Origin of the sequence: Fodinibius salsisoli, assembly GCF_026229185.1 — a bacterium.
Lineage (GTDB): Bacteria > Bacteroidota > Rhodothermia > Balneolales > Balneolaceae > Fodinibius > Fodinibius salsisoli.
In genome coordinates this window covers 115,343-165,334 of the sequence record NZ_JAGGJA010000010.1, presented here as the reverse complement: position 1 = coordinate 165,334, position 49,992 = coordinate 115,343, and the positions used below count along the sequence as shown (strand labels likewise).

The following is a 49,992-nucleotide window of genomic DNA, read 5'->3' as shown; positions in this document are numbered from 1 at the left end:
GAACAAACTTATCACCATTAGTTGTGCCATCTGGAACAGTGGGGAATTTTATGACCCGGATCATACCTCCCGGTTTGACCGGGAGAAAAAAGTGGCCTAAGACTTGATAAAGTCATAGCATTCCCTCCGAGCTTGGGACACAGCGCACCGTGTCCCTCCAGATAGATGTTGGTCAAATAAAATGCTCACTATTTTTCTAAGTTGTAGCTCACTTGCTAAGTGGACCGCACCAACTGCCAATATCCGATGAGATATATAACCGTTTTCTACTTACTAACTCCTTCCACCTTCATTTTTAGCTGGTAGATAGCAGATGGTGTGGTAATGTAAAGCGTTTTATTCTCTGGTCCACCCCAAGTCAAATTTGTTGTCCTTGTAGGCATTCCAATTTTTTCAATTTGGTTACCCTCAGGAGAAAAAATATAAATTCCACCCGGACCGGTGGAATAGAGTCGCCCCTCCTGATCCATGGCCATCCCATCCGCCCCACCACTTTCGTCTGCCGCTCCAACATTAGCAAAAGCAGTAGGATTTTGAAGACTTCCGTCTTCAGCGATCTCAAAGCACATTATTTGGCCAGTCGCTGTATTATTGACATAGATTTGGGATTCATCCTCATTAAGCACAATGCCGTTAGGGAGATCGAATTCATCAACCATTAACTGTGGCCTCTCTCCTTTTTTTAACATATATACCCCACTAAAGGACAGCTTCCGTTCTTCAGCGTTGACGCCAAATGGCGGATCTGTAAAATAGATGATACCCCTGGAAGAAATTGCTAAATCATTTGGGCTATTCAGGCGCTTTCCTTCAAATTCATCTGCAAGAATCTCCATCCGTTGCTCCTCACCGATGATTGAAATCATGCCATCATGCTGGGCTAAAACAAGTCGTCCCTTGTTGTCAGTAGTAATGCCATTCGAATGTCCAGACGGCTTGATAAAAATATCTGCTTCCATAGATCCGGGCTTCCAGCGGTAAATGGTATTATCCGGAATATCACTGAACAGCAGGTAGCCATCCGGGTGCCAATACGGTCCTTCCGTAAATTCGAATCCGTTAGTCACTTTCTGTGGGATTGAGGCCGTTAATATACCCTGCTGAGCCCAAACATATTTCTCCGAGACCGTAAGCGACAGCAAGATTAGCATAAAAAGTTTACACTTCATCATAAATCCCTATATTATTGTTAAGCTGTTTTCAAACTTTAACGAATATCTTAAATAATCCAAAATTTAACGGAATGAATAGAGATCATAATTCATTTAAATGCTATGAAAAACAAATTTAACTTAAAAAACGGCGATATGAATCTTATAAAAGTTGGGATACTTTCAATATTAAGCTTAGGGCTGTTCATTAGCTGTAGCAGTGAGGCGCCAGCACCCTCTGAGGGAGAAACTCAAATGGCTTATTCGGATGATAACGGAGGGATTACGCTCCCTGATGGTTTTAAAGCCGTTGTTGTCGCCGACAGTGTAGGTAAAGCACGTCATATTACGGTTGCTGACAACGGCGATATTTATGTGAACCTGGAAGAAGAAAAAAATGGATACGGTATTGCCGCCCTTCGGGACAATGATGCCGACGGTATTGCCGATACCACACAATATTTTGGCCCCTATACCGGAACGGGCATTCAAATTCATAATGGATATCTGTATGTAAGTTCAGATACTTCAGTTGTTCGTTACGAAATGACGGAAGGACAGTTAGTTCCCCAAGGAGAAGCTGAAATGGTTGTGGAAGGATTCCCGGACCAAGGCTCTCATGCCGCCAAATCGTTTACATTCGATCAATCTGGAAACCTGTATGTGAATATTGGCGCCCCATCCAATGCCTGCCAGGAAGAGTCTCGCACCCCTGGATCAGCCGGCATGGAGCCCTGCCCACAGCTTGAGGGGCATGGCGGTATCTGGAAATTTAGTGCTGACCAAGTCGGCCAAACCTATATGGGTGTTGAGCAACGATATGCAACAGGTATTCGCAATTCGGTGGCCCTCGATTGGGATACCAATTCCAACCAGTTGTATGTAGTACAGCACGGCCGTGACCAATTAAACACCCTGTGGCCTGAATATTACGATGCCCAGGATAACGCAGAACTTCCTGCTGAAGAAATGTTTGCAGTTAACGAAGGCGATAACTTTGGCTGGCCTTATGCCTATTACAACTGGAAAACGAATCAAAAGCTGGTATCACCGGAATATGGTGGAGACGGTGAAACAGCAGTAGAAGGAGATGAATACGAAGATCCCGTCATTGCATTTCCTGGCCACTGGGGTCCCAATGACCTTCTTTTTTACAGTGGATCCCAATTCCCTGAAAGCTACCACAATGGTGCCTTCATTGCTTTTCACGGTAGCTGGAACCGGGCTCCCGAACCCCAAGCAGGCTATAAAGTAGCTTTTGTTCCTTTTGATGGAGGAGAAGCGGCTTCAGACCATCAAGTATTTGCCGATGGCTTTGCCGGACAAGATAGCCTAAGGTCTCCCGGGAATGCGCAATATCGCCCTATGGGCCTTGCCACCGGAAGTGACGGCTCACTTTATATCTCAGATTCTCAGAAAGGAAAAATTTGGCGGGTTGTTTATACCAATGAGAATGCCCAATAACTTTATCTGAATCTATTATAACTAAGCGTGAGTCTCTCGGCGAGGCTCACGCTTTTTTCATACCTCCCTCTTCTGTTCAAAGAATATTTTTTCCTCATCCCCATAATTTGCTATCATGGGTCTCATCAAAAGTTTATAACAAAATTAAAATCTTGTAGTCATGGCCTCAGGATCTAAAAAAGTAATTTATGCTGCCCTTGTTGCAAATGGTATCATTGCCGTTGTTAAGTTTATCGCTGCCGCCATTACAGGAAGTTCCGCCATGTTTTCCGAAGGTATCCACACTACTGTTGATACCGGTAACCAGTTGATGCTCTTATTGGGGCTAAAAAGAGCTACCAAACCAGCTGACCGTGAACACCCATTCGGATATGGTAAGGAGATCTATTTTTGGAGTTTTATCGTAGCAATCATGGTCTTTGCTATCGGTGCCGGCATCTCTATCTATGAAGGGATCCATAGCGTACTTGATCCCCATCCGGTAGAAAATGTGCTTGTAAGTTATGGCGTTCTGGGCTTTGCCATGGTTTTTACCGGTATTGCCTGGTATTTTGCGTGGAAAGAATTTAAAAGGGTAAAAGGAGATCTCGGCTATTTTGAAGCAGTACAGAAAGAAAAAAATCCCACAACCTTCGTCGTTCTCTTTGAAGACTCGGCAGCTTTGCTTGGTCTTTTCGTTGCTATGTTAGGAATTGGCCTTAGCCAATGGACCGGCATGCCGGTTTTTGATGGTATCGCCTCCATCGTTATTGGACTTATCCTCGGCGGAACTGCTACCTGGCTTGCCTACGAAACCAAAGGCTTACTGATTGGAGAAAGCGCCAAAACAGATGTGATTAATGGGGTTGAACAGATGGTTGGAGCCTTCCAAAATATTACCCGGGTCAATGAAGTGCTAACCCTGCATATGGGACCTGATTATATTTTATTGACGATAAGTGTTAATTTTAAAGACGAACTTAATGCCGGAGAAATAGAAACAGCTATCGAGCAACTAAGCACACAAATAAAACAGAAATATTCCCGCGTCAACCGAGTGTTTATTGAAGCAGAAAAATAGCTGTTTAACTGTAAATGATGGGCTTGTATAAACGTTCATATCGCATTCTGTTGGTCCTCGGAGTATTGCTGCTTTCGGGGCAACCTTCCGTATATGCCGTACAACCTCCCGATAGCACAGTCCACTCCACACCTGCACACCATGGACAGCTTATGTCACCCCCGCATGAATTTACCATATGGGCTGGCTTTGCATTCGATTCTTATTCATTCTGGGGCAAAACACCGGATACCCGTATCCAGTCGATCGGCTTTGGCTACAACAGGAAACTTTTGCCCATCAAGCAGGCTGTTTTAGAGTATCATTTGCGGTTAGACCTGTATTCCAGCTATTCCTACCCATCCTTTAATACCACTAAAAGTAAAAAAAGAAGCTCCTTATCGGGACTCGGAATCTCACCGCTCGGATTTCAACTAAACTTTTTATCAACCAAGACGGTACAGCCATTCCTCTCCACTTCAACGGGACTCATATTTTTGGATAACCCCTTTCCTGATTTCCGAGGCAAAAAAATTAATTTTACGCTTAGTGCGGGCGCAGGACTTGAGATTCAACTATCACCCTCTGCTTCTCTCTCCTTCGGCATAAAATATCATCATCTGTCGAATGGCGAACGCGGAGAAGTTAATCCCGGGATTGACTCCAACATATATTACACTTCTATCACAATTTTCTAACAAATATATAACAAAAGGTCCACACTAAAACTATTCAGGACCAGCATACGTTAGAGAGGTAACAACATCAAGCAGCTTTTTTCAATCTGCCATCGATCATTAATCGTATTATATATATCGACAGCCAATTAACTTTAGAATGATGATGAAATTAATTATTTACACAGCAATTGTTGGTCTTTTAGGTGCTTTATTAATCAGTTGTAATCAAAACGACCATAATCAGCACTCTGTGGCTCAACATGCTGCAATAACAGCCCAGGATACGCATGCCCAACCAGCAGATACTATGGATAACTATGAAGTAACCAAAACGGAAGAAGAATGGAGAGAACTCCTTTCCTCGGGAGAATATCGCATCTTACGTAGCCGCGGTACAGAGTTACCCTACGTCAATGAATACTATGACAATAAAAAAGAAGGGGTCTATTACTGTGGAGCCTGCGGTAATCCTATTTTTACTTCCGAGACCAAATACGAATCAGGAACCGGCTGGCCCAGCTTCTGGCAGCCTATCAAGCCCAGCGTTGTAGGAGAACGAGAAGATAACAGCCTGTTTATGACCCGTACTGAATCAGTTTGTGCCCGCTGTGGTTCTCACCTTGGCCATGTATTTGAAGATGGTCCCGAACCAACCGGACTTCGATACTGCTTAAACTCCCAGGCACTTGATTTTGTAGAAATGGATCTCTCATCCGTCAATGTCGAAGATCTTCCTGTTAAAGAAAAGGACTAAAGCAATACATAGAAGTAGAAGTTGACGATAATCCTTCCACTACCCTGAAGCAGCCTACTTCACTATCCCGAAATACCCTCCTTCCGGGTAGTAAAGCAGGGTATTTTACTATAGTACCCTCCTCACCGATCGATCTCTACAAAGAACGCTGAAGTGATATTTTGATCATCAACCGCCCTTCGCATTATTTGGGTATGATTGATAGAATTAATACAATACGCTTATTGTACTACAAAAAAATAGGGATTAAAATGATACCGTCACTGGCAGATTGGAATTTTCACAATTCAAACCTTCCTTTTTGTTAGCTGATTATTAGACAACAGCATATTAACCATCAAACGAGAAAAAAATGTATGCCAGCGTGCAACTCAAAATAATTATTATCACTGTATTGGCTTCTACACTATCAGCCTTTTCAAACACTCTTTTAGCACAACCCTCCTTCGACTCTCAAACCGATTTAATATCTCTGCACTACGACCATGCTCCTGATCGCGATGATGGACACAGTGCTGTAGCCGATCGAATGATCCTCCAAGAACAGTTTGGCACCGCTTGGCTAAAAGATCATATCCTGGCCGTTTCTGGAGCGTACGGAATAAATCAGGATTCTTTTCAACCCGAATCAGATGCGGTAATGGATGCCGTATGGGGTGGCTGTTGTGGCTGGGTTGCTGCCGACGACCATTGGGCTCGTGCGGTTCAAAAGCTTTATTCCGCCTGGACTAAAACGATAGCTTCCGGGGGCAAGGTTTGGGTTAAAGAAGGTGGACAGTCAGACTTAACCGCTGATGTGCTCCGGATGATTCAGCAAGAAAATCCCGATATTTCTATAAATCAATCCATTTACGTAGTACAGCACAGCGACTGGAATGAAGGAAAGACAACCGATAAAGACCTGGAGTATGTAAAAGAGACGAGCCATTATATCCGTATTTCGGATGCCAATGCCTTTCTCAACGACCGGGATGGCAACACCAATTTTGCCCAAAAGGCTCTGGCAGACCCTACCTATCGCACGATGTGGGAAGCTGCTTTTGCCTATTTGGATCCTACAGAGCGGGTAGATTTTTCGGATACGGGGGAACTTATAGCCATTTTAGGGCTTGATAAGCGAGATGTTGATGCCTTTTCGAACCATTATTTCGATGAATAATAGCAACGTACGGCTACCAAAAAAATATCCTTCACCCCTTTTCGTTTATTTACCTGATTTGGGCGATTAAGGATCCAATCAAATGGCCATATCATTTTGATTCTATCTTACCTATGGCTATTATTGCCTGCTAAAACATGATATTAACTGCTTCAATTTTAAAATAGGCGCGAATGTTTTCGAATCACAAAAAGACGAATCGTACTTTAGCTCTTTTTACTTTTCTTGCCTCCCTTATTTTATATGTTTTAACAATGGCTCCCACGGCCAGTTTTTGGGATGCCGGCGAATTTATTGCCGTAGCCCACGGCCTGGAAGTCAATCACCCACCCGGGGCCCCCTTCTATTCTCTGTTGGGCCGCTTATTCTCCATGTTCATGCCCGCCAGCTATGTAGCCGTCAGCATTAACTTTATCAGTGCGCTGGCTTCTGCGCTCACAGTCATGCTGCTTTACCTGGTGATTGTCCGCCTGGTTCGTGAATGGAAAGGAGCACCCGAGAACATGCCAGGTATTGAACGTATCGGGATGTATGGCGGTGCCCTCATCGGTGCCCTCACCTTTGCTGTTACTGATACCTTTTGGTTCAATGCGGTTGAGGCCGAAGTGTATGCGATTTCCATGTTTTTTACCGCGTTAGTGGTTTGGCTGGCGCTCGTTTGGGCAGAAAAGCATGACGCTCCTTACAATGAACGCTGGCTGCTCCTCATAGCCTATCTTTTTGGAATTGCTTTGGGCGTTCATCTGCTTAACCTGCTTGCCCTCTTCTTTGTTGCCCTCATTATTTACTTTAAGAAAAAAGAATTTGAAGTTTTTTCGCTGGGCGTGGCAGCTGTTTTAGCCTCAGTATCATTCTTGGTCATTTACCCTTTTACCGTACAGACCCTTCCTTCAATTTTGGAAGGCGTTGACAGGGCCAGCTATGGATTGATTGGCCCTATAGCCTTTATGGCATTGGTAATTCTGCTGATAGGGGGCGGAATTTATTATACGCACAAAAACAATATGCGTATGGCAAATATCGTCCTCATCAGTTATGCTCTTATTTTGATTGGCTACTCCTCTTATGCCCTTATCTTTGTGCGTTCCATTGCCGATCCCCCCATTGATGAAAATGACCCTGAGACCGTAGAATCGTTTATCAGTTATCTCGAACGGGAGCAATACGGTGATACCCCGCTGCTGACGGGCTATACGTATGATAGTGAACGTGGTGGGGTCAACCGCGAGCAGGAAGTATTCTTCCCACGACGCTATTCGACTAATCCCCAGCACACACGTCAATATGCCCGGTATTCAAGCGACTTGGATTACTTCTTGGGCTACCAGGTCAACCATATGTATATCCGATACTTCAACTGGAACTTTATTGGGCGTGAATCGGATATTCAAGATGCGGGTTGGCAGGCCGGTTTTACCGAAAGCCAGCAGGAAGATAATCCGGCCCATAACAGTTACTTCTATATCCCCTTCCTGCTGGGTCTTTTTGGGATGCTCTTCCACTTCCAGAATGATTGGAAACGGGCCCTCTCCGTACTGGTTCTCTTTATCATGACAGGACTCGCCATTATAGTCTTCCTGAATCAGACCCCCATGGAACCCCGCGAACGAGATTATGCTTATGTAGGATCGTTCTTTGCCTTTGCTATATGGATAGGTATGGGCAGCATTGGTTTATTGGAGCTAATCAGAGATTATTTATCCTCCAGTAAAGCAGTTTCCTATGCTGGCATAGCTATCTTATTCTGTGCTTCTCCCTTGTTGATGGGAGTCCAGAACTTTGACGATCACGATCGAAGTGAACGGTATGTAGCCCCCGATTATGCCTATAACCTACTACAGTCCTCCGCACCCAATGCCATCCTGTTTACCAATGGAGATAATGACACTTTCCCCTTGTGGTATCTGCAGGAAGTGGAAGACGTACGAACGGATGTCCGGATTGTAAACCTGAGTCTTCTTAATACTGATTGGTATATCAAACAATTACGAGATCAGTGGTCCCACGAATCCCCCCCCTTGCCTATTTCTTATACTGATGAAGATATTGAGCGCTTAACAAGCGAGCTTCCACTTCATCAACCGGATACCATGTCTATACCGGTCAATAAGGATCTGCTCAGGCAAGCATTCTCTGACAGCAACCAGTATCGCGAGACCATAGGCGTGAAACCGGATACTACCGTAGGCGTTTATAGTAAAGGCGTTGATTTTGGAATCCCCGTTGATTCCCTGGATAACGAAGTGTCTTGGTATTACGAAGGACGCCCTGCAGGACGCGACCGTCAGGGCAACCAGCGGTACTTTTTACAGGTGCAAGATCAGGTTATCCTGAATATTCTTAGAAACAATAAGTGGTTGCGCCCTGTTTATTTTGCCAATACGGTTTCTAATCAGAGTCAGTTAGGTCTGCAGCCCTACTTCCGATTTGAGGGGAAAGCCTTTAGGATTGTACCTCAACGTCACAGCGATACGCGGTATGGCTGGCTTGACCCTTCTATCCATGCTCAACGGTTACAAAACTTCCGCTTCCGGGAATGGAATAATCCCGATGCTTATTTTGATGAAAATATACGCCGTATGCTTGGCAATTATCAATTCAGTATTACTGAGCTGGCTAACAAGTATAAAGCCATTGGCAAGCCGGATAGTGCCAATTACTGGTTAGAATGGGGACAGGAACGTGTACCTTTTAAGATCTCGTCTGACAACCTGAATTCTGTTGCACTCTACGCATACAGCTATGCCAGTTTAGGCAATGACAGCAGTGCCGTAGAGCTGGCCGATAAGGCCCGGGATCAGCTCGTCACAAACCTTGAATGGCATATGCAGCAATTTGATGAAATCCAACAGCAGCTGGTTTCTCTGGATCAGGATATGAAGAGTGCCCGTGAAAATGCTAATGTGAGTAAGCGCCAAGAGCTTCAGCAACAAAGACAACAGGTAGGTGCTCAGCGCCGCCAGGTTATCCAGCAACTTTCCTACGCTATAAACCATTATACCATCATACAGCGTATTTATTTCATGGCCGGACTGGATGACAAAGCACAAGAATTTGCTGATAATGTGACCGCAATTACCTCAGGACAGCTTCCAATCCCTATAACAAAAGAGGAAAACAAAGAACGGTTCGACCAGCTCCAGCTTGATTAGAGAAGGTAACTACAGACTAAAATTTCTTATTCTGAACTACGCATCGTATATTCTTGAATAGCAGTTATAACTATTAGCGAATAGGTATTGATAAATGGTCCATCAATTCACAAAAGAAAATATTGATGCTATTGCTGAGGTTCTTCAGGCAGAAGCAAAACCGCTTGGCAATGATGTTTACCGGTTTGAAGTCGTCAATAAAGAGGAAGGACGACGCTTAGCGCTCGAAATTCATTTGGGTATGGATGTAAACGGTGAACGCCTTAATATGGTCTCTGTTTACGCCCAAAACACCTTTCTGCAGTTGCATAATTGCACTGCCTTTATTGCCAGCGATATGCTGCAACAGGTTACCTTCTTTGGCCGTCAGCACGAACGTACTTCGGGTCTGATTATTGAACGGGGAGCAGGATGCAGTTTATACTCAAACGTTAGTGAAACAATTCTAAACAGCGACTTCACCGAGCTGCCCGAAGATCTGATGATGTGCGCTATTGCGCTTTCGCTCACAGAATCAGTCAACCTGGATGGCTTTACCTTTGATGAAGACTGATAACAATGGCGGTATCAAAAGCCGAGATCCATATTTTCAACCAGACTTCCCTGTCTCCTCCTCTTTCTGAGTCTCAGTGCCAATCTATCCTGCAGGCCATTTCATCGGAAGAAAACCTGACTTTTAATTTTGTAGAGTTGGTTTTCGTCGATGAAGAAGAAATTACCCGTATTAACCGCGAGCACCTGGATCATCATTATGTAACCGATATCATCACTTTTCAATATGATGAATCCAGTACTGAAGAGGAAGAAATAGAAGGCACCTTATTCTGTTGTGCCCCTCGCATCGTAGAACAGGCCCAGGAGTTTGGAGAAACGGCCCAACGGGAATTTCAACGTGTTTTTATCCACGGATTACTCCATTTAGCAGGTTATCAGGACAAATCAGCTACAGATAAAGAGCTTATGACAGAGAAAGAAAATTTTTATCTCGATCAGGCCACCTAACCTGGTTATATCCACAACTCCTGTCTAAATTTTTCGTATTGCTGGCCTATGGATAAACTACTGGAACAAATATAGCACAATGGATGAGCCCAAGCCGGATAACAATCAGTTAAACAATGCCATTGAAGTAGCCAAAAGCAAAACACGCTCGCAGGCCCGGCAACTCTGGCAAATCGTTGTTAAGTACAGTAAGATCGATGCTCTCGCTGATACCTCCCAGAAGTCTTACCAGGCTCCGGACAGGCAACAAGAGCACAGCTCTGTTGTACTGACCATTCTTTCCATCATTCCTTATGTTCTGGGGCTAACCTTCATTCTATCATTTCTTTGGGATTTTAATGACATCTCTGCCACAGTTTGGGGCTACTCCTTGCAGTTTGAAGGATTACTGAAAATTGTAAGCGTCAGCGGACTTATTGGTTTTTTTACCAACTGGCTTGCTATCACGATGCTCTTTAAGCCTGCCAAAAAACGTCCGTTGTTGGGGCACGGCCTCATTCCTGCCCAAAAAGATCGTATTGCTTATCGCCTCGCACAGGCAGTCTCCGAAGACCTTATTAACCCGGAAATCATTAAGCAAAAAATCAATGATTCAAATATCATAAGTATTTATCGCAAGCGCTCCACCCGGTACATTAAGAATATCATTGATGATCCTGCCTTTCGGGAAGAATTGAAGCAGTGGGTGGTCAGTTATTTAGATGAAATGATTGCCGATCCGGAGATCAGAGGGGCCCTCGCTCAACGAATTCTACGCCAAATTGAAGATGCCGTACATGATAAATCATTCGAGAAGGTAGCTTTGAAGGCCTACTCATACATCAAAGGTCAAGAGATGCAGCATATTATTGAGGAAGCCTTAGCCGATATCCCTACTTCCGTAGAAAGCGGTCTTGACAAACTGGACGGACTGCTCGATACCCTGCCTCAAAAAATAAATGCAAATAGCGAAACCATTGAAAATACAATTACGACCCTGCTTTATAAGCTGATCAACCAGTTAGACGTTCATAAACTGGTAGAAGAAAATCTGAGAGAATACGATGAGCAACATATTTCGGATATCATAAAAAATGCGACCAACGAACAGCTGCGTTATATCCAATATCTAGGAGCTGTCTTGGGGTTGATTGGAGGACTTGTCATTTGGGAACCCCTGCTGAGCGTTATTATACTCTCACTGGGATTTCTGATGCTATTAACAATAGACTACCTGCTTCACCGAAGATTTTATCAATAGAGTTGTGCATAAGAATATCGGTCTATAATCTTCTATGCTTCAGGGAGGGAATCGCCCTGCGAACTTCCTCAAGACGATGGGGATCAATTTCTGCACAGGCGATGCCCGGTTCCGTTCCGGCATCACCCAGGATATCCCCCCAAGGATCAATGATCATAGCATGTCCCCACGTTTTCCGATCCTTTTTCACCCCATGCCGGCCTGTCTGCGCCGGGGCAAAAACATAACTTGTGTTTTCAATGGCGCGGGCTTTTAACAGTGTTTCCCAATGTACTTTACCGGTCGTATAAGTAAAGGCTGAAGGAATGGAAAGGATATCAGCCCCTCCCTCTGTAAGCTTTCTATAATATTCAGGAAATCGCAGATCATAGCAGACCGAAAGTCCCCATCCGCCAATGACACCATCCGAATGTATTGCCGGCTCCGGCTGACCCGGCTCCACATAATCCGACTCCCGGTAAGACTCATCATCTTTTAGCGATACATCAAACAGATGAATTTTATCATACTCAACTAACAGTTCCCCATCCGGATTATACAGGCTTGATCGATTAAATACTTTACCCTCAGCAGCAGGCACCGGGTAGCTGCCGCCCATCAAATAAATCCCAAACTCTTTGGCAGTATCAGCTAAGAAATCAGGAACTCTTTTTGTTATTTCATCAGCCTTATTCTGCCGCATTTTAAGACCACCCAGAAACGAAAAGTTCTCTGGCAACCCAACCACCTTTGCTCCCTTCTTAGCGGCTTGCCGAATAAATTGATAAGCATTTTCAAGATTATCGTCCAGTTCAATTTGACTGTTCATCTGAACGACAGCTGCTTTATACTGTGAGGAAAACATCATAAACCACTTATTAATTCAACAATATAACTTAAACATACTCATTAGTTAAGCACCTAACAGATCATGAACACTACGATTCATCGCATTCATTTCATGTTTCAAAGATTCTTCGCTCCTAAGGGTCATAGGCGAACCTTAAACCATTAGCCGGCTTCAAGCTGCCTGACAAGACCGGTAAACTCTTTCCGAGCTAATTCTTCTTTCTTCTTTAATGCTTTCTTTCTGTCAGTATAACGGCCGAAAAACACCCCGTAATATTTTTGATTATGCTCATTTAAAATCTCTACACGGCTCCCTTCAAGTTTTTCCGCATATTTAAAGGCCGCCATCCCCTTTTTAAATAGGCCTAATTGCACAGTATAAAATGGCCAACTATCGGAAGCAGTATGTTGCTGTTCGCTATCTTTTTTTACAATAAATAACTGAACATTAGAGACACCATGCCCAACCATCCCCAACCTTTGGGCTGCGCTTTTAGAAAGATCTATGATACGATCGCCCGCATACGGCCCCCGGTCATTAATACGAACTAAAACGGCCCTTCCATTCTGTTTATTCTCTACCCATACTAAGGTATTAAAGGGCAAGGTGGGATGTGCCGCCGTTAGATCGCGCATATTAAAATGTTCACCACTGGCTGTTATCCTTCCATGGAAATTAGGTCCATACCAACTCGCTTTACCCTCAGAAAGTGGAGTTTTCACCTCTGCAATCCTGCTATATGTTAAAATAAACTCCTTGGGTTCAAACAGCGATTGGGGCCGCAAAGGTGGCAGCATTCCTCCCTGTGGAGCTTTAAAAGGCAATAACTTCTTTTCAGCTGGAAGAGTCTGATCTGTATCCCCTTGACCCAGCGGGTAAAAACTTTGGCATGAGACTGATACCAAGTATAGACTGAAGATGAGAAATACCTGATTATATTTTTTCAACACTGAATGGCTGATTATATCTATTCAAAACTTCTAGCTGCAAAGATATATCTCCTCCCCCAAAAAACCTAATTTCCCCATTCTCGCCTTAGTTGGATATGCAAAGCAAAATAGCATTGGTAAATTATTTATAATTAGTCTATATAATCATTATACTTGCCAGTGAATTCTTAATTATAATATTTAACAACCACTATGAAGATTAAAAAAGGGAAAACCACAATACTTTATGGTCTTATGGCCGTTTTGACACTCGTGCTCTTCACCGCATGTGATGTCAGTGAAAGCAATGATAATCTAATAGAAGCTCCTGAAACATATGAGTTTACCCGCAACGGATCCTCTTCAGTAGCTTATCCCGGTCAGACCGATCGGCTTGACATGGTTGAAGAAATAAAAGCTTACATCGAAACTGCTAATGGTAGCTCCACCCTTTCAGAGCAAGCACTGATCGATATGTATGAAAATACAGACGGGGACGGTGGGGGTAATTTCTCATTCACCTCAGATCGTCAAATTAAGAACAAAACGTTTCAACCTGATGTTGATAATGGGTTGTTCCAAAACATTTTTGCAGACGCTGCCGACGCCAGTGAAAATGGAAGTCTGGGAGTTCCTGCCACAAATGGAGTTGCAGGATTGATTGACCGCGCCGACGGAGATCCCATATTAGTAGATGCCAATGGACGCGAGTTTAGTCAAATTGTGGCCAAAGGTTTGATGGGAGCAACCTTTTACAACCAGATCTTTAATGTTTATCTCACAGATGACCGTATCGGACCCAGTGTAGATAATGTAGAAGTTGAAGAAGGAAAAAACTATACGTCCAAAGAACATCATTTCGATGAAGCTTTCGGATATTGGGATCCTCCCTTGGATTTCACTTCTCCATGGAATAAAGAAGACGACGGACGTTTTTGGAGCCACTACTCCAACTCCGTTGATGAGCACCTGGGTACTAACAAAGTAATTATGGATGCCTTTATTAAAGGTCGCACAGCTATCGTAAATGATGACCAGGAAGCTTTGAATGCTCAGGTTGATATTCTTTATGAAAACCTGGAACTGGTCGCTGCTGCCGTTACCATTCATTATATCAACAGCACCTTATCAGACCTCAATAATGGTGAACAGGGAGAAGCCTTTCACCACATATCAGAAGCATGGGGATTTCTTAATGCGCTCAAATACAGCCCTCAGCGAAAGCTTTCTGTTGAGGAAGTTGACCAACTTAAACAGTTCGGGGCTAACGGTAACTTCTGGGATGTTACCTCCGAAAATCTCAACACTGTGAAAGCAACCCTGGTAGAAACCTACCCATCTTTAGAATCCGTCCAAGACAACTTATAAATAAATCTATTAAAGCTTTGCCGGGCCTCAGCCCGGCAAAGTTTCCATAAAACAATCTATAACTATGACCTTTTTTGAACGGTTCACCTTTTCCGCCCTATTGATCAGTTCAGTTTTGTTATTTTCCTCCTGTGGAGGTACAGATTCTGATACAGATAACAATTCTTCTACCGTCCGTTCAGATATGTTAGAACAGACGGCTAATAATATTATCCTCCCTTCTTATCAGGCCTTCCGGACAGAAGTAACCAGCCTTAAAGAAGCAGGAGATAATTTTGCAGAAAATGCTACGGAAGAAACACTTACTGACTTACAAGATCAGCTGAAAAATACACGATTGGCTTGGCAGCACGTTAGCTTATTCCAGTTTGGCACCGCCAAAACGGTATTATTGAGAACATCTGCAAATACCTTTCCTGCAGATACCGATCAAATTGAAGATAATATAGATGCTGGTGACTATACATTAGGGTCCATAAGCAATCAGGCAGCCGCAGGATTTCCAACGCTTGGTTATCTGCTACATGGTCAGGATGAAACGAACCAACAAATACTCGCCGCCTATACAGAGGCAGAAGACGCACAGAAGAGATTAAAGTACCTACAGGATAATCTTTCTTTTATAGCTAACAAAACTTCAGAAGTCGTTTCGGCTTGGGAAGAAAATGAAGGCCAAAACTTTCTCAATGCTGAAAACGCAGGCACTGATACCGGAAGTTCTCTGGGCATGTTGGTAAATGCGATGGTCCGGCATTATGAGCGGTTTTTAAGAGATGGCAAAGTGGGTATTCCCGCTGGTGTGCGTAGTGCAGGCGTACCTCGTCCGACAGCTACCGAAGCCTATTATGGTGGATATTCTGTTGAGTTAGCATTGGCAAACCTGGAGGCAACGAAGCGTTTATTTACAGGTGCCGGTTATGATGGAAGCTCCGGTACTGGGTTGGAGGAAAATTTGGATGCCTTGGGCCATGAAGAGTTATCGGATGATATTATTACCGAGCTTGATCAAGCCAAAAGCGCTCTGGAAACACTGCAAGATCCACTGTCTACACAGATAGAAAGTAACAACGATCCCGTATTGACGGCCTTCCAGGAGTTACAACAGGTTCTTACACTAATAAAAGCTGATATGACTTCTCGACTGGGTGTTACTATTACTTACCAGGATAATGACGGAGATTAAGCCGATTACTTTCACTCACCATGCAAAAGTACATTTCTTCCCATATATCCATTGCTCCGCTGGTTGTATTCCGGGTGCTCTTTGGATTTATCATGCTCGTGAGTACCATCCGGTTTGCCTTTAGAGGCTGGATATATGAACTATACATAAAACCGGACTTCTTTTTTACTTATTACGGATTCGACTGGGTACAACCTTTGGGCGAGTGGGGTATGTATACCCTGTTTTTCGTTATCGGGCTCTCTGCCCTCTGCATGATGCTGGGCTATCGATACCGGCTATTTTCAGTCCTCTTTTTCCTTTGTTTCACTTATGTGGAACTGATTGACAAAACAAATTATCTCAACCATTACTATTTCGTAAGCATCATAAGCTTTCTCCTGATGCTCGTCCCTGCCCATCGTAACTTTTCGCTGGATGTCGTCCGTAATCCCTCCCTCCGACTCCAAAAGGTCCCGGCATGGACTATCAACATATTTAAGCTTCAACTGGGTTTAGTTTACTTCTTTGCCGGGCTGGCTAAACTAAATCCTGATTGGATGCTACATGCCCTGCCCCTTAAAATTTGGCTGCCTGCACAGTCCCACCTGCCTCTTATTGGATGGCTGTTTGAATATGAATGGTCCGCCTTCCTGTTTAGCTGGGCAGGCGCCTTTTACGATCTAACCATCGTCTTTTTCTTACTCTACAAGCCCACGCGTTGGCTGGCTTATATTGCTGTCATTGCCTTTCATCTGATGACCTATTTCCTATTCCAAATCGGAATGTTTCCCTTTATTATGATTTTGTGTACGCTCATCTATTTTTCAGCAGAATTTCATCAGCGACTTATTGATTGGGCCAAAAAGGGATGGCATTTTGTTGCAAGAAGGTCCAAACAGGTATCCAATGAATATTCTACCTTTGCGTACCAGCCAAGCAGGCTTACAAAAAAAGTACTGGCTACCGTTCTGGTGATCCATTTTATACTGCAGGTGCTGATCCCATTCCGATTTCTACTTTACCCGGGGCACCTCTTCTGGACCGAACAGGGCTATCGATTTTCATGGCGGGTTATGCTCATGGAAAAGGCAGGACATACCATTTACGAAGTGTATAACCCGGAAACTGACCGACGTTGGGAAGCAGCTAATTATGACTTTCTTACCCCCAACCAAGAAAAAATGATGGCTACTCAACCGGATATGATCTTACAATTCGCTCATTACCTTGAGAATTATTACCAGGATAAAGGCATTAAAGATCCAGAAATTCGAGTTAAAGCCCACGTTACACTTAATAATCACAAAAACAAACTACTGGTAGATCCATCTGTAGATCTGACCAAAGTTAAACGCGGATTTACTCCTAAATATTGGTTAAATCCATTCAACGATAATCAAGAAAATTGGTCCACAAGAAATTAGTGATGAGATTTATTGCCACTACAATCACCCTGTTTTTAATGATCGCCGGATCTATGCAGCTATCCCACGCTCAGACCTATCAAATAACAGGTCAGGTTACCGGCGAGAAGGAAAACGCCATTAAACAAGCCCGTATCTTCCTCGCGCCGGGCCGTGATGATTCTTCCTCTTACAAAGAGAAACAGTTTACTACTAATGCTACCAAAACTACCTTTACTGATAGTCAGGGTACTTATAAAATTCAGGATATAAAGCCGGGCTCTTATACTATAACAGCTTTTTATACCGGTAAAAAGATCACTTCACGAACCGTACAAGTTGAAAATCAAGATGTGCGGCTAAATTTCAAACTGACAATTCTGGCTGAGGAACTGGAGGAAATCACCGTAAACGCCTCTGGAGAACAAACCTTTGGAGTTACTCGGTTAAATGCCGTAGAAGGGGTTACCATCAACGATGCTAAAAAGAATGAAGTCGTTTTGGTTGATGACCTTACAGCCAATTTGGCTACAAACAACAGCCGACAGGTCTATTCAAAAGTGCCGGGCCTAAATATTTGGGAAAGTGATGCTGCTGGTGTTCAACTCGGTATTGGAGGCCGTGGACTTAGCCCCAACCGCAGCTCTAACTTTAATACCCGCCAAAATGGATATGATATTGCGGCCGATGCTTTAGGATATCCCGAAAGCTATTACACCCCTCCTACGCAAGCCATAGAAAGGATTAAAATCATCCGGGGGGCTGCCTCTCTGCAATATGGTACCCAGTTTGGCGGGCTTTTAAACTTCGTGTTCAAAAAAGGTCCACGTAGCAGACCGTTTGAATTTAACTCTGAGCAGACAGTCGGTTCTTTCGGGCTCTTCAGCTCATTCAATAGCATTGGCGGCAAAAAAGGAAAGGTTCGGTACTATGGATTCTACCAGTATAAGCAAAGCAACGGATGGCGGCCTAATTCCGATCTTGATCAACATGCAGCTTATGGTTCAGTTCAATATCAAGTAACGCCCAAACTTTCCATCAGTCCGGAGTATACGCACATGCAGTATCTGGCACAGCAGCCCGGAGGGCTCACAGATACGGAATTTGATCAAAATCCACGTCAGTCAAATCGAGAACGAAATTGGTTTCGTGTAAACTGGAACCTCTTTGCATTAACTGCTGACTATAAATTTTCCAGTAAAACCCGCCTTAATACACGGTTTTTTGGCCTCAAAGCGCGCCGAGAGGCCCTTGGTAATTTAGGCCGTATTGACCGGGCAGACTTTGGAGGGAACCGGGACCTTCTTAAAGATGACTATAACAACTGGGGGAATGAAACACGACTCATCCACCGCTACCCTTTTCTTGATAATATTTCTGTTTTCTTGATAGGTACTCGCCTTTATAATGGCTTCACCCATCGTCGTCAGGGCGATGGCAATGATGGTTCTGGGCCAGATTTCAACTACCTAAATCCTGATAACCTCGAAGGTTCAAACTTCGATCTTCCCAGTAGCAATCAATCTGTCTTTATAGAAAATATTTTTAATATTACCCCAAAATTGAGTATCACACCGGGAATTAGATTTGAGCATATCAACACCGAAGCCCAAGGCTATTATCGAAATATTGTAAAAGATCTGGCAGGCAACGTTCTCGTGGATGACCGAATTCAGGAAGAACGTCAGAAAGATAGATCCTTTTTATTTTATGGATTAGGTGTGAGTTATAAGGAAAGCAATCAGTTTGAAATCTATGCCAACTATTCGCAGAACTATCGGGCCATTAATTTCAATGATATTCGGGTAGATGTGGGGAGCCTTAAAGTAGATCCTAATATCAGTGACGAGCACGGGTACAATGCTGATTTCGGTATCCGTGGGCAGCAATCCCAACTATTGAACTATGATATTAGCCTGTTTCACCTTTCTTATGAAGACCGTATAGGTACCATTCTCAAAACCGAACCTAATCCTAATTTTAATAATCTTGTAGATCGAACCGTACGTTATCGTACTAATATAGCTGATGCTAAGATTTATGGGTTTGAATCTTTTGCTGAACTGGATCTATATCAATTCTTCACAAACTCTTCTACAGATACTCAACTTTCTATCTTTTCGAACCTTGCTCTTACCACCGGAACCTATAGCAAATCACAAGAAAACGGCGTTGAAGGGAACAGGGTTGAACTTGTACCAAAGCTTAATTTGAAAACTGGACTTACTTTTGCTCAAAAAAACTTCAAAGCCTCTTACCAATTTTCCTATGTAAGTGAACAATATTCGGATGCTTCGAATGCTCGACGAACGCCTTCTGCCATCGAGGGCATCATCCCCGCTTATTACGTGGTGGATTTCTCTGTTCAATACAGCATAAACCGATTCCACCTAGAATCAGGTATTAATAACCTCACGAACAACCATTATTTTACCCGCCGGGCAACAGGCTATCCCGGCCCTGGTATCATCCCCTCAACCGCCCGAAGCTTTTATCTTACCATAGGCATTACGCTGTAGTGTAAATTATACAAATCTTCTCTGTGTTCTCTTTTTGACCAAATGTAATAAGCTTGTATAACAGGAGTAATATCTCCTGTATATCCAAGTTTGACAATATCTATTAATTCCTCTTCCCCTATTGCTGGCACTTATATTTTCCAAAACCTGTTGAAATTTATTTTCTCTCAAAATATTACCTTACTTTACAAACAGATTTATCAGTTAACTTCTAAAATGAGGGGAGAAATTATGAGTAAGGGACATGTAGAATCCGGTGAAATTATCAATTTGAAGACCTTAAAGGACGGGATGTCCGAACATTCTACCTTTGCGCTGGTAAAAACGGAAGATATGGAAGTTATCAGAATGGTGCTTCCGCGCGGCAGAGACGTAATGGAACACAGTGTGGAAGGTGAAATATCGGTGCAATGTTTGAAAGGAAATGTTATCTTCCACGTTGGGGACGATGCCATTGAACTTTCTGAAGATGATTGGTTCTACCTTAAAGGAGGTGAGCCCTATGCATTCCATGCTAAAGAAGAAACCGTTTTATTGGTGACTATCCTCTTCATTTCACAGTCAATTTAGCCGACCAGAACAGACTTTTACTTTTATGCTTACCTTGGGAACTTTTCATACACTTAGTGTAGATCGACAAATTGTGCATGGTTATATTCTTAAGGAAGACCAAGGCGAAGAGGTATTACTCCCCACCAAGCTCGCCAATCGAGATCTGCAAAAAGGGGAAAATGCTCGTGTCTTTATCTATAAAGATGGTGAAGAACGAACCACGGCCACTATGCAGAATCCTAAAATAACCCTGCATAATATGGCCTCCCTTGAAGTGAAAGACATTAACCGTTATGGTGCCTTTCTGGATTGGGGACTGGATAAAGATCTTTTTCTACCCCACCGCGAGCAGACTGTAAAGCTTAAAGAGGGACAACGTTATTTCGTCTATTTATATCTTGACGAAGAAACCGATCGCCTGGTCGCCAGTATGAAGATTGACCGTTTTCTGGATAATGAGACTATTACGGTCGAAGAAGAGGAAAAGGTCGATCTTTGGATTTTGGATAAAACCGATCTCGGTTATAACGTTGCTATCAACGAAAAACACCGGGGGCTGATTTACCATAACGAATTTTTCTCTGATGTCGCTCATGGCGATAAAACGACTGGTTATATCAAGCAGATTCGTTCGGATAATAAAATCGACGTAACACTCAGACCCATTGGCTACGACAAAGTGGAAGGAGCAGCTGACCGTATCCTGCATCGCCTCAAAGAAACTGATGAGGGCTTTCTGGATCTGCACGACAAAAGTCATCCCAATAAAATTCGTAAAAGGCTCGAGATGAGTAAAAAAACCTTCAAAAAAGCGATTGGAGGTCTTTACCGCGAAGACATTATCCGTATTGAGGATGATGGCATTTACTTGGTCTCAGAAGATGAAAAAAGCTACCAGAACTAGAACCAGGCCTTTATGCTGCAGAGCTGGAGTTATGGATCTTTATCACCAATGTAGTCTAACGTGAGTTCGATATAAGAAATGATGAGGACGTCATCCTGATGAGCGCAATCCGAAACGGTTGTTCCTCGGATGTAGTCGAAGACTGGCTAATTGGTGTACCTATCTCGAACTCACGTTAGTCTATTGCCCCGGAGTTACCGGCTGTGCCCAGGCAACCTCCACCTCCCCGGCTTTATAGGGATTCTTTTTGGGCTTATCGGAAACTACCTTCGCTCTCACGTATAATTCATCACCTGTAAAGGTGTATCTGGCTTGGGTACCGGTTGCTTTCTCTAAAAGGATTCCCGTCGAATCAGGATTGAATGTTAGCGTACCCCAAAATTGAATCTCATAACTTACTCCTTCCTCACTTTTCACTTCTACCATAAGCTCATCAGCGGTATCACTTATTTTGGAAAACTCTACTCCTGTACTCGAGTAAAAGCTTCCATTTTCAAGAGCACTGATGATGGCAGCGGGTGTCAGTGAATCGGCCCGGACCATAATCCAGCCTCTGCCCGGGTTACTCTGTGCAGAATCAAACTCATGATAATGATGGCTGTCGTCCACGGCTATACCATACATCATTCCTTTATCGTGCTGCAAATAATGCGTGAGCACCTGGTCCCAAATTTCTTCCATGCCCGAGTGCAGGGAATCACCATAATTATGTACCAGTGGATGTCCGTTATATACCTCAAAAAAATGTTCGCCGGTCAGTTGTTTGATATCTTCAGCCGTGACAGCCCAGCCAAAGTTGGGGTGATTCAAATGAGGAATCATTGGTTTTCCTGTACTGTCGCGCTGGGCGTTAACGGCATCAATGTTATTTTGCATCACATCTACCACGCTTTTGCCTCCCTGCGGCTTGATCAATTTTTCAATATTTGTAGCATTAACGTGGATGGGTTTTTGCTTATAGCCATCAGTTATCTCTTCGGACTTGATAACCAGAAATTCCCCTTCCTTTTCAAAAAGTGTACGATACTCTTGCAATGTTTTTAACTGCACCTGAATCAAGGAATCGGTCTGCTGGTAATTGACCAGCGTACCTCCAAAAGTCTGAAGGTATTCATTGAACTGTTTTTCCTGATCACTGCCCTTTTTAATTTCAATCCATTTTTCTCCCTCCGCCAGTATATTATGGTCCGAAAGCGCCACAAAGTTATAGCCGTGATCTTTATACCATTTCATGATCATTTCGGGATAATCATCGCCATCACTCCACAGTGAATGGGTATGGAGATTTCCTTTGTACCATTTTGAAGCCTGCTTTTTGGAATCCATACAACCGCTCAGACATATAAAAATAAGTGCTATTACAAAAGTATGTTTAAAAATCATTGTTTTCGATATTTGTTGGGGCTTTTGCCAAACCACTAAAAAAAGAACCGGTCATTGTCCCGATGGTTCGGGAAAGCGATCTCCATTTGAAAGCTTAGAAAGGAGATCGCCGCACTCTCCCGAGTACTCGCGGACGATGACAGCAAGGTTTTGCAAAGCCTTCTTATAATAGTTGTCTCGCCTGTTTTATCCTTTCATTGAGATTATAATGAATCTATTATTCCATTTCAGCCATATCGTAAAGCATCTCTATTTCCCGGGGCCAGCGTTCCGTATTGGGTGTTTCCAGGATCATGGGGATATCGTCGAGGCGCTGATCCTGCATAATAAGCTCAAACCCAAGTGGGCCAATCAGTCCTTCTCCGATATTATCATGCCGATCCACCCGGCTACCCAATGCCTTTTTAGAGTCATTAAGGTGTAATCCTTTTAGATATTTGAAACCAACAGCTGATTCAAACTTATTAAACATTTCCTCATATCCATCCTTCGTTGAAAGATCATAGCCTGCGGCATAGGCATGGCAAGTATCGATGCAAACCCCTACCCGGCTCTTGTCTTCTACCCCATCGATAATAGCAGCGAGGTGTTCAAACTTGAACCCGGTAGCCGTTCCCTGGCCTGCCGTATTTTCGATTACAGCGGTAACCCCTTCGGTCCGGTCTAGCGCCCAATTAATCGACTCCGCATTGCGCTGTAAGCATACATCAACATCCAGTTTGTTCAAATGATGACCGGGATGAAAATTAAGCAACGTTATACCTAACTGTTCGCAGCGTTGCATTTCATCCAGGAAGGCATTGCGGGATTTCTCCAATTTTGGCTGCTCCGGATGGCCTAAGTTTATTAGATAGCTATCATGCGGCATTACATGATCCATCGAATAGCCGTATTTCTCACAGTTCTTCTTAAAACCGTCAATATTTTCGGTAGTGAGTGGTGGCCCCTCCCACTGCCGTTGATTTTTAGTAAACAGAGCAAAGGCTTTGGCTCCAATTTTATGGGCTCTTTTTGGGACATTCTCTACACCACCGGCTGCACTTACATGTGCTCCAACAAACTTCATTTATCCTTTGACCTTAGTTAAAAATAGCCTCCAAAGGTAGCCACTAATACACCAAAACACGAATATGGATTATTTTTTATCGGGGTTAGAACTTGTTGTCCGATGAATGGTTCCTGGCAATTTCCCGATCGGGAGCAGAACGCCCTCAGACCAGAATAATTATTAGTTATTCGTATGGTCGAAAGTAATAAGTAGCAAGTGGGGAATGGACAGCTGCCAATCGCCAATTCCACTGTTACCTGTGATTTGATATTTGTCTTTTGGTTTTTGGGTCCTTATATCCAGGCCCCGATAATTAGTCCCATAACCGTAAAACTGACGGTCCAATAGCCTCCATTAATGAAAATATATTTCCAGGATTTATCCTCATAAAGACTGTTGACGGCGAGTGCAAAGAAGATCCATCCAAAGCCGGTAAGGAACCCATAAAACGCACCGGTACCCGCAGACATCTGCTCGGCAGCCTCCGGAGATCCGGTAAGGAACATGGCCAAATTGAATGCCATGATAAATTCAAAAATAAAGGAAAGGCCAAATATCTTTGTCATATTTCCCTTTTCAAGGTCTTCTTCCGTAACACCTACCGCCGACATCCATGCCTTCCCAAAAAGTGGTCCATACCACAGCCAACCGACTACAAATGTTGATAATGTTGCCACAAGAATGGCTAAAAAATTAAGATTTGACAGGTCCATAATTGTATTCCCTCATCATTTTTTTAATTGTTCTATATCCCATTTATAGTTACTTCTAAAAAAAGAATAAATCAATTAAATTCTTGTAACGGAAGGTCTTAACAATTGAGTCCGTTGTTTAACTTTCTAAAAATTTACCGGCTAAACTCTGTATTTTTTTCTAAATCTTGCTCGATAGGATTATTGAAAGAGAATAATTTTTGCAGCTTTTCAATATCTATATCCTTATTTTCAGCTCCTAAATCTTCTCTTATAGCAATAACAATATCCTTGACCTTTGCTACCAGCTGCGGATTTCCTTTCTCCTCTCTCAGTAATTCATTTAGCTTCAAATATTCTTGAAGTACATCATCACTGGCCCAAATAATCATATGCTTTTCTAACTCTTTCAATTTTTCCCGTCTATCTTCATGATTACCGGCGTACCAACTTTCCATAAACCGGGAATATAACACCGCTTTTTCAGGATGTATCTGCTTATCACTTCCTTTGTCTTGGTTCCGGATAGCACTGGCAATAATGAGTGCGCTAACCAACAGGATTACCGAAGAAATAATCAGTACAGCTGCAAACTGGGGATTGATAATTTCGTACTGTTTGACCAAAAATGTAATGCCAATATAGCCGCCCCAGCCAATAGCTACTAAAATCCCGGCTGCAACGATAAATGCCAAAATATTGCCAAGTAATTTCATCCTTAATTATTTAAGTTAGTGGTATGCAGCTATAACCAAGCTCGTCAATTCCATTCAGTTTCTCCATAGAAATAAACCAACCGATCACCATTTTCATTGGTCTGGCTTTGCCAATTATTAATCATACCCTGCGTTATCCCAGGTATTTCTGTAACTTCGGCCCACGATTGAAACGGTATGTTAGCCATAATTTGATCAGCTCGGGCACTACCGATGCCAGGTAATTTCATTAATGCCTCTTCTGCATCAGATCCGGGATTATTTATAGAAAGACGAACTAATCTTCTTGGCTGAGTGACTCCATTACCATCCATCTCTACATTACTTGCGGTACTCAAAGGACTATCGACACTTCTGTCGGCAAGGGTGTCAAGGTTTTGACTTTTCAATCTATTTTCCCCGTTCTCAATTCTACTTTTCACATCATCAATGAGTTCTTTCTTTTCTTCTTCGGGTAAACTTGTTTCCTGGTAAATATCCCTCCAATTATTGTGACTATAGTCTTTACTGACGATCGTCTTCATTGCTTCTACATCTAATTCTAAATGATTTTCAATAACATTGACTACTTCTACCCTGTTTTCTTTGGGGGTCTTCTCTTCGGAGGTCGTATTACCGACATCTGCTAAGAAATTGGATTTAGTCGCTGACCCTTTACTGCCATACGTTCTTCCTTCCTCATGTCGATATTTATGGAGGTTGATCGCATAAGCAGAATCTGCCCTGTTCGCGGCCCGCTCTCTCATTCTATTTGCTCCTTCCACTCTGAACCATCTCATCCTCGCAGCTTCTTCAAATATGGCAGCCTGTGGTTGGTGGTCGGCCGTAAGATCATCCCCCGAGGGTTTAGGCATTGTACCATAGGTCCCTGTTATTCCTTCAAGTGCATATTTTTCGGCCATACCTCCTATATCTTCATCTGTACGTAAAAGCAGCCGCAGCCGGTCTGCAAGCTCAACCTCAGCCGACAACAACTCTTGCTGTTTTGCCCTAATCGTATCCTCATCAGCGTCATCTTGCTGAGATATAATATCCAACTCTTCAATAAGAGGTTTTACATTCTCATCCAGTATTTCTTTAGCAGCCTCCCAATGCCCCCGTTTTGTATCCGAACCGGATGTTTCTGACTCATAGAAATCTAAAAACTCTTCTACTGTTCTGGGAGTACTGGCCATCATCAGACGAGGCCTGTTATTTCCTTCCTCCACATATAGGGAATGTGATTCTCCCGATTCCGTACGAAAACGGGTTCTTCCACCAAAAAGATTGGCCACTGTATCCCTAACGGTCCCAGCAGCGGAACGAGCGGCATTGAGTACCGCTCCCCCCATCTGGATGGCCCGGTCAATGAGCCAGTCTATAGCCTGGTCTACCCGTTCTTGTACCGCTTCAATCATCTCACCTATACGGCGGCCAAGTCCACCCAGGCCTACCTGGTTCGCTAAAAAGCCTATTGCTATGGGCATAGCATTTCCTAAGGCTTCTTCCAGCTTATTAGCCGCCGGGTTAACATTTCCGCTTGCAATGGCGCGCACCCCATCTACAAAGCGATTAACGGTCTCCAGCATTTCCCTGAAATAGCGTACGAACGACTGTACAGCATTATAAAAAGCGATAAAACCGTTAACGACTGCCATAATACCTGTTGGATCCAGCATCGTAAGTAATTTGGCCGTAACCCGGTTAATAATACGTTCCATAATCCAGGATTTTATGCGATCGAGAACCATATCCCATAAATTGCTCAGCTGCTCCTGCACCCGCTCCCATATGGCTACCGGTCCACGTTCCATGACATCACGAACAAAGCTCCAGATACCTTGTACACGATCAATCATGCCCCGGAGACGTTCCATTCGTTCACGACCAATGCGCTCTCCTATCTTTTCAAAGATACGGTCGGCCGTAATTCCAAGTACATCCATCACCAATCCCAGGATAGACCGGAACGTAAGTTCTCGCGGAGGAGTAATCCCGGCTTCTTCCAATTCGCCAAATAACCAACCTGTTACCCCGTTCATAAGGTGCGTACCAATACGGTCAAAGAATTGGATAAAGCCTTGTTTGACGCCTAACATCAGATTCTTTATAAAGCCAATGGGGTCACGTTTAATCTGCTGAATGACCGACACTGTTTTTTGAAAAATGCTGGCTATCAGATCAGAGGGGAAATTCATGATCTGAAGGACGATTTCTATGATCTTCTTAATGACTTCAACCACAAAATTGAATAGTCGGCGTATCGGAGGACTAAATAAACGAACAATCCGGGCAAAGGCTTCGAACGGCTGAGCGATATCGTGAATTGAAAACGATCGCCATGCACTCATAAAAAGACCACGAATATATTCCCACGTAATATTAAGCCGGGCCAAAGCACCTTCCAACCAGCTGTTTAAGCGGGCAATAGCTCCCGTTTCTTTCATCTTCTCGAATTTTTCTTCCCCACCTTCCATCAGGCTCATAAATCCACGGACGATATTTTCGACATTTCGCTCAACCTGACGTCCTGTAAATGGATCTTTTCCCAAAAGAACGGTAATCAACGGATAGCCTCTGGTATTACGGGCAAAGGCAGACAGACGACTCAGCAATGCATCTTTTATAAACTTCAGAATCCTGCTTCCTACCTCCCACATGAAATCAGCCAGCTGGGTAAGCGGAGCTCTGAAGTTATTGTAGATTCTTCTAAAGGTGGCTATGGGATGCAGAAGGGTATTGATATCCGTAATGGCCTCCCAGATGCTAAGAAAAGCAGTTTTGAGACCCGTTGCTATATTCCTGATTCTGATGATTGATCTGTTAACCCAATTCGCCGCTCGCTGGAAGGAACCTGTTTCTTCCATTTGGGCCAGCTGCTCATCTCCATCCGGATGTAACCGAATAAAGCCTCGTAATATATTGGCGCCCGACCGTTCTACCTCTTCTCCTGTAATCGGATCTTCTGCCAGGATAACCCGCAGCAATGGATAGAAAGTGGGAGACTGTTGGTCTTTGATATAGTCTTTAACTTCTGTCTTAACGTAACTTTTAACGATCTCCAGGAACTTACTGGCTGCGTTACGGGCAAACTGAATAACCGCATTAATAGGAGTTGAAAATATTCTTAATAAATCCTCTAATGTACTGCGTGGGTTGCGGATATCAGTAATTGAAAGTCGATCCCAAAATCGGGAAAAGTTCCCGGCAATACGTGTTGGATTAAGTTCTTGCAGAAGAACAATTTGTTCATCTACCCAAGCAGCAGCTTCGGTAAGTGCTCCTTCACGTTCCAGCTTGCGTTTATACTCGGCTCCATTGGGAATGATATCCAGTCCGGCCTCAATAAAGTTACGACCATTCCGATCTACATGCTCTCCCGTGATAGGATCCTGCCCCAGTGCAACGGTAAAAAGCCGATACCCCCTCACATCTGCAATATGATCGCGAATCCATCCCATCAGCCAGTCTTTACCGGCTTCAAGACTATCTCCCACCCATTCAGCAGCATCGCTCACCCTATCGCCAACCCAGCTGGCCGCATCACTCAACCAAGATCGCTGTACTCTATTGTTATTGGAGGACGTTTGGGTGGCCTTCCCTTTCGTCTGTACAGCCGCTCCCTGCTGGATCGTATGTGTCAGTTCATGAGCTATCAGGTGCTTTCCACTGCTGGAATCCGGATTATACTTGCCCTCATTAAAATAGATATCACGTCCATGCGTAAAAGCCTGGGCATTAATGTTTTGACTAAGGTCAGCAGCCTCCCCTCCGGTATGGACTCTCACATTGCTAAAGTCTGCTCCAAACCGTGGTTCCATATAACTGCGTACCGAACCAGGAAGTGGATCTCCTGCCCCTTTGATAGCCGATAACGAACTCTCGAACGAACTGCCCGGTCTTGACGAGGCTGATTCCGAATCGCCTTTTCGCTGGAGTTCCTCTTCCTCCATCTCCCGGGCCTGTACCTCGGGTTCTTCCTCTTGTGATTTAGCTTGAATCTCCTCCTCTTCTCCGGCCTGCCGCTGAATATTCTCCTCTTCCAGCTCCTTCGCCTGCAGTTCCGGCTCTTCTTCCATGGACTTGGCCTGAATCTCTTCCTCCTCCATCGGCTGCATCTGCAGTTCTTCCTCTTCTTCAGCCTGGGTTTGAATCATCCGTGAGATGGTACCTACTATCGGTTTCGACTGGACAGATTCAGACCCAGGCTGGGCCATACTCATAACTCGATCAGCCTTGCTCTCCGCTTCTACTTCATATTTATCATCCGGCTGACCTACAGAAAGTTTTGCCTGAATAGCTGATATGCCCCCCGTATTCCCGTTTTGGATAACTCGCTGCAACGATGCCGTGTGATCATTACGGGCTTCTCTTTTGGTTTGTATCTTGGCCTCATCGTGCTGATTAGCCGCCTTCCGATGTACGTTTGCCGCCGACTTGGAGTCGCTGTCAGAGCTTGATTTGTGAGAAACGGAAAGCATAGCAAGATAATTTACGTTACAACGTTCGGCCCTCTTTCTGATATTCTTTTTTTATGCCCTGCCTGATGGCATCCTGGGTTATTCCCGAGGTTTGACTCTCTCCGTTATTCAATGCCATCAGTGAACAGTAACGCACCACATTCATAATAGAGGCCCCGGTTAACTCATACTCATCGGCTAATTTTTCTAAATTGACTGAATCATGGAATGTAATTTGTTCAGGAAAGGCATTTTTCCAGAGCTCAAGTCGCTCTTCTTTACCCGGGACTGGAAAATAAATGACCGACTGAAACCGACGGGTAAAGGCTTCATCAATATTGCTCTTCAGATTAGTTGCCAGGATGACCATTCCGGGATAATCTTCCATGCGCTGTAGCAAATACGAAACCTCCTGATTGGCATATCGGTCGTGGGCACTGCTTATTTCCGTACGTTTACCGAATAAGGCATCTGCTTCATCGAAAAAGAGGATCCATTGTTTATCCGAAGCACGATCGAATACCCGCGCCAGGTTTTTTTCAGTCTCTCCAATATATTTGGATACGGTAAGAGACAGGTCCACCCGGTACAACTCCTGTTCACTAATCTTACCTAAAAGCGAAGCAGTAAGTGTTTTGCCCGTGCCCGAAGGGCCATGAAAGAGGACCCGAAACCCGGGAAGAATACGTTTCTTCAATCCCCATTCGTCCATGAGCGTCTGCCCGTGTTTCAACCAGGCGGTCACTTCCTCAATTTGTTCCATCGTCGCTGGAGGCAATACTAAATCATCCCACGTTAAGGCAGTCTGGATCCGCTTGGCAGGAAAGTTTGTACTAAAAGTGGGTTTTGTCGTTTTGCCGGTGGTAAAGTGATCGACATAATCGCTATCCAGCTGTAGGGTTCCACTGAATAACGGCTCCTCTTCGGTCGACTGATCCAGGCTTAAAATATTTTTTTGGGCAAAAAGGTGATCCTGATCAAACAGGTAGTGATACTGAAATCGCTTCTTAAGGTCTCCCCCGCTCAATAAAAACATAGCCGTCTCTCCGGTAGGCAAAAAACCACTGTATTTTTTTCCCTTCAACCCACCAAACTCCGTAAAACCCCGATTGTAGTGTGCATTCTGGGTGAAAAAAATGTCTAAAATTTCGGGCCGAACATGGGGAATAAGACTAAGTAAAAGTGTAAGCCTTTCCGCTTTGTTGAGCTCAAAATCATCCAAAAAACGTGAATAATTGGAAACCTGTCCATTGAGCCGGGGCGGTTGTAATGCAAAAATATTATCAACCGCACATTCCTTGTCGAAATATATTTTGAAGCGAACATCCAGTACCTGTGAAAACCATTGGAGTTCTTTTTCTAAGTGCTCAGCATTCGACATATCATTACCTCCAGTTTACATATATAGGCTTTTCCATCCAGGGCAATCGTGCAACCGAAATGCCCCAGGGTAATTTATCCAGCAGCATGTCATATCCCTTGGATTCGACCTGTAACTGCCACTGGTCAGGCTGTTCAATAAGACGAGCATTGCGCTGGATAAAACTTTGCTGAAGCCCTTGCACAGAAGTGCTCTTTAATGCTTCCCATCGGTTGATAACAGCATTTAAAAGCTCATCCGCCTCTTCAATTTCATTGTCAGAAAATTCAACCTTAGCTGAAAAGGGACGTTCTATGGGATAGCCACAAAGCACCTTATTAAACACCATCACATATTCATAAGTAGATTGCTCTCCACTTGCCAGGTACTGCAACATGTGGATGGCTTTCACCCGTGATGCCTGATCTATAAATTGTCGGTCAGCAATAAGTTCAAGACTACGGAAAAACTTTGGTAAAAAAGGCCACAACAAAATGAGTCCGCCGTTAGTAATGTAAAATGAATCTTTTTCCTTGCTTTCAGATTTCTGTTTCTTGGCGGATGATTCCTCTTCACCAGCGCCTATTCTATCTGCTATCTTTTGACTAATCTCTTCTTTCAAGACTTCAATTTCCCGGGATGATAACCCCTTATTTTTTATTCTTCTCAGGTAACCGTCTGCCTGTTTGAGATCAGATAAATCTGATAACGCTTCTTTCATATCATCTGGCGCCCCCTCCTCTCTTAAGATTATCAAAAGATGATATAGTACTATAATTTCCTTAACTGAATCCACCAATAAATTGCCTTGCAATAACTTAATGTTATTAAATGATTGATCTATCCGGTGCAATAGTTGTTCCTCATCTCCCCGATCTACAAAAGGTTCAAAAAAAAGCTTCAGCATATCGACATTTGCTGCCTTTTCACCAACGGTAGCTAATCGCACATTTTTTAGTCCGGCCCGTACCATTTCGATATTGACGCCTGCTTCAATCAAGATTTTTTTAAGCTGTTCATAATTTTCAGTCTCGGTGAGAATGTCACTGCTTAATTTTTCAAATTGACCTCCATTCAACAGGTGGATTAACCGCTTTCGCACATTAGGGTTACTTCCATTTTTGTTTAAAAAATCAGCCAGAGTAGTTTTATTTTCTCTCAATATCATCTCATACAATTCGCCCGGATCTTTGAGGATCCGATCATCCGAATGATCGGAGACAAACCAGGGATAGCTCCCCGTTAGCAGATAATGGCGAAAGACTTCCCAATAGAGCTCTTCCTTTGAAAATTGTTGGACTTCCCTTTTCTCTTGACCGTCTGTGTGTATCAAGTCAGGCATTTTCCGTTTAACCTGCTTTTGAAGCTTCTCCATAAATTGAGCAGCCAATCGGTCTTCTGGTAAAGCCCCCAGGTCAAGCTGCAAGCGATCAATGACAATCGTCTGATCCCCTGGTACTTGATCAAAAAGATCATCCAGCATCGCTTTCAGCTTTTGCTCCACCAACTGGCTGATCTTCTCCTGCATCTCATGGGCCTGCTCCGGACCCGATACTTCCAGCTCAATTCGTAACCGGTCGACAATATGTGTTTGTTCATTTTTCATTTTGATGGTTTAAAGCTCATTTTCCAGCTGTTCGAGCAGGGCGACCAGCTTATCCTTTCCTTCATTTTCTGCATTCTGTTTGACCTCAGCAACTTTTTGAGCCAGCTCGTCATTCGGATCAACCGTTACCCCTAACTCTTTCAACTGTTTAAGTTGCTCAACACACTTCATCAGCAGTTGGCCCATCTTACTTTCGGCAGAGATATCTTTCTGTTGATGATCGATGATATCAAGCAGCTGCCGCAGTTCCATTTCATAGTAACCATACAGATACGCCACAAACTGCTCATTGCCATCCTGAGCCATGGCTGCCGTGCGGCTAAATGCCTCTGAGAGACGCTTGCCATAGATAGCCGCAATCTCATCGTTTCGCTCACCGGCTATATATTGCTGTTTGATTTCCTCATCCTGGATCCCCTCTTTTATCGACAACAGGTTATTCTTCAGCCTCTCGTACAGCGGGTTGCCCTCTTCAAATATTTCGTTATCCATTTCTGGATTTCTGTGCCCGTCTACTTCCTCCAGCATACCATCAATATCAACAAAACCTTCCTCCTGGCCAGCAAAATCAATGAAAACAGATCGTTTGATTACATCCATACAACCGTTTTCAAACTTAACTTGCATGGTGATTGTATGAGCTTCCCCGGTATCCCTGAAGGTATGTTCGGGCTCTTGTACATCATACGTCTTTCCGTCTATAACCCATTTTACGACTTCTCCACTGCCCGTCCTGGAAAGCTTAACTTGCGCAATCGCTGCTCCCTGTTCTATATATTCAATCTCAAAATCTGCGGTTGGCACCTCAAGAATCCGTACCTCCATCGACTCTCCTGCATATCCCAAATTATAGGTACCCGGTTCGTACTGACCGGGAGCCAGAAAACGCTCATTGTTTCCACCTACAATCACGCCGCTGTTATCACCGGTTATAGGTCTGCCTGCGGGTTTTGTGACAAATCGATACGGATCATCATTTTCACAGAGCCAATAAATACCATCAACGATTCGTGCTTTCAACAGACGGAATTCTACCTCGACCTCCTGCGGAATGTCCACCTCTTTGATAGCCTCATCCGAACAATCAAATTTCGAAGCTTTCAGTGTTACCACGGCCACTTCATTATCAAAATCCCGATAGGTATGCACTGGATTTTCTTCGGTAGAAGTAGCTCCATCACCAAATTTCCATTCATAAGATTGCCCGCCGGTTGATTTATTTGTAAAGGATACTTCTACAGAACCGTCATCGAGCGTCTCGACCTCAAACTCAAAATCAGCCTGGGGATTGAATATCTTGGCGTTATAGACCACCGTTTGATTATTTACACGATAGGTAAATTGAATGTCTTCCCCTTCTGTGACGACTTGCGAGGGAATGAAAAACCATTTTTCCCCTTCTTTTACCACACCACCGCCTTTACTTTCCACTACCCCTCCTTCTGGATGTACCGTAAAGGGGTATTTCGTTTCATCTTTTTTACAGAACTGAAATTTAGGCAGCGAAAAGCTCAGTTGCGAAATTACCATCGTTGCCAGCTCCGGGCAATCGCTCTTACACAAATACGGCAGGGCAAAATCGGCCACCACCACATTGTCCGGTGGACGTTCATCCACTTCGGCTTCGGGCAGGACCCGTATTTTATCCGTAATGCCTTTATTAAGCTTGGTCCATTTATCCGGATCAATTCCAATGCCTTGTTCCTCGGAGACATGTCGCAGCTCTTTTAACAGAATTTTTACCTGGCTGTCGATTTCTTTTTTATCTGCGAAGGTGAACTGTTCCTTTTTCCGAATACCGGTACGCCCCGAAATTCTTCGAATGCGTTCCATATTTCCAATATTCACTTCCGTTGCGACAGGAAGAGCCGAAGCCTCTATTTGCACATCCCTATCCAGAGGTTCTTCATTGCGATCGATATACACCAACACAAATGTTCCACCTTTGGGCACGCCTGCCATGTGTTCCATTCCCGAATGTCTTTTCGCAAAATTCGAAAATAGATTCATCTGTTGGGCCTTCTCAATCCGGTCCCGATAAATTCGGTAGAGTTCCTTCAACTTCTTAATGCTGCAGCTATATATCAGCTTGTCCAGGCGGTATATGATAATCTGCTCTTTGCCCTCCAGCTGCTCTCGATTCTCTTCACTTTCCTTCAGCTGCTTTTTATATTCTTTGGCCGTTTGAATGACCCGATCATAGGCCGCCTCTATCTCATCTATCTCAATATCTTCCAGCCTTTTGGGAAGCAGTTTAAGCAGCTTTTGGATGTTGTTGGCCAGCTGGGCCGGTTTCAAAAACAGGTAAATCCATATTTTGGGATCGATATTGAATACCGTTGGGTCAATATTCAATGCCAAATCCAGAATCTGCTGCTCTCCTTCTTTTCGCGCTGCCAGGCTGTCGTAGATATAACCGAAGGTATTTGGATTAGACTCCTTTGGATAACGACGCGTCCCCGTTATCGGAGAATCATACGTATTTATTTCTTCGGTATGAAATCCTGCTATCCCGGGGTCGGCCCAGAATTCTTCTCCAAGATTTGCCATACCTATACTGCCCCCGCCTGTACTCTCCTCCTCTTCCGCAGATTCTTTTTTAACTTCAAGGCCTCTGAAAAACTTCATCTGCTCGTCGAGCAAACAGTTGAGTTCCGTTTTAAAGGTTTCATAAAGTTCCTGTAAATCTTCAAATCGGCATTCATACGAAACCTTGGTATTAGTAAAAGTTTGGCTTAGCTTCACTCCCACGACCTTAACAGGCACGTTGATCCGGTTTTGCAAATTCTGTAATTCCCCCAACACACGCTCATAATTTCGGCCAACGTGCCCCTCAATCCGCAAAAAAGGACGACTATCATAATGATGCATCGCCGCCTCTACCTGGGAACGTCCTGCATACTCATCAGCATGATAGGATGGAATCAGCTCATATTTATTAAGCCGCGTCTTCTGGTAATTCCATAACCGGAGTAAGGTTGCAACCTTGTCTACATTGTAATAATAAGGGATTGATCGGGTGCTAAGGGGATCAGCAGACGTTTTGCTGGGCGTAATGCGAATCTCGTCATCCTCTTCCATATCGACTTCGAACTGCTCAATCATATTAACAAGTCGCTTGTGAAGGTGCCGTGCCTCCCTTTTAAGATCTCGATGACCATCAAGAATGGGGCTCGGCTGGAAATAGTGCCGGTAAGCAGATCGTTTATTTTCTTGTTGTCCCGTTCCCAAATAATCAAGCATCAGGTGGCGGGGAAAAAGTTCTGGATTAGGCCGACATACGGCAGCTATTTCACAGGCGGCTTCTCTAAATTCATCATAGGCATCAACCAGATCTTTCAGGAAATCATATGCATACTGAATCGCCGTAGGTTTAAACCGAACTTCATCCCTAATACGCTTAAAAAGGCCATTTTCTGTTTCTGTATCGTTATTAAAATCCGGGAAAGGATGGCTTTCATAAGTCTCAGCCAAGACGGGTCTGAAAGATTCATAGCTTTTATGCAGTGCTTTGCCCACGCGTACCGAGGCTTGTTCTATAATTCGATGGTAATCGTTTGACAGTTCTTTAAAACTGGTATAGTTCAGCAGGGAAAGATTCTCATCCTCATAATATCCCAGTCGCTCCACATAAGGGTCGTCCAGGCTCTGGCAGGCGCTAATCGCATCCACATAGCCGGCTCTACCGGGGAGCGCTTCAATAATCTCGTCCAAATCTGTTTTCTTGATTAATAGTTTTCGCCAGACGAAGTTTCGTTGAATCCCATTTTCATCGCAGTCATCACCGAAGCAGTCTTCCAGATCTTCATCATTCATCTCCAGGTAAAGCAACACGCAATAGTTGCTAAACTTAATAGCCTCTTCGGTATCTTCGTCGATAACCGTTCCATCTGATCCCAGGTTAATCTCAAACATATCCGGGGCCGGCGCTTCTCCTTCTTCCTCCTCAACTTCTATCAATTCCCAAAGCCTTATCTGTTCTCCCTCATTACCTTTAAAGGGTGGATATATTCCGGCTTCATTTTCCCCTGGTGCAGGTTCAATGGTACCGGGATCCGTATAGTTTCGGATATACGTGCAGCTTGCTCCCGGAAAACTTGCCAAATAACCGCGCGAGGTCACGCCCACCCCTTCGGTAATTTCAATGGTACTCAAATCCGGCGTTTTCACCTCCAATCCACAAACAATTCCAATACCGCTCAGATGTGTTCGGCTTACCCGGTCTTGCTCATCAAGGTAAGCTCTCAGATCATTCAAATTTTTAGCGGTAAGTACCTGATCCCCTTCGAATATATTATAAAGTTGACTATCCATTGGTTTACTCCGGTTTAAATGTTCCTAATGCCGTATTATCAAGCAACAGAGGATTCTCTCCCTCCTCTTCATCACAATCGTGTAGTGTAGCCACAGGATAGACGCTTCGTATTTTCCTCATCACGTCTATCAGATGATTCAATGCCTCCGATGAATCTTCGGATGGCTGTGCATTTGCCTCCAGCCATGCCTTATAGGCGCTTTCAAACTGTTCAATATCATTTTTATCAGCCCAGCAGATTTTCAGATGAACATGAGCCGGGGCTTCGCGTCGAGCGGTCTGTTCAAAAAAGCGGCGGAATGCTAAATTGTCGAATCGGTCGGGCCAATAGGGAACTATGAGCGAAGCCCTAAAAGAATACGGGTCCCTGAAGCCCGGACAATCGGTACAGTCTTTGCTTACACAGATGGGTAAAGGGTTGTCCTCTTTCGATTCGGGCCGCAGCAGGATGTGCTCCACCAGAAAGAAACCTTCCTGGTCGCATTCCCCTTTCAAATTGGCAATCATTTCCTGGATGGCTTCTTCCCGTTCAAACTCATACTCGAACATGGGACTGGTTCCAATAATCTGACCATTGACAGCCTTCAGATTAAAATAGTAGCGGTTATCGCTGGACTCCTTTCGCTCGTAATACTGGCTATCCGTTCCGTGGGTCTTAACCGATTCAATGCCATTGTCCCGATTGGCCTTTGTGGTATATCCCTCACTTCGAAGCACAATGTCGCCCCCTTGGTTTCGGAGCCGGAACCACCACTCACCCGTTTCCTCATTTTTAAAGGGCTCAAACAATTCATCCACCGGTTTACAGAGCAGGCTTCGACGATTATAATGTTCGATGCCCAGCAGCTTGCTCAACCGTTTCACAAATCCGGATACATTATCCGTATTCCAAAGTTCTTCTCCGGCGGTATAATCAAACGCCTTGCCGCGCTGGCCAGAAATAGATGGATAATCCGCGAGAAATTCTTCTTTGTCATGAATGAGCTCATCTGGCCCTCTGCTTTCGCCGTTTTCTCCTTCGCCGGCAATCTTGTACATGAGCAGAACATAATCGGAAAAAGATTCACCAAAACGTGCTATCAGATGATCCAGAAATCGATTTCTGCGATCTTCGAAGGTGGACGCCTTTTCTACAATTTCATCCAACTCTTTTACTATATGCGAGGAACTCTCGTCATGGATTCCCGTTTTTTTCTTATAGTTGACCCATTTTTCCTTAAAAGTGCTATAATCATCCAAGTCAACAGACGCCTCCCCTGATATTTCATCAATGAAATCTTTAACAACCTGGTAATATCGCGGGGATTCATCTTCAGCAAAAAGCACCCTCTGTCCCGGATCATCAGAAGGAAAAGAAAATTCCTCGGGTAAGTCGTAAAGCATCTGGTAAAAGTAGGTGCTGTTGGAATCAGAACTGAATGAAAACAGGTTCTTTACATTCGCCAGCTGCGCCAGATAATTGGCCAAAATCTGATCATAGAATGCCAGATAGGCTTTTAATTGCTTGGCCTGAGCTCGCCGCATTTCCGTAATGGATCCGGAAATGCCCTTGCTGCTAACACCATAAGTGGTTGGCAACTCCTCTTGGATGGAGGTATAACCTGCCACTTGCCGGCTGGTTCCTACAGGCACCGGAAAGTCATGATCCGCTAATTTTGCTCGCTTCGCTTTGCGCTCACTGAGTTCTAATTCCCGCAAATACTTTTCTACTCCCGATTCATCGGCGGTATAAGGTATATTATCTTTATAAAAGACAATATCCGATTTGTCGATCTGTAGTCTCGGGAAACGGTCTTTCCCAATTTCCAAGCACCATTCCACTTTATCATTAAGAGTCTCTCCCTGGTACATGCTGGCCAGAATGATATTTTTGACCGCCTTCACACCTTCAATATCCATGATGATATTCACCAGATCCGAAACATAAATTTTGCCATCGCCATGGCCTTCTGGCTGATCACTACATAATACATTCATGGCTGATTCCTCCAGCTCTCGATCATCGATAAACCCATGGTCCAGTGGGGGCCCGTTGAAAATATTTTCGGTTGGAATCTCTCGCTCCAGCATTTCTTCCAGGGTATAAAACTTAACCCGCGGTGCTATATGATTTCTTAGTCGATAGTAAAGGTCGGCCAGTATTCTTTCTATTTCGGCATCAGCTGCAACGGCTATATCAGCACAGATACCGATCTCCTCAATGTCAATACCGGTAAATTCCTCGTAATCTTCACAGAGGTTCCGATGTTGATGCAGCCGGTTTTCGGCGGTCTGGGCAATAAACAATGCACGTTTTAACTTACCGGAATAGGTCTGGATTATTTTCTCGTCGGCAATACGATCTTCAAGCAGTGTAGTATCACTTATCGCCTTTTCGGTCTTAATCCATCCCTGCAGCTCAAGCGTCTCCTCACCGGCTTTCATGCGTATGGTTGTCTCAAAGGAGACGTGATCTATATCAACGATATTCGCAAGTTTAACCCATTGAATCTGATCAGGGACCACGCCCGCCTTTTTCCAGCGCCCCCAGTCTGGCAGGCCGATAATCATCTTCGATTTTGCCTGGTCGCTTTCCTCTGGATCGAATAGCGGTATTTCGTACTGAAATTGATTGAGATCACCATATTTCGGATCCGCTGTAAGCTCTAGCGTTACCGAATAAAGTCCCCGAAGTTTCAGCAGCTCCAGGTTTTCATCCGATTCATACACCAGCTGGCTGTTTTTGCAATCCAGGTAAAGCGGGGGCGTGATATCTTCCATTGGTTTTAGCCACGCATTTTTTATCCCTTCCACATCAATCAACAGTTTACGAAAATCTCGGATCGTCACCGGATTGCAGGTCAAAATTTCACGGGCCGTGTAGAACTGGTTTTCCCTGGATGGTGATGGAACCGATTCATCGGCCAGTAAGTCCGCAATATCGTAGGAAGTTCGTTGTCCCAGGTCCGTTATGGCATAGCAGAGGAGCTCCAGCAAGGTAATCCCGGGATCGTGCACATTGTAATCAGTCCATATACCGCTGGATAATTTTTCAATGTGCTTGAGTCCCAATTCCCGCAGACGTTCATAATCCCTGCTCAGGTCGAGCTCTTCGGATTTTGATATTGTTATAGATTCTTCCATCTATGATACACAGCTTGAAACGTTATTAATCGTATGTTTGTGGTACGAAGCCAGTACGGATCGCGCTTCACTGGCGGTAATTTGATTCACATCCTTTGCTTTGAGACTTCCTTTCACATAATGATCCATCCTGAAATCAGTAATAAAATCGACATACGACCGCTCCTCAATAAAATTCAGAATGACCGATTTATGGATGCTCCCACCAAACGAAATCTCCTCGCCCTCTTGAAACGCCCAGGGAGAGAGAAAAGCCGTTATTTCCTGCAGCAACTTCTTACGATAAAACCCTTCATCCGTGCCGGAAATAAACTCTACATAAAATGACACTTTAACTTGCTCAAAAAGTGGATTCATGACCTTTAACCTTTGAGCGGCAAAGACGGAAATCTTCTTTTTCAGATAGCATTTAATTTCTTCCAGCAAGTTCAGGCTCACACGCGGCTCCAGCAGGTTGAAAGCATTTTTGTTTCTCAAGTCCGGTATCACGATAACAGTCACATAACCCGGAGCAAATTCCGCATCCATGGTGTTACCTCCACAGGTCAATCCATAGGTACTATGGTTAATACATTTGGCTTTATACACCGATGGAAATTGTTGTAGGATGAGCCGCTCATAATCCCAGACGCTAATGCCACGGTCTTTATGGCGGAGCCGCTCGTTGACCCTCCGATAATATTCTGCATCCCGTTCGGCCACCTTCCCTCCTTCTGAGGCATAGGGCTGCTCAATCTTTTTGACCGCAGCCTCCTTGACTTTTAATTTACCAATCGTACTGGCAGGCAAAGCATTATCAAGAAAACCTGGATCATTTTCTTGATCCATAAATGATGCCGCCAAGGCCTGCGCTTTTATATCAATTACCTTACACAAGGCGGCAGCATTCTTGCTGACAGCGGCTTTTATCCAGTGCTGGTTACCCGGCAGTATTTTTGTGTCGGTGGTGGCGTCATTGGGAATGCTAAATCGCAGGATTCCCGAATCCAGCAGACCATTGGTCTCGTCTTTTACGATATCCTCCGGCTCGAACAACTTCCATCCCTCTTCGGAAAGATAGAACCAATGAATATCCGGTGGTATTAACAATGGATCTCCACTCCCCTCCGCCACTTTAACCAGCAGCGAAATCTGCTGAGGCGGTTGCAGGCCAGAAATACCAATATAAAACTCACCGGTATGACTAATATCTCCCCCAGCTTCCCCTGCATGTTTAAACTGAGGAAGCAGAGAGATTCCTTCCTGTGTTCCTTTGCCCTCGTACACCTTCAGGGTTCCAAAGGGATAGATATGATAGAGCTGATCGGCTGAAGTACCGGCACTTTCATCCGTACTGTTGAAGGTTACATGAGCGGAGTAGTCCAACTCGATGCTTTTAATCTTTGGAGTGTAGGGCTCAACGGGCACTTCATCCTCATCTTTATCCTGAAGCTGTTTCATTAGCAGCCTTGGATAAAAACTATGGCCAAAAGCACTCTCCGGTGCATCAAGCAAAACACGGATAAACCCCCGGTTCAAACTCACATCATAAGCGGAAAATTCCTCAGCATAGGATTCCCATCCGATAGAAAATTTGGGTGACCCCTTTTCGGAACTCCCGATTAAATAATACCCCCCCTCCTCAGACTCGCCAGGAAATTTATTGGGGAATAGATCAATGACTTCCCCTGCGTTACTCCAGCTTCCATTTTCAAGTATCTCGACCTTTGCTTTAAACTCATCATTGGAAATACCTTCTTCATATTTGGGATCTATCATATTCCCCTGAGAGTTATAATTGTAATAATTCTCAAGTCTTTCATTAGGATAATCATGCCATCGCACCCGGACCGACAGGCTATCCAAATTCTTTGCAAACACTTCCCGACTCCCGATATAAAAGGCTGCACCTTTAGCCGGTGAAGGCCCAAAGGGTTGAAAAGGTTTTGCAGGGTCGAGCGTCCCCAACTCGTTTTGAAGAACTAACTGTTTAACACCTTGCACCGAAGCGGAAAGGTTAATTGTATCAACTTGAGTTTCCTTAAGAAATCCATAGGCATAGGTATGTGCTTCTCTTCTGTTTGCAAGCGTTACCTTCAATATCGGATTCGAAGTCTCATAACCAAGTCCATGAACTTCCCTGTTATATGCAGCGATTGCAGGTGCGGCGGGTACAACTGTAAATTTGATCGTATAAGTCGATCCGACTCTTTTAATAGTCGGTGTAACGTCGAATTCCTGAAGGTTAACCCATCCCTCCGGACCTGTAGCATAAACCTTTAACAAATCCGAATACTCAATTCCCTCATCCAGTTTTGGGGCTTCAACCCCGGATGCAGTATTTATTTTAATAGTGATTATGCGCCGGCCTTCCGCCAGTTCAAGCACCGGTGACGACAGTGCAAAACCCACCGAAGAAAACTGCATAGTGGCTTCGGCTTCTGACAGATATTCCCTTTCCACATCTTCACTTTCTGTGGACTGGGATTCCCCGAAGACCTTCCAACCCTCGGCAGGGTTCTCGAGCTCCGTACCTAATCCATCCTGAGAGTTTGCAACCGGCTTATCATAAATACGAAAGTCATCCGTCCCATCAATATAAATGGATTTTAACTGTTCTACCGTCGCCTTATTTAGAACGACGTCTTCGGTGGCCCGGTATAATACTTCTTTCCCTGCCTGATCTTTTCCCGCCTTAAAGAGAGTGCCCTCATCTATCTTGTGACCATCAACATGTTTAGCCAGCTCGATGATAAGATGAACCTGATCGGGAACGGCTTTATTTCTGGCGAGCTGCAGAACTCGTTCATAGTAAAAATCCAGATGCCGCCTGGTCAGCGTGTTCATCTGATCCTGAGCGTGTCGGAAAAGCCGGAAGAAGGTCACCAAGAGTCCCATATGCGGCTCATGAGCTGAAAAACGCTCTAAGGCATCTTCCACAAATTCTGGCACCTGCTGCCTGGTAGTCTGAAGTGCGCTAATAAACGTCAAAATGAGGTCCTCCACTTCCGGGAGGCCTTCTCTTACTCGCGCCTGGACGGTTCCCGAGTCAGCTTCATAGATTGAGCTGTCACTGGCAATGGTATCCTCATAAAACGCCTGCCAGCTCATTTCCTCAGCGCCTTCTACCGCAGGGTCAATCCATATTGAATGTAAAGATTGGTCCTTGAGTTCTGGGAGCGATATTAGGGACAACCCACCTTCCATTGAATACTCATAGCTTTCATCCACCAGGTCCGTACCGACCAGAGCTCCTTTATAATATGCAATGGTTTTGTGTAGTGCCGGACGGAGGTCGGCGGTAATCAACCGGCGGAGATGGGCATGAAACTGATAGCCCTCTATCGACTCCCTAAACCACCGGTCAATTTCCACGGCCAGGGTAGCAATGAGATCAAACAGAGTTTTAAAAGCTTTCCGTACCTCCTGATAGGATGCACCGTCTTCTTCAATTTCCCGCTGCATGGCATCCATACAATCGATATACTGGTCCGGATTTTCCTCGGTAAGTAAAACAATTATAGAGGTCATATCCCGTTCAAAGAAAGGTTGCCAATCGCCCTGTGGACTGTCCCCCGGACCATAGTACTGCAACAACTCAGCATAGTGGTTGACAAAACGAAGCAAGTCTGCCAAGGTGCGTTCATCTACCTTAACATAATCAGGATCCAGTGCTTCCGGCGTCCGCTTCTTTTGGCTTACTCCGTCCCGAACAAGTGGATTTTGATATGTACAGTTACGTTCAGCCATTGTCTATTTCTGTTCCTTCTTCGATATAAAATGGATACACAAAATTAAAACGAGAATTGGTCCCTTTAATCTCATACTCAATAGTTATGTCAATTCGTCCTTCGGTTTCGATAGGTTCCAGGTATAGCTGGAGCAATCGTATGCGGGGCTCAAAATAGAGTATTGCATCCCGGATGATTTCCCGCATATAACTTTTCATGGAAGTATCGATGGGCTCAAACAGAAACTGCTGCAGGTCGCAACCGTAGCGTGGTTGCATGACCCGCTCACCGATCATTGTCGTAAAAAGAATCTGAAGGCTGCGGTTGATATCCTCAGCATCAGAAGTCATTTGCACCCCACCCTTTCCCCTGTTAAAGGTGGGAGGAAAACTCCATCCGGTGCCTAAAAAATTTTTCTCTGCCATAGTTTGTCCTCTTTATTTTACCCTATTTGGACGGTCGGCTCTCCTAAGACAGCGGTAGCTCCGCAACCACTGACATCACCCACCCTCAAGGCCGGCTTCCCTCCAATAAATACCGTTGTACTACCCATCGGGAACGGTGATGAAGGTGGATGGGGTGGAACAATAGGACATACATGCAGATCTGTGGCTACGGCTGCAGGCATTCCGCCGATGAATACCGTAGGCACCCCGGGACCCGCAACCGTCCCGCCGTGATTTGATACGTCTCCAACTCTAACTGCTGATGGCATTATAACCTCCCTCTTTGTTGTTAAAATTGTTCATAATAAAATGCTTTTTATATGCTGTTTAGTGGTTAAAAAAATCATTCTGTTTTTCCAGAAATTTGCAAAATCTATGAACAGTAATTTTCAATCCTCCTGCCCTCCTTCTCCAAGGAGGAACTCATAGTTCCTAAAGAGAACCAGCTCACCGTACATAAAGTAACCTCGCCCCAAGTCCCTCTTGGAGAAGAGGGATTTAGGGAGATTGAGCCTTTTATCAAAAGAGATTAACTCACATTTTTGCTGATAGATATGTTCTTATTTTTAATTAATTTGCACTATAGAACCTTTTAAAACGGCCGTTCCGCTCGTTGAAACTTCAGCTCCGGCACTGCCCTCAGCCTTGAACTGTGCACTGGCTTTCTGTTCTACATTCACTCCTTCAATATTCACATTCCCACCTGCTTTGAGGACAATATCAGCTGCACTTTCCAGGCTAATACCATCGGAACTCATCGTTACGGTATTTCCATTTTCATCCTCCAACATTATGCTGCCCTCATCATCGCTTAGCGTAATTTTGTTACCGTTGGGGGTTTCCAGGGCAATACTTTTCTTCTCGTCATTAAACCAAAGTCGCAGCTCTTCCCGTGTAACAAATCCCTTTTCATGATTATCATCACTTCCCTGGGCCGGAGCTGGCTTGGCGCTGCTATTCATCATGCCAAGAATCACCGGATCCCGGGGATCATCATTAATAAATCCGACCAATACTTCATCCCCGATTTCCGGTCGGAAAAAGGATCCCCTGTTTTCCCCGGCATCAAGTGTAGAAACGCGCGTCCAAATGCCCTCATGCTCAGCATCCAGGACGGGTAACTTTACCAACACCCGATCTTCTCCGGCGGGATCATCCTGCAACTGGGTAACCACACCGACCTGAAGGCCATTAACGGCGGGCAACAGTCCCGATGCCGGTTGCTCAACGACGTCATTCTCTTTGTAAAACCAGCGCGGGGAAAGCCCGAATTCGATATCGGTGACCCAGCGGTCAGTAGAGTAGTTTTGCCGAACTCCCGATACGAATACTTTGCCATTGAACCGCTCCCCCATACCCGCCAGCTCTATAGTATCAAAAGGTTTTATTTCCGGATACCCTTTGCAGCGAACGCGACCCCGAATTTTTGCCAACCGACTCTTTAGCATAGCGGCATCCGCCCAAGCCTGCAGTTCTGTCTCCCCTACTTGCCCACTATGCCGGTAGGAGACTGATTCTGATCCAATAACATCTGCCAATTCTTCTTCACTGATATTGCCCGCCTGCTGTAGCGTAGGCGCTTCTGCCTCCGATTCAACGACTTCCTGGGTAGTATAATCCCACGACGACGAAGAAATCGCCTTCTGTTGGTCCCGGGCATCCATCTCAGCTTCAAAATCGAGGATGGTAGCCCCATAAGTCAGTGTTAAGGTGGAATCCTCAAGTGATGGCTTTTGCACGATCAACGTTCCATCATCCGCTAACACACACTGGCTGTTCATCTCAGCCCTGGCCAATAAAAAATCCCAGTCGGTCGCATAATACTGAACCATCTCCTTATGAGTTTCAGAGGTATTTTCCACCTCAGCCGTCAACCCATAGGCGTCGATCAACTCTTCGAACACTTCGCTGTCAGTCACTTCGGTGAAATACCGATTTTGACGTCCGTTGGTCATTTTCACCGCTTCATCCTTGCATTCTACCGTAAGCATCGAAGGCCGACCGTCTCGGGCTTTAATACCGTGCTTAATAACGATTCCCTTAAAAATGGATTTATTTTCATTATGATAGCCGGCTTTTATCTCGATGATAGTGCCGGGCTTAAATAAATCCGTATTGCTGAGGGGGAAATCCTCCCGGGCCGGATCGCCGTCTTTTAGCGTAAGCTCGGCGTACGAAATCCGGTTGATGGACTTGGAAACAGTGAAAGAAAAGACGTGATACTTCTTGGGCAGCTTAGTCCCGTCGGAAAGGACCTCAAATGTTGGAAAGTCCGTCGGTCGATCAGCCGGTATGGTCCGTCTTGTTTCGGGCATATACTTAATCTGTTAAAGGTGGAAAATAGATTTCTTGTCCGGCCTCAAGGTTTCTGAAATTTGTAAGACCATTAGCAGCAGCAACTTGAAGATAATATTTAGAATCTCCATAGATCCGGTAGCACATTAATGGCAAGGTGTCTCCATCCTGCACAGTTCTCCGGTGGGTTAAATCCGGTGAGCTGTCGGACTCTTCGGCAGCTCTCAACTCATCTTCTTTAAATTGACCAAAGGTAGTATTTAGTTTCGCCCGAATTGGGGTTCCATCCGGTTTAAAGAGGGTATATTTTACCGAAGCCGATTTCAAGACACACTTAAAAACGAGAGTGCCCCATGATATTCTTAAATAGCGGGGGCGATGTTCATCACCTTTATAGTTGTAAGTGACATCCAAAAATTCAATCACTTTATTTGGTACGTTAACTACTTCACCCGTCGCGCCCGTACCATCGATCATAAATTCAAGCGACAGATCTTCGGGAGTTATTTTCTTAAAAGTCTGATCACTCCCCGAGGTACCCATCCCCTGCGAGCTGTCACTATCAATGTTATACTTAAGCGTATATTCCTGTGGATTAAACATTACATTAAACTCCTTATCCTTCTGGTCGTATGTTGCGTCTTTGAAGGATATAATCTTGAGCTTAACTAATTCTCCGGTATTGCTGTTAGCTGGTGGCATTAGCGCTCCCGTTTTTTTTCTAATATATTAAGCATCTGTTCTACCGACTTTTCTATGATCTTATCTTCGGACTTCTGTGATTGTCGGGAAGAACCGGCATCGGTTCCATCTCCCGAATGGGGATCCACAACTGCTTTGATAACTAATTCTCTTATCTCTATAGGCATCAGTTATTTATGTTGATTTAGTAAAATATTTATAAGCTAACTCAATGGTATCTATCATGACTTCATTTTTCTCAGCATTAAGATTCGAAACCGACCATTTGACGGGATAAGCCCCTACAAAATTCCAGTTCAACAATGGCTCTGTCGAAGCATTTAGTAAGGTGACCCTGACCGTTATTGGATCGAATTCAAAATTTTCGATCGCATTACGAAACCAGTCTATCAGTGCCGTCCTGGTTACCAGTCCCCGTTTTAAAACCAAATTCGAATATTTGGCTGGGTTCGGTAGCCGATGGGCAAAGCGATTTTCGCCCCCTTCTTTCAGCTCCTCGACCCCAAGTTCTGAGTTTAACCCAGATACCTCCTGGAATCGAAAATCATTAGCACCCAGATCATCTATCCCATTAAACTCTACTAAGAAAAAGAATCCTACAGCCGGATCTTGCATAGCACCTCTTGCTATTCATTTTGAATGGCCAACCCTTCGTGGGCAATTTCCATGCTTTCGATGGCTACCTCATTCCCGGAAGCCTTCAGACCCGGTCCCTCAATTTTAACCGGGAATGCATTTTTGACCTTCCAGACCATCACCGGTTCATGCTCTTCGTTTAGCAAGTTGATGATTAAATCACGACGCTGAACCTTATTTAGATTAGTCGTATTAAGCCATTCATAAAACTGGTTATCACTCGGTACTATACCCCGCTTTAATGTTATATTGCCATATTTCTGTAGCCCAGGCATTTTTCGGGTAGAAAACTCCGGGCTGGCTCCGTCTCGATATTCAATAACCTGGCTCTCGATATTTAATCCCGAGACTTCCGAAAAGCTTACGCTCTCTCCTCCCCACTCTACGGTAAAATGGAATACTGGTAATGGATTCGTTGGCATAATATTTACCTCTTTGAATTGATAATGATAATTTTAGAAATAGCTAATTACGCTTCCTGCATCTTGTGCGAAAACTTCAGGATAATGAATTCGGCCGGGCGGACGACTGCCATCCCAATCTCTACTTTCATTCTGCCTTCTAAAATATCCTGCTGGGTCATCGTAAGTCCAAGCCCGACTTTCACAAAGAAAGCCTGATCGGGTTTGGCACCGGCCAAGGCCCCATCTCTCCAAAGCTGAGTCAGGTAATTTTCGATCATGGTTCGCACCTTCACCCAGGTGTTGGCGTCATTAGGCTCAAACACGGCCCAGTAGGTCGATTTTTTCACGGACTCCTCAACCATGTTAAAAAAGCGGCGAACCGGCACATACCGCCATTCGTTATCATTACCGGCTAATGTCCGTGCGCCCCAAACCATATGACCTTTTCCTGTAAAAGTTCTCAACGCATTAATCGACTTGCCTGCGGTTACATCTACATTCAAATCTTGCTGGTCGAAGTGGTCGATCTTCCGGTTAAATCCAATTACACTGGATATACTTACATTTGCCGGCGCCTTCCATACCCCTCTTTTGCTATCTACATCAGCATAAATACCAGCTATGGCCCCACTTGGGGGTAACAGTGCAGAATCTTGATTTAACGTGGTGAACACATTTTTTAATGGTGGTAACTGTATTCGCAGGCTGGTTTCCTTCTGGTCTTCCAGCGTATGAGCTTCCTCCAGAATATCTTTTACAGCACTTACAATACTATAAAAGACTTCCGTCACGATGGATTCAATATCCAGCATATTCTGAATCTTTTTATCAGAATCCGAACCATCTGTTGTAAACGGGGTGTCATTAGTGGGTGTGCCATCAAAGCTACTGTTCCAATCAGCATATTCCCAGGTAAGCTCATCCCAGCGTGGAAAATCCGAATGGATAAGCGAATTTGCACTATTGTCGATAGCCACCAGCCGATCAATTTCGGGCTGCACACTGCCGGTTACCAGATTCTTTGCGTAGGTAAGTACAGGATCACTTATATCGGTATCGTGAATAGGCTGATCTAAAAATGTATGTGCAACTTCATAAACGTAATCTACCGCATCCACAAAGTCAGGGCGGACATTAGACGCAGCCTCTCCCCCGGTTACTTTATTTTTAAATGCGGTAATAAACTGCTCGTAACCCTCTTCAAGCGTATCAATCGATTTTGATTGTAAGAATGTATTGAGTTCGCTTTCAAGCATCAGGGCACTATCAACCACATTATTCAACTCATCTATCAATGTTTGCACATCGGTGTCATCCGTCATACTCTTCCAATTAACCGTAGAAGAAAACTTCTTGACCTTCCCCTTCACATCCCGATACTTGAGATTACGCCCAAGATTAGCTTTAAGATCCGGGTAGTAGGCAGCTCCATACTTTAGATTTTTACTTCCAATATTCTGCCGAAAATCATCGGCGTCGGTGTCGATACCATCCTTATCCAGCACATCACAAATTACAAACCGATCCTTTAGCTCTTCGCATTGAGCCAAGGCATCTTGCTGTAAATTTCCCAGATCAGTTTTAGATAGTTTTGTTGCATCAGGGAAGGTGAATAAAGTAGGCTCATCAAATTTCTTGACTGCAGCAATTCCTTTTTCAAAATCAGCTTTGACAGGAGTTTTATTAAAATCTCCGATTGAAACGATATAGCAATCTCCCCCACCATTATCGAAGTACAGCCGCAGAGAGTCGTACATGAGATAATCATCTTCGATCTCATAGTTCATAACCGAATTATCTCCATTTA

Annotated in this window: 36 protein-coding genes (1 of these 36 running past the window's edge); 15 read left to right on the top strand and 21 right to left on the bottom strand. The window is 44.3% G+C overall.

The window, feature by feature from the left end; genetic code table 11:
* Positions 1-266: 266 nt before the first annotated feature.
* On the bottom strand, positions 267-1,172 hold the full coding sequence (locus J6I44_RS15040) for an SMP-30/gluconolactonase/LRE family protein (RefSeq protein WP_265766976.1): 906 nt from the start codon (positions 1,170-1,172) through the stop codon (positions 267-269).
* Between the two features lie 135 nt (positions 1,173-1,307).
* Between J6I44_RS15040 and J6I44_RS15035 the strand changes: the two genes are divergently transcribed.
* The 9 genes from J6I44_RS15035 (at position 1,308) to J6I44_RS14995 (ending at position 11,641) form a co-directional block, all read left to right on the top strand.
* Positions 1,308-2,615, top strand: coding sequence for a PQQ-dependent sugar dehydrogenase (locus J6I44_RS15035; RefSeq protein WP_265766975.1), 1,308 nt, complete (start codon positions 1,308-1,310; stop codon positions 2,613-2,615).
* A 160-nt stretch (positions 2,616-2,775) separates the two neighbouring features.
* On the top strand, positions 2,776-3,675 hold the full coding sequence (locus tag J6I44_RS15030) for a cation diffusion facilitator family transporter (protein ID WP_265766974.1): 900 nt from the start codon (positions 2,776-2,778) through the stop codon (positions 3,673-3,675).
* Positions 3,676-3,698: 23 nt separating this feature from the next.
* Positions 3,699-4,352: an acyloxyacyl hydrolase gene (locus J6I44_RS15025; protein ID WP_265766973.1), complete on the top strand. Its 654-nt coding sequence runs from the start codon at positions 3,699-3,701 to the stop codon at positions 4,350-4,352.
* 139 nt (positions 4,353-4,491) lie between these two features.
* A complete protein-coding gene (gene msrB / locus J6I44_RS15020) occupies positions 4,492-5,088 on the top strand; it encodes a peptide-methionine (R)-S-oxide reductase MsrB (RefSeq protein WP_265766972.1) in 597 nt (198 codons plus the stop codon).
* Between the two features lie 364 nt (positions 5,089-5,452).
* Positions 5,453-6,247 (top strand): hypothetical protein, encoded by a 795-nt coding sequence (locus J6I44_RS15015; RefSeq protein WP_265766971.1) that lies wholly within the window; start codon positions 5,453-5,455, stop codon positions 6,245-6,247.
* A gap of 173 nt (positions 6,248-6,420) precedes the next feature.
* Positions 6,421-9,399 (top strand): glycosyltransferase family 117 protein, encoded by a 2,979-nt coding sequence (locus tag J6I44_RS15010; protein ID WP_265766970.1) that lies wholly within the window; start codon positions 6,421-6,423, stop codon positions 9,397-9,399.
* Positions 9,400-9,493: 94 nt separating this feature from the next.
* A complete protein-coding gene (locus tag J6I44_RS15005) occupies positions 9,494-9,952 on the top strand; it encodes a hypothetical protein (protein WP_265766969.1) in 459 nt (152 codons plus the stop codon).
* A 5-nt stretch (positions 9,953-9,957) separates the two neighbouring features.
* A complete protein-coding gene (gene ybeY, locus J6I44_RS15000) occupies positions 9,958-10,401 on the top strand; it encodes an rRNA maturation RNase YbeY (RefSeq protein WP_265766968.1) in 444 nt (147 codons plus the stop codon).
* A gap of 79 nt (positions 10,402-10,480) precedes the next feature.
* Positions 10,481-11,641: a DUF445 domain-containing protein gene (locus J6I44_RS14995; protein ID WP_265766967.1), complete on the top strand. Its 1,161-nt coding sequence runs from the start codon at positions 10,481-10,483 to the stop codon at positions 11,639-11,641.
* 22 nt (positions 11,642-11,663) lie between these two features.
* Here the strand turns inward: J6I44_RS14995 and J6I44_RS14990 are convergent, their stop codons facing one another.
* Both J6I44_RS14990 and J6I44_RS14985 read right to left on the bottom strand, forming a co-directional pair.
* Positions 11,664-12,488, bottom strand: a complete 825-nt coding sequence (locus J6I44_RS14990) for a carbon-nitrogen hydrolase family protein (RefSeq protein ID WP_265766966.1) — start codon at positions 12,486-12,488, stop codon at positions 11,664-11,666.
* Positions 12,489-12,631: 143 nt separating this feature from the next.
* On the bottom strand, positions 12,632-13,294 hold the full coding sequence (locus tag J6I44_RS14985) for a septal ring lytic transglycosylase RlpA family protein (RefSeq protein ID WP_265766965.1): 663 nt from the start codon (positions 13,292-13,294) through the stop codon (positions 12,632-12,634).
* A gap of 318 nt (positions 13,295-13,612) precedes the next feature.
* Between J6I44_RS14985 and J6I44_RS14980 the strand changes: the two genes are divergently transcribed.
* The 6 genes from J6I44_RS14980 to J6I44_RS14955 all read left to right on the top strand — a co-directional run bounded on the left by J6I44_RS14980 (position 13,613) and on the right by J6I44_RS14955 (position 21,310).
* Positions 13,613-14,767 (top strand): DUF4856 domain-containing protein, encoded by a 1,155-nt coding sequence (locus tag J6I44_RS14980; RefSeq protein ID WP_265766964.1) that lies wholly within the window; start codon positions 13,613-13,615, stop codon positions 14,765-14,767.
* Between the two features lie 64 nt (positions 14,768-14,831).
* Positions 14,832-15,950, top strand: coding sequence for an imelysin family protein (locus J6I44_RS14975; protein ID WP_265766963.1), 1,119 nt, complete (start codon positions 14,832-14,834; stop codon positions 15,948-15,950).
* Between the two features lie 20 nt (positions 15,951-15,970).
* A complete protein-coding gene (locus J6I44_RS14970) occupies positions 15,971-17,356 on the top strand; it encodes an HTTM domain-containing protein (protein WP_265766962.1) in 1,386 nt (461 codons plus the stop codon).
* A 2-nt stretch (positions 17,357-17,358) separates the two neighbouring features.
* Positions 17,359-19,854, top strand: a complete 2,496-nt coding sequence (locus J6I44_RS14965) for a TonB-dependent receptor (RefSeq protein ID WP_265766961.1) — start codon at positions 17,359-17,361, stop codon at positions 19,852-19,854.
* Positions 19,855-20,085: 231 nt separating this feature from the next.
* Entirely contained in the window at positions 20,086-20,424 is a 339-nt protein-coding gene (locus J6I44_RS14960; protein WP_265766960.1) for a cupin domain-containing protein, read from the top strand.
* A 25-nt stretch (positions 20,425-20,449) separates the two neighbouring features.
* Entirely contained in the window at positions 20,450-21,310 is an 861-nt protein-coding gene (locus tag J6I44_RS14955; protein WP_265766959.1) for a CvfB family protein, read from the top strand.
* Positions 21,311-21,490: 180 nt separating this feature from the next.
* Here J6I44_RS14955 and J6I44_RS14950 read toward each other — a convergent pair whose 3' ends face one another.
* The 18 genes from J6I44_RS14950 to J6I44_RS14865 form a co-directional block, all read right to left on the bottom strand.
* Complete coding sequence (locus J6I44_RS14950; protein ID WP_265766958.1) at positions 21,491-22,636, bottom strand: CehA/McbA family metallohydrolase domain-containing protein; 1,146 nt, start codon at positions 22,634-22,636, stop codon at positions 21,491-21,493.
* 274 nt (positions 22,637-22,910) lie between these two features.
* Positions 22,911-23,759, bottom strand: coding sequence for a deoxyribonuclease IV (gene nfo / locus J6I44_RS14945; protein ID WP_265766957.1), 849 nt, complete (start codon positions 23,757-23,759; stop codon positions 22,911-22,913).
* Between the two features lie 275 nt (positions 23,760-24,034).
* Positions 24,035-24,418: a DUF1761 domain-containing protein gene (locus J6I44_RS14940; protein ID WP_265766956.1), complete on the bottom strand. Its 384-nt coding sequence runs from the start codon at positions 24,416-24,418 to the stop codon at positions 24,035-24,037.
* 170 nt (positions 24,419-24,588) lie between these two features.
* Positions 24,589-25,149 (bottom strand): hypothetical protein, encoded by a 561-nt coding sequence (locus tag J6I44_RS14935; RefSeq protein ID WP_265766955.1) that lies wholly within the window; start codon positions 25,147-25,149, stop codon positions 24,589-24,591.
* A gap of 44 nt (positions 25,150-25,193) precedes the next feature.
* Positions 25,194-29,609: an eCIS core domain-containing protein gene (locus J6I44_RS14930; RefSeq protein WP_265766954.1), complete on the bottom strand. Its 4,416-nt coding sequence runs from the start codon at positions 29,607-29,609 to the stop codon at positions 25,194-25,196.
* Positions 29,610-29,625: 16 nt separating this feature from the next.
* Positions 29,626-30,969 (bottom strand): ATP-binding protein, encoded by a 1,344-nt coding sequence (locus J6I44_RS14925; protein ID WP_265766953.1) that lies wholly within the window; start codon positions 30,967-30,969, stop codon positions 29,626-29,628.
* 4 nt (positions 30,970-30,973) lie between these two features.
* Positions 30,974-32,554: a contractile injection system tape measure protein gene (locus J6I44_RS14920; RefSeq protein ID WP_265766952.1), complete on the bottom strand. Its 1,581-nt coding sequence runs from the start codon at positions 32,552-32,554 to the stop codon at positions 30,974-30,976.
* A gap of 9 nt (positions 32,555-32,563) precedes the next feature.
* Positions 32,564-36,868, bottom strand: coding sequence for a PKD domain-containing protein (locus J6I44_RS14915; RefSeq protein ID WP_265766951.1), 4,305 nt, complete (start codon positions 36,866-36,868; stop codon positions 32,564-32,566).
* Positions 36,869-36,872: 4 nt separating this feature from the next.
* A complete protein-coding gene (locus tag J6I44_RS14910) occupies positions 36,873-39,992 on the bottom strand; it encodes a YegP family protein (RefSeq protein WP_265766950.1) in 3,120 nt (1,039 codons plus the stop codon).
* Positions 39,993-43,721 carry a baseplate J/gp47 family protein gene (locus J6I44_RS14905; RefSeq protein ID WP_265766949.1) on the bottom strand — a complete coding sequence of 1,243 codons (3,729 nt, stop codon included), beginning with the start codon at positions 43,719-43,721 and terminating at the stop codon, positions 39,993-39,995. It lies immediately after the preceding gene.
* Positions 43,714-44,127: a GPW/gp25 family protein gene (locus tag J6I44_RS14900; protein WP_265766948.1), complete on the bottom strand. Its 414-nt coding sequence runs from the start codon at positions 44,125-44,127 to the stop codon at positions 43,714-43,716. The genes J6I44_RS14905 and J6I44_RS14900 overlap by 8 nt, the downstream gene beginning before the upstream one ends.
* A gap of 17 nt (positions 44,128-44,144) precedes the next feature.
* Positions 44,145-44,417: a PAAR domain-containing protein gene (locus tag J6I44_RS14895; protein WP_265766947.1), complete on the bottom strand. Its 273-nt coding sequence runs from the start codon at positions 44,415-44,417 to the stop codon at positions 44,145-44,147.
* 297 nt (positions 44,418-44,714) lie between these two features.
* Positions 44,715-46,463 carry a type VI secretion system tip protein VgrG gene (gene vgrG, locus J6I44_RS14890; protein ID WP_265766946.1) on the bottom strand — a complete coding sequence of 583 codons (1,749 nt, stop codon included), beginning with the start codon at positions 46,461-46,463 and terminating at the stop codon, positions 44,715-44,717.
* Positions 46,464-46,467: 4 nt separating this feature from the next.
* Positions 46,468-47,145, bottom strand: a complete 678-nt coding sequence (locus tag J6I44_RS14885) for a CIS tube protein (RefSeq protein ID WP_265766945.1) — start codon at positions 47,143-47,145, stop codon at positions 46,468-46,470.
* Positions 47,145-47,312, bottom strand: a complete 168-nt coding sequence (locus tag J6I44_RS14880; protein WP_265766944.1) for a DUF5908 family protein — start codon at positions 47,310-47,312, stop codon at positions 47,145-47,147. Before J6I44_RS14880 ends, J6I44_RS14885 begins: the two co-directional genes overlap by 1 nt.
* A gap of 7 nt (positions 47,313-47,319) precedes the next feature.
* Complete coding sequence (locus J6I44_RS14875) at positions 47,320-47,760, bottom strand: phage tail protein (protein ID WP_265766943.1); 441 nt, start codon at positions 47,758-47,760, stop codon at positions 47,320-47,322.
* Between the two features lie 11 nt (positions 47,761-47,771).
* Entirely contained in the window at positions 47,772-48,203 is a 432-nt protein-coding gene (locus J6I44_RS14870; protein WP_265766942.1) for a phage tail protein, read from the bottom strand.
* Positions 48,204-48,250: 47 nt separating this feature from the next.
* Positions 48,251-49,992, bottom strand: the 3' portion of a protein-coding gene (locus J6I44_RS14865; protein WP_265766941.1) for a phage tail sheath C-terminal domain-containing protein. The gene runs 226 nt beyond the window's last position; the window shows 1,742 of its 1,968 coding nt (coding positions 227-1,968); its start codon lies off the right edge, out of view; its stop codon occupies positions 48,251-48,253.

Bases quoted from the DNA above. Each gene is read 5' to 3' on its own strand.
- J6I44_RS14980 (WP_265766964.1), top strand. From the start codon at position 13,613: ATGAAGATTAAAAAAGGGAAAACCACAATACTTTATGGTCTTATGGCC.
- J6I44_RS14875 (WP_265766943.1), bottom strand. From the start codon at position 47,760: ATGCAAGATCCGGCTGTAGGATTCTTTTTCTTAGTAGAGTTTAATGGG.
- J6I44_RS14970 (WP_265766962.1), top strand. From the start codon at position 15,971: ATGCAAAAGTACATTTCTTCCCATATATCCATTGCTCCGCTGGTTGTA.
- nfo (WP_265766957.1), bottom strand. From the start codon at position 23,759: ATGAAGTTTGTTGGAGCACATGTAAGTGCAGCCGGTGGTGTAGAGAAT.
- vgrG (WP_265766946.1), bottom strand. From the start codon at position 46,463: ATGCCCGAAACAAGACGGACCATACCGGCTGATCGACCGACGGACTTT.
- J6I44_RS15030 (WP_265766974.1), top strand. From the start codon at position 2,776: ATGGCCTCAGGATCTAAAAAAGTAATTTATGCTGCCCTTGTTGCAAAT.
- J6I44_RS14920 (WP_265766952.1), bottom strand. From the start codon at position 32,554: ATGAAAAATGAACAAACACATATTGTCGACCGGTTACGAATTGAGCTG.
- J6I44_RS14995 (WP_265766967.1), top strand. From the start codon at position 10,481: ATGGATGAGCCCAAGCCGGATAACAATCAGTTAAACAATGCCATTGAA.
- J6I44_RS14965 (WP_265766961.1), top strand. From the start codon at position 17,359: ATGAGATTTATTGCCACTACAATCACCCTGTTTTTAATGATCGCCGGA.
- J6I44_RS14895 (WP_265766947.1), bottom strand. From the start codon at position 44,417: ATGCCATCAGCAGTTAGAGTTGGAGACGTATCAAATCACGGCGGGACG.
- J6I44_RS14935 (WP_265766955.1), bottom strand. From the start codon at position 25,149: ATGAAATTACTTGGCAATATTTTGGCATTTATCGTTGCAGCCGGGATT.
- J6I44_RS15005 (WP_265766969.1), top strand. From the start codon at position 9,494: ATGGTCCATCAATTCACAAAAGAAAATATTGATGCTATTGCTGAGGTT.
- J6I44_RS14930 (WP_265766954.1), bottom strand. From the start codon at position 29,609: ATGCTTTCCGTTTCTCACAAATCAAGCTCTGACAGCGACTCCAAGTCG.
- J6I44_RS14950 (WP_265766958.1), bottom strand. From the start codon at position 22,636: ATGGATTCCAAAAAGCAGGCTTCAAAATGGTACAAAGGAAATCTCCAT.
- J6I44_RS14960 (WP_265766960.1), top strand. From the start codon at position 20,086: ATGAGTAAGGGACATGTAGAATCCGGTGAAATTATCAATTTGAAGACC.
- J6I44_RS14905 (WP_265766949.1), bottom strand. From the start codon at position 43,721: ATGGCTGAACGTAACTGTACATATCAAAATCCACTTGTTCGGGACGGA.
- J6I44_RS14900 (WP_265766948.1), bottom strand. From the start codon at position 44,127: ATGGCAGAGAAAAATTTTTTAGGCACCGGATGGAGTTTTCCTCCCACC.
- J6I44_RS15010 (WP_265766970.1), top strand. From the start codon at position 6,421: ATGTTTTCGAATCACAAAAAGACGAATCGTACTTTAGCTCTTTTTACT.
- J6I44_RS14990 (WP_265766966.1), bottom strand. From the start codon at position 12,488: ATGATGTTTTCCTCACAGTATAAAGCAGCTGTCGTTCAGATGAACAGT.
- ybeY (WP_265766968.1), top strand. From the start codon at position 9,958: ATGGCGGTATCAAAAGCCGAGATCCATATTTTCAACCAGACTTCCCTG.
- J6I44_RS14975 (WP_265766963.1), top strand. From the start codon at position 14,832: ATGACCTTTTTTGAACGGTTCACCTTTTCCGCCCTATTGATCAGTTCA.
- J6I44_RS14870 (WP_265766942.1), bottom strand. From the start codon at position 48,203: ATGCCAACGAATCCATTACCAGTATTCCATTTTACCGTAGAGTGGGGA.
- msrB (WP_265766972.1), top strand. From the start codon at position 4,492: ATGATGATGAAATTAATTATTTACACAGCAATTGTTGGTCTTTTAGGT.
- J6I44_RS14915 (WP_265766951.1), bottom strand. From the start codon at position 36,868: ATGGATAGTCAACTTTATAATATATTCGAAGGGGATCAGGTACTTACC.
- J6I44_RS14880 (WP_265766944.1), bottom strand. From the start codon at position 47,312: ATGCCTATAGAGATAAGAGAATTAGTTATCAAAGCAGTTGTGGATCCC.
- J6I44_RS15040 (WP_265766976.1), bottom strand. From the start codon at position 1,172: ATGATGAAGTGTAAACTTTTTATGCTAATCTTGCTGTCGCTTACGGTC.
- J6I44_RS14885 (WP_265766945.1), bottom strand. From the start codon at position 47,145: ATGCCACCAGCTAACAGCAATACCGGAGAATTAGTTAAGCTCAAGATT.
- J6I44_RS14910 (WP_265766950.1), bottom strand. From the start codon at position 39,992: ATGGAAGAATCTATAACAATATCAAAATCCGAAGAGCTCGACCTGAGC.
- J6I44_RS14925 (WP_265766953.1), bottom strand. From the start codon at position 30,969: ATGTCGAATGCTGAGCACTTAGAAAAAGAACTCCAATGGTTTTCACAG.
- J6I44_RS15035 (WP_265766975.1), top strand. From the start codon at position 1,308: ATGAATCTTATAAAAGTTGGGATACTTTCAATATTAAGCTTAGGGCTG.
- J6I44_RS14955 (WP_265766959.1), top strand. From the start codon at position 20,450: ATGCTTACCTTGGGAACTTTTCATACACTTAGTGTAGATCGACAAATT.